Origin of the sequence: Sporosarcina sp. ZBG7A (assembly GCF_000813425.1) — a bacterium.
In the GTDB taxonomy this organism is placed as follows: domain Bacteria; phylum Bacillota; class Bacilli; order Bacillales_A; family Planococcaceae; genus Sporosarcina.
Genome location: NZ_JWIB01000013.1, coordinates 173,015 through 215,196, shown reverse-complemented (window position 1 = coordinate 215,196; position 42,182 = coordinate 173,015). Strand labels below are relative to the sequence as shown.

The 42,182-nt window shown below is 40.5% G+C and carries 25 protein-coding genes and 2 pseudogenes (1 of these 27 cut by a window edge); 21 read left to right on the top strand and 6 right to left on the bottom strand.

The features are described from left to right. The first annotated feature begins 9 nt into the window (after positions 1-9). The 3 genes and pseudogenes from RL70_RS06020 to RL70_RS18380 all read left to right on the top strand — a co-directional run. The gene (locus RL70_RS06020; protein ID WP_039042507.1) at positions 10-3,744 is read left to right on the top strand and encodes an RHS repeat-associated core domain-containing protein; all 3,735 of its coding nucleotides are present in this window, start codon (positions 10-12) and stop codon (positions 3,742-3,744) included. Positions 3,745-3,756: 12 nt separating this feature from the next. Beyond that, positions 3,757-4,230 carry a hypothetical protein gene (locus RL70_RS17235; protein WP_052245809.1) on the top strand — a complete coding sequence of 158 codons (474 nt, stop codon included), beginning with the start codon at positions 3,757-3,759 and terminating at the stop codon, positions 4,228-4,230. Between the two features lie 33 nt (positions 4,231-4,263). Next, a pseudogene (locus RL70_RS18380) lies at positions 4,264-4,354 on the top strand (IS6 family transposase); the annotation flags it as partial. 522 nt (positions 4,355-4,876) lie between these two features. Here the strand turns inward: RL70_RS18380 and RL70_RS18375 are convergent. After that, complete coding sequence (locus RL70_RS18375) at positions 4,877-5,098, bottom strand: AbrB family transcriptional regulator (RefSeq protein WP_369795197.1); 222 nt, start codon at positions 5,096-5,098, stop codon at positions 4,877-4,879. A gap of 397 nt (positions 5,099-5,495) precedes the next feature. Here RL70_RS18375 and RL70_RS06010 point away from each other — a divergent pair, with 397 nt between their 5' ends. The 6 genes and pseudogenes from RL70_RS06010 (at position 5,496) to RL70_RS05995 (ending at position 16,622) form a co-directional block, all read left to right on the top strand. Further along, on the top strand, positions 5,496-7,604 hold the full coding sequence (locus RL70_RS06010) for a hypothetical protein (RefSeq protein WP_156137922.1): 2,109 nt from the start codon (positions 5,496-5,498) through the stop codon (positions 7,602-7,604). Between the two features lie 968 nt (positions 7,605-8,572). Continuing rightward, positions 8,573-9,121 carry a hypothetical protein gene (locus tag RL70_RS06005; protein WP_156137921.1) on the top strand — a complete coding sequence of 183 codons (549 nt, stop codon included), beginning with the start codon at positions 8,573-8,575 and terminating at the stop codon, positions 9,119-9,121. A gap of 453 nt (positions 9,122-9,574) precedes the next feature. Next, positions 9,575-9,697, top strand: coding sequence for a hypothetical protein (locus RL70_RS18370; RefSeq protein ID WP_369795201.1), 123 nt, complete (start codon positions 9,575-9,577; stop codon positions 9,695-9,697). 701 nt (positions 9,698-10,398) lie between these two features. Next, the gene (locus RL70_RS06000; RefSeq protein WP_052245808.1) at positions 10,399-14,934 is read left to right on the top strand and encodes an endonuclease; all 4,536 of its coding nucleotides are present in this window, start codon (positions 10,399-10,401) and stop codon (positions 14,932-14,934) included. A 359-nt stretch (positions 14,935-15,293) separates the two neighbouring features. Continuing rightward, a pseudogene (locus tag RL70_RS18365) lies at positions 15,294-15,602 on the top strand (pectate lyase-like adhesive domain-containing protein); the annotation flags it as partial. Between the two features lie 117 nt (positions 15,603-15,719). Further along, positions 15,720-16,622, top strand: coding sequence for a hypothetical protein (locus RL70_RS05995; RefSeq protein ID WP_039042504.1), 903 nt, complete (start codon positions 15,720-15,722; stop codon positions 16,620-16,622). Between the two features lie 855 nt (positions 16,623-17,477). On the opposite strand, the gene RL70_RS05990 is transcribed toward RL70_RS05995, so the two are convergent. Continuing rightward, positions 17,478-17,969, bottom strand: coding sequence for a sigma-70 family RNA polymerase sigma factor (locus RL70_RS05990; RefSeq protein WP_039042503.1), 492 nt, complete (start codon positions 17,967-17,969; stop codon positions 17,478-17,480). A 770-nt stretch (positions 17,970-18,739) separates the two neighbouring features. On the opposite strand from RL70_RS05990, the gene RL70_RS05985 reads away from it, so the two are divergent. After that, positions 18,740-19,288: a competence protein ComK gene (locus RL70_RS05985; protein ID WP_197054081.1), complete on the top strand. Its 549-nt coding sequence runs from the start codon at positions 18,740-18,742 to the stop codon at positions 19,286-19,288. Between the two features lie 432 nt (positions 19,289-19,720). Continuing rightward, the gene (locus RL70_RS05980) at positions 19,721-21,070 is read left to right on the top strand and encodes a hypothetical protein (RefSeq protein ID WP_039042501.1); all 1,350 of its coding nucleotides are present in this window, start codon (positions 19,721-19,723) and stop codon (positions 21,068-21,070) included. Positions 21,071-21,140: 70 nt separating this feature from the next. On the opposite strand, the gene RL70_RS05975 is transcribed toward RL70_RS05980, so the two are convergent. Then, entirely contained in the window at positions 21,141-22,406 is a 1,266-nt protein-coding gene (locus RL70_RS05975; protein WP_052245807.1) for a helix-turn-helix transcriptional regulator, read from the bottom strand. A 530-nt stretch (positions 22,407-22,936) separates the two neighbouring features. Here RL70_RS05975 and RL70_RS18285 point away from each other — a divergent pair. From RL70_RS18285 to RL70_RS05960, 3 genes are all read left to right on the top strand, one after another. Next, positions 22,937-27,124 (top strand): S8 family serine peptidase, encoded by a 4,188-nt coding sequence (locus RL70_RS18285; RefSeq protein ID WP_039042500.1) that lies wholly within the window; start codon positions 22,937-22,939, stop codon positions 27,122-27,124. A 284-nt stretch (positions 27,125-27,408) separates the two neighbouring features. Then, positions 27,409-28,176 carry a hypothetical protein gene (locus RL70_RS05965; protein ID WP_039042499.1) on the top strand — a complete coding sequence of 256 codons (768 nt, stop codon included), beginning with the start codon at positions 27,409-27,411 and terminating at the stop codon, positions 28,174-28,176. Positions 28,177-28,215: 39 nt separating this feature from the next. After that, positions 28,216-28,764, top strand: a complete 549-nt coding sequence (locus tag RL70_RS05960) for a signal peptidase I (protein WP_052245806.1) — start codon at positions 28,216-28,218, stop codon at positions 28,762-28,764. Positions 28,765-28,908: 144 nt separating this feature from the next. On the opposite strand, the gene RL70_RS17230 is transcribed toward RL70_RS05960, so the two are convergent. From RL70_RS17230 to RL70_RS05945, 3 genes are all read right to left on the bottom strand, one after another. Continuing rightward, positions 28,909-30,321: a VWA domain-containing protein gene (locus RL70_RS17230; protein ID WP_052245805.1), complete on the bottom strand. Its 1,413-nt coding sequence runs from the start codon at positions 30,319-30,321 to the stop codon at positions 28,909-28,911. Positions 30,322-30,503: 182 nt separating this feature from the next. Beyond that, positions 30,504-32,258 carry a sulfatase-like hydrolase/transferase gene (locus RL70_RS05950; RefSeq protein WP_052245804.1) on the bottom strand — a complete coding sequence of 585 codons (1,755 nt, stop codon included), beginning with the start codon at positions 32,256-32,258 and terminating at the stop codon, positions 30,504-30,506. A 105-nt stretch (positions 32,259-32,363) separates the two neighbouring features. Further along, entirely contained in the window at positions 32,364-33,116 is a 753-nt protein-coding gene (locus tag RL70_RS05945) for a hypothetical protein (RefSeq protein ID WP_156137918.1), read from the bottom strand. Positions 33,117-34,282: 1,166 nt separating this feature from the next. On the opposite strand from RL70_RS05945, the gene RL70_RS05935 reads away from it, so the two are divergent. The 7 genes from RL70_RS05935 to RL70_RS05905 form a co-directional block, all read left to right on the top strand. Then, complete coding sequence (locus RL70_RS05935) at positions 34,283-34,828, top strand: helix-turn-helix domain-containing protein (RefSeq protein WP_039042496.1); 546 nt, start codon at positions 34,283-34,285, stop codon at positions 34,826-34,828. Positions 34,829-34,843: 15 nt separating this feature from the next. Then, positions 34,844-36,886: a hydantoinase/oxoprolinase family protein gene (locus RL70_RS05930; protein WP_039042495.1), complete on the top strand. Its 2,043-nt coding sequence runs from the start codon at positions 34,844-34,846 to the stop codon at positions 36,884-36,886. A 1-nt stretch (position 36,887) separates the two neighbouring features. Next, positions 36,888-38,624: a hydantoinase B/oxoprolinase family protein gene (locus tag RL70_RS05925; RefSeq protein ID WP_039042494.1), complete on the top strand. Its 1,737-nt coding sequence runs from the start codon at positions 36,888-36,890 to the stop codon at positions 38,622-38,624. 15 nt (positions 38,625-38,639) lie between these two features. Beyond that, positions 38,640-38,954 carry a cupin domain-containing protein gene (locus RL70_RS05920; RefSeq protein ID WP_039042493.1) on the top strand — a complete coding sequence of 105 codons (315 nt, stop codon included), beginning with the start codon at positions 38,640-38,642 and terminating at the stop codon, positions 38,952-38,954. 54 nt (positions 38,955-39,008) lie between these two features. Beyond that, positions 39,009-40,325, top strand: coding sequence for a cytosine permease (locus RL70_RS05915; protein ID WP_052245803.1), 1,317 nt, complete (start codon positions 39,009-39,011; stop codon positions 40,323-40,325). Between the two features lie 450 nt (positions 40,326-40,775). Next, positions 40,776-42,011, top strand: a complete 1,236-nt coding sequence (locus RL70_RS05910; RefSeq protein ID WP_039042492.1) for a threonine synthase — start codon at positions 40,776-40,778, stop codon at positions 42,009-42,011. 107 nt (positions 42,012-42,118) lie between these two features. Then, positions 42,119-42,182, top strand: the 5' portion of a protein-coding gene (locus tag RL70_RS05905) for a dicarboxylate/amino acid:cation symporter (RefSeq protein ID WP_156137926.1). 1,163 nt of this gene lie beyond the right edge of the window; 64 of the gene's 1,227 nt are visible here — the first part of the coding sequence; it begins with the start codon at positions 42,119-42,121; the stop codon falls past the right edge of the window.

The following is a 42,182-nucleotide window of genomic DNA, read 5'->3' as shown; positions in this document are numbered from 1 at the left end:
GATGTTGGCATGTACAAAGTTAAAAAAGAATGGGCTGAAGATGAAGCATCATGGACGTATGCAAAACGTATTCCTTCTACACCTTGGGCTTCTAGTGGAGGTGACTATGTTACAAGTAATAAATTATCTACTGTAACAGGGATTGGTGCTCCTAATACAATCGATAGTGATATGAAAAAGTGGGATATTCCAATTCATGTTGTGCAAGAATGGTTAACGTATCCTTCGCTTAATTATGGTGTACTTTTAAAAAGCGAGAATGAAACATTGGGGTATTATAAAAAGTTTGCAAGTAGTGAGCAAGTAATCGCCGCTAAATATAAACCAATGCTGACTGTAACATATAAAACGAATGCTAGATTAGGATTAGAGGATTATTGGGCCTATGATTCTCACCCATTAGTTGGCGGTACTAGTTATACAAATTTAACGACGAGTAATAACGTTATTCAATATGATGATTTTACTGTTCTAGGTCGAGCAGATTCTGGCTTAACTTTTAGAAGAACATATAATAGTAAAAGCTTGGAAAAATCAGCTTTAGGATATGGGTGGAGTTTTACTGGAAATGAAAAAATTTATTTAAACATCAAAAATACGGCTAACATTTTAAATTACCAAGATGAAGACGGTACAAATCACGAGTTTTCTTATAATGGATCTACAGCTACTTATTACGCACCAGCAGGCAGGTATGAGACAATAAAAAAATCTGGTTCTGATATTTATACAATGTATGATACTAGTGGAAATCAAACCATATTTAAAGTACTTGAGACCTCTAGTGATACTGATGTAAAAGTTGCTTATATACAGACACAGATTGATAGAAATAATAATAAAGTCCATTATGAATATAATAGCAAAAATCAGTTGCGATATATTAAAACTGATTTAGGAAAAGAACTTAACAAATTTATTGAACTGAAGTACGACAGCAAAGATCTTCTATACGAAGTTAATTACGATAATGATAAAGTAATAACTTTCACTTATACGGCAAATGACTATTTAGAATATGTAGATGTATTAAAAAATAGAATTGGTGAAACTACAAGGACTACTTTTAAATACAAAGATCAATTACTTGCAACAATAATTGATCCAAACACTAGAAAAACAGATTACACATATAAAAATGGAGATCTAGTTAGAGTCCAAGAACCTCAAACGGACAACGAAATCCATTCAGCTGATCGTCCAGGAACGAGCTATACATTAAATAGAGCTGAAAAAAAAGCAACTGTAACGGATGCTGAAGAAAACACATCTACTTACTATTCAAATGATAATTATGTCATAGAGCAATCGATTGACTCTTCAGGTGAAAAAGAAGAAGTTACATTAGATTCAAATTACAATGTATTATTTAGATATACGTATGATAAGAATAACAATAAAGTCGTCAAAGAATCGAATAAATATGATTCATTGGGGAACTTACTAGAAACTGTAGATGCTGAAGGTAACAAAAATAGTTACATCTATACAACATTCAATAATATAAGTAGAGAAACAGATTCCAATGGAAAGGTTACTAATTATAAGTATGATGCAAAAGGAAATGTAATAAAGTCTGAAATTGATGACAATAATGCTGCAAATCAAAAACTAACTACCATCTATGAATATGATGCTAATGGTGATTTGTCAAAAGTTGTGAATCCGGATAATACCGCAGAAAAATTTGAAAACTATTATGCTGATGGTGTAAAAACTGAACAGTTAATTGATGCTCATAACAATATCAGCACTTCAAAAAGAGATTTCAATGGAAATCTACTTGAATTTTCAGATGGGAATAGACAAAAAACAAAATTCACCTATAATTTAAGAGATGAATTAGAGTTAGTAACGGATGCTAATGAAAATGATACAAAGTATCAATATGATAAAAATGGTAACCTACAATCTGTTAGGAATGTGAAAAATCACACTACCGAATATGGTTATAATGGAAAAAATCTCTTAGAGTTTGAAATAAATGCTATAAATCAAAGAAGAGAATATAAGTATGATGGTAATGGCAACTTGGTTAATACTTTATTGCCGAATGGTTCTAGTATTGCAAATCAATATGATGAGTCACAAAGGTTGCAGGCTCAATTAATTAATGGTCAAGTGAAATGGCGATATGATTATAAAGATAATCACACAGATATATATGAAGGAGATGCCATATTAAAATCTATCGATTATTACGATAACGGTTTGGTACAATCAGTTAGAGAAGGAATTGATTATACCAACTATAAGTATCTTGGAGAAAATTATATTTCAGAGATACAATATAATGTTTCCGGAAGATGGAATACATTAAATTACATTCCAGACGATGTATATAGAACAAAAGAAATTAAAAAAAACGGAAGACCATTTATTAATTTTGGCTATACACCTGATGGTTTTTTAGAATCCACTAATTTTAATAACGATCCAATTGACAATAGTCATAATAGCTCCATAATTAGAGAATATAATAAGACTCTTTTAGATAAAGAAATCCTCAAATCTAATTATTCAACGGTTCTTGAAAACTTCACCTATCAATATGATGCAAATAATCAAATAAAGAGAGTTGTAACTAATTCTGGTGAAATTCTTTATGATTATGATCCATTGAATCAATTAATAAGTGAACAATTAGAAGATGGAACCCTTATATCATATGAATATGATTCCGTAGGTAATCGGGTAGCGAAGAAATTTGTTTCACTAGACGTAAACGAAATGACTGAATACAAATATAATGCTGCTAATCAATTAACAAAAGTAGGAAATCAAGATTATAAGTATGATTTAAATGGGAATTTAATATCAGATGGAAAGTACACATATACATTTGATGATTTAAACCAACTTAAAGAAATTAAAGAAGGTTCAACAATCATTGCAACGTATGGCTATGATGACCAAGGAAGACGGAATTATACGAATGATCGTAATGGAAAGACACATTATTATTACGAAGGAAAAAACGTTGTTTATGAGCGAGATGCTCAATTTAATATCCTGAAAGAATATACGTATGATGATAATGATGTTCCATTAACCATGACTTATCAGGGCAAAGATTATTATTATTTGACTAACTATAAAGGAGATGTTCTGGGTTTAGTTAATGATAATGGTAATGTAGTTGCTGAGTATCGCTATGATGCTTGGGGAAATATTCTAACTCAAAGTGGAGAAATGGCAGAAATAAATCCATATCGTTATGCAGGGTACCGATATGATAAGGATACTAAGTTATATTATTTGATGGCTAGATATTATAATCCTGATAACGGCGTGTTTTTGTCGCTTGATCCTGTGAGAGGGGATTTAAGTGATCCTATTACGTTGAATGGTTATAATTATGCTAATAATAATCCGGTAATGAATGTTGACCCTAACGGTGAATATTGGAAAAACGCATGGTGGAATTCAAGGTACTTCCTTTCTAGTGCAATTAATGCCGCAATTTTTCTTGCAGCTGGAGCTATAGGGAATAGTGTAAAAGGCATTTTAAAGAAACTATCAGAGAAGCAGTTGGCAGACAGTAAACGTACTACATTCTACATTAAATTAAAGAAATCTATGAGAGCTAAAGGAATTTCAAATGCTATCGCTAGTAAAGTAATTGGATATATAACCTATGGAGTAGGAGCGCTTTCTTTTTTTCTTAATCCTGGGACTTATATATTTAATCAATTAGATAAGAGAGACAGATTTCCTAGAAATGGGTATTTCAACTGGTATTAAGGAGAGAGTTAAATGTATTTATTCTTAAAAAAAGAAAACCACGTGGTTAAAAGTTTATCGACATTAATGTATAGGGACGTCTCAACAAACCAATGGGATCAAATAAATCTTACAAAAGAAAATTTAGATTACAGTATTGAAAGCCTTTCAATCATTGATGAATACATTGAAAAGGTAAAAGGAACCGAATTGATAAAAAAAAATTTGAATACTTTTTCAATACGAATAGGCGCATATGTAGGTGAAGTAATCAGAAGAAAACTTGGAAAAGATTATAATTGGTATGATTATCAAACTATAGAACACCTAATTCCAAATGCTCAAGATTTTTATGATTACATCAAATCGCAGCAAGTTTTATATTCAAAAAAAGATAAACAATTTATCATTCCAATGTATGAGGTGTATGATTGTTTTCAAGGCAATTCCCAATATACTAATATAAATAGTTACGTAGTAGAAAAGGTTAATAATCAATCAAAGTGATCTATAATATTGGAGTGAACCATCTTTATAAATGATGCTAAGGCTGCAAAGTGCTTCTTCAAGAAAGCTTTGCGGTCTTTTCATGTTTTTAAGACGTGTCATAACAGTGGATAAAAATCCGGCTTAACCTATAGCAGTTGAAGAATTGAGGAAAGAATATACAGCACAAATGACTTAACGGATAAAGCAATTTCAATTCAATGAATTTTGCTAGATTTACCTTTATCCAACCATCAATTTGCAAACGATTGTCGTAGTTTGTGAGGACTCAGAAGCTTTCCAAATAGTTGAATTCCGTATATTTTTTTGACAATATTTTGTGTTGTTTCAACACCTATAGGATTTGCAGTCCATACACGTATACAAGAACTCTTATACAATGAAGAGAACATTGATAAAAGACTTGCCACCTTAGAGAGTATGCTAACAATAGTAAAACAACAAGGATAGCTTAAGTCATTGTCATTTCATGACAAATAACTTCAAGCCAAGCCCCTAGAATTGATGTCACTGACCATTTTAATAAATTTGAACATGGAATATACCCCATAGCACTGTCTGCCAATCCAGACAATGATATGGGGTATAGTTTTGTTTATTATGGATACCATAAATGGATAGCTTCTAGAAAGGGGATAGGAGTAAATCAATGTTTCGCTTTAATGATTTCTAGAAACTCTCTTGAACCTATTGGGCTAAGAATATTTCCCACCGAATACACTTTATTTTCATCTAACATCTCTTCTGTCAACATGCAGGCACGAACGGATGAAAATTTAAGAATGATAATACCATTATTTTCCACAACTACTTCCTTAGGAGTACCGGTATCAATATCAAATGTTCGTCTTAACTCCTTAGGGATCACAATTTAACCTAATTCATCGACGTTAAGAGACATTCCTCGATGCTTCATTTCTCCTCCCCATTTTTCGGATTCATTTGCGAAAGTAGTAGGTTTTTCAAGCTATTCACATCATTTTTCTCTTCGCGTTCTTTATCCATTTTCTTTAATACCTCTCTTTGTTCATCCTGCGAAAGGTTGGTATAGAGCACTGTGGTTTCTATCGTACTATGCCCGAGCTGATCACGAAGACCCACATTAACGTGATTTTTAAGAAATCGAAAAACGCTCCAATCCCTTGATACTTAAGGGATTGGAGCGTTTTTTGTGGTTAGCATAACGAACGGAAAAGGCGATTAACGCTAAAACACTTGAAGTGAAATTCACAAAACCTGTAGATACTGCTAAAGCAGTGTTTGAAGTGAAACGTGGAACTGTTAAACCAACAGTAAAAGCACCTGTATTCTCTGAAGATAAAATGACTGCAACAATTGAAGCTAATACAGCTTTAGCTGCTGGAGACTATACAGTAACTGTTACTGGTTTATCAGATGATGCTATTTCAGGAAAAACAACAGTAGCTGCTGAAAAACTAACTAAGATTTCCTTCTTGAGCGAAGTAGCTGTTATTAGTGGCAATGATATTATTGGTAAAGTTTCTGCTGAAAACCAGTACGGGGAAGATATCACATCTAAATTGGCAACAGCATCAAACTCTAATATTACTGTTACTTCTTCTAAGGGAACGGGTACGCATACAATTGATAAAGATGGCAACCTAAAAGTGTTCGGTGGAGCTGCTGGCGTATTTAAAGTAGATGATAAAGTTGTCGTAACAATTGTTGATTCTGCTACAGGGATAACTGCAACTCAAACATTAAAAGTAGCTCAAGCTGCCGCTGTAGAGTCAATTGTTCTAGGCGAAATTAAGACAGATGATGTAGAACTAGCTAAAAAGCCACTTAATGTTGCTAACATGAGTGCAAATGCAACGAAATATTACGTTCCTGTTACGATTAAAGATCAATATGGTAATACACTCAAAGCTTCTGAATTAGCTGGTGTAACTGTTGTATCTTCTAATGGTAGCATTGTAAAAACTAATGGTTTCGCAGATACGAAGAGCGGAACTGTAATTAAGTTGCAAGCACCTACTGCAGTAGCAACAAGCGGTACAGCTGTGCTTACAGTAATCGCTGCTGGAACTGGTAAAACTGGAAACACTTCAATCGTAGTTAAAGATAACTCTAAATTAGATACTGTAACGCTTCAATCACCTTCGACAGTTCTTAAAAATGGTGTTGCTGCTGAACTTCCTGTATCAATTACAAACACATACGGTGAAGAAGTTGCACTCAAGGATGTAACTGTGGGTGGAACAAACACAGCATTAACATTGGATACTAATACTACAATTAATGTAATTGGTGGAACTGTGAAAGTTGAACAAGATTATCTGAATAAGAAAGCAGTTCTTAAATTAACTCCTTCACAAAAAAATGTTACTGTAACTGTTGTTACTGCTACTGGTAAATCTCAAGTTTTAAATTTCACTGCTGATGAGGCTCCAGTTGTTTCAGGTATTAAAGGTGTATCAGAAGACTTTGTTTCACTATTGGCAAATGATACATCATTGAGCACTGATTTAGATAGCGCTGTTGAATTCGTTGACCAGTATGGTGAAGCAATTGCAGCTCCAGCATTCGATGATGCAGATTCCAATGCTGCTCTAGACTTTACTATTAAAGCGAAAGATTCAAATAATGATGTAACTACTTACGCTAATGGTACAATTACAGCAAGCACAATTGCTGGGACTGAAGAGTATGAAGTCATCTTGAAAGATGCTGCTGGTAAAGTACTTGATACTAAAGATGTGACAGTATCTGTAGTTGATGCAGACAAACTAACTTCATTCGGTATTGATGATTTGAATAAGTTCTATACTGGCGCGACGTCAGCTTCCCATGACCAGGATGTAACTATTCACGGATTATATAACGGTAAGAGAGTAGAAGTTAATCAAAATATGATTAAAGATGTATCTGCAACAAATGGATTGAAGATTGCAGCTGATGGTGAATATACGGCACAACAAATTGTCACTGATTCTAAAGACGTTGCATCTACATTGACTGTATTGGTTGCTAATAAAGACAATACTTACACAGTTAAGAAAGAAGTACTTTACAACGATGCTGCACCTGTTTCACAATCACTTGTTACTAAATATGATTCTGTTGAAGTTAAAGGTGGAGTAGTTCAGGTCCCTTACGCTGAGTTAAACAAATCTGTAGTTCCTGGTGTGGGTACTGCAAGTAAACTTCAGTTCGTTGCAAAGGATCAATATGGTGTACAACGCGTCGGAACTGACTATAATGTAATTGTTACAAATAAAGAAACTACTGGTACATTTGCTGCAACTGGTGTTGGATCAGGCTTCGTTGCTGGCGATTCTGGTAAATCACTACAATTAAATGTACGTATTGACGGTTTGTTGCAAACTGTTAAAGTTATCGCTGGTTCTTAATAAAAATAAACGAAACGTTGCTATATAAACTAGATTGCTAGTGAAATTAGCGGAATATCCCCATGGTGATTACTTGAAAAAGTTATGTTACGTGGGGATTTTTTCTAACTGTTACCGTCTAATTATTTGGTGTAATTCCGAATCTTGCTAAACAGTCTTTATGCAAGTGCCTAATCCTCCTGGATCCAGTGACGCGCTGATGTTTTCGCAGAAGGGATTAAGTCAGGTGAAGTCGTACTCAAACGTTTTTGAGGCGGGGCTCTTTAAAAGATAACTATGATCAGGTAGACGAATCCATGTAGGCAGGGTGAGGTAGTGAATGTCGCGACATTGCTAGGACCTCGATATTCATCCTTTCTTCTGAAATGTAGATAGGAGATCAGTGCAATTGACTGTTAAACTGTTCTTTCTCTCTCCTGGATAGTGGAGATCTAAGGTTGTCAAAACAAGGGATGGACGTAACGGAACGTTTGAAGTCTTAGTAGGATAGGTAATTCAGTACCAGCGACCCTATTAAGATGGCAGCAGGTTCATAGTAGTGTTGATTGTCAGCCGTTTGGACTTGCATGGTAACATGTGAGGAGGATAAAACTGATAGGAGCGAAGGAACCTAGTCAGTGGTATTATTCGAAGCTTTTTTCCCTAAAAAAGTTGCTTAATTTAATAGTAGGACCAATTACTATTGCGGTAATTGGTCTCTCTATTTGCTATCGATATAGTTATATTGTAACGGTTATATAGTTCTAATAAATTTCAAGGGATTTACAGTGTTTGAATAATATTGTTGATGGCACGCCGTATGCGATGAAAGTCGCTTGTCCGGTGTAGGCTCGGATCGAAAGCTACCTTAAATTGAAAAGCTAGTATAAGACGAGAATAGCACATCACAACAATTGGCAGATGCTTTTAAATCAACACATAATGCCGCTCTTACAGTAGTAAACGATGGAACTAATCGTGGGAAAAAATTGCCAATCATCAAGGCCGCATTGGCTGAGTACGATGGACTAGCTCCTGGGGTTAAAACTCTTTTAGCTAATGAGAAGTCAGTACTTGATACATTGTTAGCAACTGGACAAAGTAATATCGTGATTGATACTAATTTACAAGGTAGTGAAACGAATGTAAGTGTAAGACTTGGATACCTTGGAAATGCAGGATATGATGTACTTTCATCTATCCAAAAGGTTGAAGTTGCAAAGCATTTAATTCAAAAAGGACCTAAAGCAACTGTTCCTCAAGCACCATTTGCCAATTACGCGGCAATTGAAGCTGCTTTAACGGCTTCGGTTACAGAGTATGCGACACTAGTAAATAACCTAAATACAGCTACTGATGTAACTGCGACAGAAACGGCAATTACAGCTATTACAACTGAAATGGGTTGGGCTGCGTATACTGGCTCAACATCACCTACGTTAAATCAGGTAGCTACAGCAGTATTTAATGAAAAAAATGGTAACAACGTTAATTATTATGAAACAATTGCTGATATGGTAGCTGTGTTACAACCTTAAAAATCATTATAAAAGTGCGTGGCCTGCGCATTACTAAATTCAGATGCTAATCATACAATTTGGTAGTTGAATGAAGGAGATAGTCCTCTAATCAAGTAATCGGTTAGAGGACTTTCCTTTTTTTGCTGTCATTTTAACTCGAATTTCAAATAGATTTAATAATTCAGAATACAAGAAGCGTCCTAATCCACTCAATTGGGTTAGGGCTTTTTCTAATTTAGGAGGAGAACTCATGAAAGAATACAATCATAACAAAAACCAGCCTAATTCATCAGGAATACAAGTCGCCCAGTTAATGTCGCATCCAGCGCAGAGAGTTGACATAGTTTCCTTGCGAATATTTTGAAAGAAAATATCCTGTTATACAAGAACCGTTCTATCAAGAGTCCGGAAGATGGATTGTACTTGTTCAAATAGTTTCTAGGTGAATTCGACAGAAAATCTTTGGTCGCCATGTGTTTAGATGTGAAGAATCAACCAACAAACATCAACGTGTGTGACATCCACAGCCTGAATTTTAGCATCGTCCATTCGAAAGAAGTTGTGAAAACCACTATTGTTTCTAACGCTTGTTAGATCTTTGTTGCTCATAACCCTCCTTAAGGCAATCCTTAAAAGTGCGTATCTTTGAAATACACGATTCAGACGATTTGGTGGGCGAATGAATGAGATCACAATCTATTGTAGAGCCTTTTTCATTTTAGGAGTAGATTAGAATGATCGGTTGTCGAAAAACAGTAACTTATGTATTTAGTTGTCGGAAAATTTAACTATTATTTTCATTGCACCTACATTATTATGAGGATAGGGGAAATAAGCATTTTGAATTTGTACTGCTGATGGCACGCCGTATGCGATGAAAGTCGCTTGTACGGTGTAGGCCCGAAACGAAAGCCGCTGTTGCGGTATAAGACGGGAATAGCGTTGACATTATTGTAAATGGTCCTGCGTTTTCAGGCACAAATCAAAGTCCGAAAGTTTATGCAGGGAATGTAACTGTTTCGGTAAACAACCTTAGTAAATTGGAACATGCCGAAGTTAAGGGCAACTTGATTTTAATTGGTACACCCTCGGTTAATATCACTTTCTCTAACATTAAAGTCAAAGGGAATTTAGATGTATCGGGTTTAGTCGGATCTTCATATAATTTCACTGGTATAGACGTAGATGGAGACACAATTCTTTAAATTAACAAAATGAAGGTGAAACTAGGACTCTAAAGCGGATGGGCTTTTAAGTCCGTATTTAGAGTCCATTCCAACTAGGAGTGTGAGGCAATGCACGGTCGAACGGGCAAGAAATGGTTCAATTCACTAATGGCAGCGACACTTGTTACAGGAGTAGTGGCTCCAGCCATTCCGGTTTATGCAGTTGAGACTACTGCGGTAAAAGCTACGGATTTACTGATTTCTGAATACATCGAAGGCTCTAGCTTTAACAAGTCGATTGAGTTGTATAACGGCACAGGAGCAACGCTTGATTTAAGCGGATATTCAGTTGAAATGTATGCCAATGGAGCTACAGCTCCAACACACAAACTAGAGCTGTCAGGAACACTTGAAAATGGAAAAACATATGTTGTTGTGCATAATCAAGCTGTTGCTGAGTTGAAAGCCAAAGCGGATTTGGAAAATGGTGCTGTCACAAATTACAACGGTGACGATGCCATCGTACTTAAAAAAGGGAATGCGGCGATCGACTCCATTGGACAAGTTGGGTCTTTGGACAAATGGGGCGTCGATGTGACACTTGTTCGAAATAAAGGCATATTGAAAGGTGATTCTATCATCGATGATGCCTTTGACCGAGCGAAAGAATGGACGGCTTACCCGAAAGACACGTTTACGAATCTTGGTGCCCATGATTTAGATGGATCCGGTTCGATCGATCCTGAAGAGCCGGAAGCACCTGCAGAAGTAATTAGTATTTCAGATGCTCGGGCATTGCAAGCAGGTCAGAATGCAACAGTTAAAGGAATTGTCGCTGCGAAACTGAAGAATACAATTTCCATTCAAGACGGAACCGGAGGCATCGCTGTACGCCCACCAGGTCTAGCAGTAGAAGTCGGCGATGAAGTAACAGTAACTGGTAAGATTGCCGATTTTCGTGGATTGTTACAATTAGACGGCGCAACGCTTGTAAAAAAGGAGTCAGGTACTGAACCGAAACCTAAAACAGTGAAGGGTAAAGACATTGGTGAAACAGTGGAATCCCAGCTTGTCACAGTGAACAATGTGACGCTTACAAATAAAGAAGCGGGCACCGGGTCGGCGAATTTCATTGCTACAGACGGGTCGGAATTTACAGTTCGTGATGAAAACGACAACCTAGGATTGCAAGCGGGCATGACTTATGACTCAATCACTGGGATTGTTCAGCAGTTTGACGATGTTTACCAAGTGATTCCACGAGGACCTGCAGATGTAATCGCCGATTCAACAGTCGTTCAGCCGGTTGCAGCAAATCCAGGAAGCGGAACATTTGTTAAGAGTGTAGACGTGACGTTGACCTCTGGAACCGTGGATGCAGAAATTTTATACACATTGGATGGTACAGATCCAATCGAGAAGGGTTCAACGTATGCCACACCGCTGAAGATTACGGATACCGTTCAGTTGAAAGCAGTTGCGAAAACGGAGGATGGCCGTTTGAGTGCAGTTCAAACGTTTGACTATACGATTACCGACGCGCTGCAAATTCATGACATCCAAGGCGAAGGACATGAGTCGCCTTTTGCAGGACAAGTCGTGGATGGCGTGCAGGGAATTGTCACCTATAAATATGAACTGCTGGGGTCGACCTATTATCACATCCAAACACCTGATAGTGAGCGCGATGGTGATTTGAATACGTCAGAAGCTGTTGTGCTGTACAGTGGTCGTGATGCATGGAACTTAAAGAAAGGTGATTTGGTTTCTGTCACTGGACAAGTGAGTGAGTATGCGATTGATGGATTCTCTGACCGTCAAGAGACGGACTTGAAAACGACGCAAATCAACGTTCGTGAAGACCGTGGCGGCGTTGTGAAAATTGTGGATCGAAATGTTGAACTTCCTGAACCGTTCATTATTGATGAATCCAACCTTCCAAAAGAACAAATTCTTAGCGAAGGTCTAAAGGAATTCAATCCGGCGAAATATGCAGGCGACTTCTGGGAGAGCCGGGAAGCAATGCTCGTTGAAGTGGGTAATGTGAAAGCTGTCGCACCTCAGCAAAACGGGGATTTGGCAACTGTGTTGGAAACTCGTAAGACAGAAACGAAAAACGGCGGCATCTTGTTGAAGAAAGACGCACCAAACGCGGATCTCGTACAATTCCGTATGGAACCAAACGGTCCAGCACGCGATTTTGAAGTGGCGACAGGTGATTTCTTCAAAGGGCCGACAGTTGGAGTCGTCGGTTATTCCTACCAAAACTATAAAATTTACGTTGGACTCGATGATATGAAATCGAAGTTTGTAAAAGGGAATGCAGCTCCTGAAACGACGACAATTGTGAAGGATAAAGAAAAGCTTACACTTGCTTCGTACAACTTGGAGAATTTCTCGAACAATACAAAATCGACTTCTGCCGATAAAGCGAAGAAGCTAGCACGTGCCTTTGCGGTCGATATGCAAAGTCCTGATATTGTTGGTGTTACTGAAGTTCAAGACAATAACGGTCCTGATGCGGGTGGACCTGAAGCCTATCAAAGTTATGAACGTCTAATTCAAGCGATTGTAGACGCTGGCGGAGTGAAGTATGAGTATGTCAATATCGATCCGGTGAATAACCAAGATGGTGGACAGCCGAATGCCAATATCCGTGTTGGATTCCTGTATAATCCTGAGCGCGTTTCAATGAAAACAGGAGCACCTCATGGGGATGCAGTAACAGCGGTTGGGTATGAAAATGGTGGTTTGACGGTGAATCCAGGACGAATTGATCCCAAGAATGAAGCGTTCAATAGTAGCCGAAAGCCACTTGCAGCAGAGTTCACGTTCCAAGGTGAAGATGTTATCGTCATCGCGAACCACTGGAATTCGAAAGGTGGAGATACGCCATTATTTGGATCTGTCCAGCCACCGGTGTACAACAGCGAAATCCAGCGCAAGAAAATTGCGCATATCGTATATGACTTTATTAAAGATGTAAAAACGAAAGATCCAGATGCGAATGTTGTATCACTTGGCGATTTCAACGACTTCCAATTCACGGATGCGCTGAAGATCCACGAAGGCGAATTGATGACGAATCTTGTGAATAAAGTTGAAGAATCGGATCGATATTCTTACGTCTATCAAGGAAATTCACAAGTGCTTGACCATGTGCTCGTATCGAACAATTTAGCAGATGCTGCTGAAATCGATATGTTGCATGTGAATGCGGATTATACCGATATGGCGGGCCGTGCGAGTGACCACGATCCGGTTATGGTGCAGCTATCCCTAGTGAAAAATAGTGAAGTTAAACCGCCGATCGTAGCTGAAAAGTCGTATAGCTTTACATCTTTCAAAACAAAGAAGCTTCTAATTAGTAAACCAAGTGTGGATGTAATGATTGATGGCAATTCAATCATTATTGAAGGCGTATTATTTACAGGGGAATATGCGAAACTCCATGGAGAAGGATTTAAAACTCTTAACGTTCATCTCAAACCAGTAAAGTCAGGAGCGATTATTGACTTTGCAGGAACCACGGTGAAAAAAGTAATTGTCGATGGTACCAACATCAAGGAAATCAGAGGAGCCGAAAATGTAGAGGAACTTGAATTCATTAACGGCGCCTCTGCTTCACAAATCAAAATCACTAATTCCAAAGGGGGACCCATCGAGGTCCCTTCTTTGCCTGATGACAACGAACCGCCAAATGTAATCAAGGAAATTTCTGATTACAATGTAAGTTTAGGTAAAACTATTGAAATTCCACTAAATGAGTATTTTAAGAACCAAGTAAATAAGCCACTTCGCTTTAATGCAACGAAGGGAAGTATTACCAATAATACTCTGGTATTAAATTTAGAAGAAGGCACGCACATAGTTGGAGTAACTGCATACCAGGGGGATCTAAGTGCAACTCTAAGTTTTACAGTAACTGTTGCAAAAGATGAAGAATCGAATTTGGGATATTATAGCGATGCTATTGGTAAAGAAGGTCAGGCATTAAAGACAGCATTACATGATATTATTTCTGATCAGCGAATATTATCGTATTCGAATGTTTGGGATGCACTTAAGAAAACAGACGAGGATCCTAACAATCCAAATAACGTGATTTTACTTTATTCAGGGGCATCCATTTCAAAATCGAGAAATGGTGGTAATGTAGGGGATTGGAATCGTGAACACGTTTGGGCTAAATCCCATGGTGATTTTGGTACTTCCAATGGTCCTGGAACAGACATTCATCACTTGCGTCCAACTGATGTACAAGTAAATAGTTCAAGAGGAAGCCTCGACTTTGATAATGGAGGGACTGCCGTAAAAGGGTGTAATGGATGTTTGAAAACGACCAATTCCTGGGAGCCGCCTGATCGTGTTAAAGGCGATGTAGCACGTATGATATTTTACATGGCAACACGTTATGAAAAAGGGGATAAAGTAGATTTAGAGCTGAATGAGAAATTAAACAACGGTAAAAATCCATATCACGGTAAGCTTTCTGTTCTACTACAATGGCATGAACAAGATCCGATAGATGAATTTGAACAAAACCGTAATAATATGATCTTTGAAATCCAAGGTAATCGAAACCCATTTATCGATCATCCTGAATGGGTTGAACTAATTTGGAAATCTTCCAATGTTTCATCACAGTATCAAAAAGCTTCATAAAGAAGTGAAAACAAAAAAATATTAGGAATAGAGGGTGCCTATTTTATAATAGGTACCCTTTAAATTTGTGATTTGAAGAGGTCACGTGCTTATTTAGCAATTCCTGAAAATAAATTTCGATGGCGCTAATGTATTTGTCGAATGATAAAGGAATGTGTTGGGAAATGGTGAAGGATTTAACTATTGTAATTGTTACGAATATACTATTATTAAGGTAGGGGAAATGAGCATTTTGAATTAGTACTATTGATGGCACGCCGTATGCGATGAAAGTCGCCTGTACGGTGTAGGCCCGAAACGAAAGCTGCATAGGACATGCAGTATAAGACGGGAATAGCTCTGGACTAGCAAATGTAGGAACGAAAGCTGAATTAGAAGCAGCACTAGCAAATAATAAGGTCACTAAAGTAACTTTAACAAATGATATCGCTGCGGAGTCAATTAATGTCAGTCGTATTTTACCATTTGATTTAAACGGTCATAGTTTTACAGGGGACATTAATTTTAATACCGGCCAAGCTGGTGTAATCTCCATTAATTCATCTGTTGCAGGTGGTAAGGTTGTTGGTAATCTTTCTGTAAAAACTGGGAATGCAGATTTCCTCATTGGGGGAAATGTTGGAGTTACAGGCAAAACAACTATAGTTGATGTTAAGACTAATACGTTTACCAACAGTGGGAAGCTGAATTCGATTGTAATCAATGATTTCAATGGAACCAGTTTTGACAACAAAGGGACAGTTAATGGTGAGGTGGAAATTGCGGCCAAGGGAAATGTTACTTTAATGGGTCATATTAATTCGGTAAAAGTAACAGAGGCTGCTACTGTTATTGTTAAGGGTTCAATTGGAGAATTCATTGTTACTGCTGCGGGTGTAATTTTGGATAATGCTGATAACAGCGTAGAAATAATTAATATTAAAGAGGGTGTTACATTAAAAGACCCACAAGAAATTGATATACCTGAAACACCAAAGAACGACGTCAGGGGAAATCTAGTCGAACAAACTAAAGGACAAAAAGCAATGGAAGCTGCAAAAACAATTGTCAGCTATAAGTTTGATGAAGGATATGCTACTAAGATGAGCAATTTTGTCTTTAATATGAATGATGGTGATGGGTTTATTACTAATAATAATTATTTTGGGGCAACACAAAAAATAGTTAGTGGTGTTCCTAAACCTGCAACGGGGGATGAAGTTGCAGAAGCTATTGTCAAAGACTTTTATATTACATTAAAAGGAAGATTTACACCGCTAACATCTAAATGGGTGATTACAAATGTCGGTAGTGAAGTGATATTTACATCTAAATTGGATAAGTTTTATGATTTTCAAATTGACGTTCCTGAAAAAGAAAACAGAGCAGAGATTAAGGGCGAATTTCTTAAAAAGCAAAAAGGTAGTGAAGGTCGAGAAGGAAAAAGAGAAGTAAATACTCTTACAATTGATGGGATAGTAGCTAGAACTGGGAAAATAGTAGTGACATTTGAAGATGGTACAGTTACTAGTGAAAAAACGATTGAAATCTCTAAAGGCGATACGCCTGTATCCATTGCTGGAAAAACAGCATCAGCGTTTAGTGATTTAGTTGACTGGGATGTTACAAATGTTGAAGGATCAAAAGATGTTGTTTTTACTGCTGAAAAAGCTTCAGAGGATAAAGAAGTTAAGGTTTCTATCAAGTAATTAAGTGTCGTAGAAAGCTATACAACGGAGAATCGGATCCCAGAAAAACATGTACCTGTGCACCGTGAAATTCATACGCTAATCAGATGATTTGATGAGTGCATGAATGAATAAGTCCTCTAATCGAGCAATCGGTTAGAGGGCTTTTTTTACTTTCACAACCGTATTGATGGGAATTTCAAGTAGATAACATAATCATGACTACACGAAGCATCCTCATCCATTCAACACGCATCAGAAACATCACTCACACAATCTACACAATCCGAGTCACATTCATCCAAGCGAGTCGACATTGTATCCTTGCAAATGGTGAAGGAAACAAGCTGTACAACGTACACTTAAGACACTATTCTGACAATTTGGTAGATGTGTGAAAGAGAAAGTCCTCAAGGTCGAACGATCGATTGGAGGGCTATTTCTGTGTGTCTTTTATGAGTTTCGGTAAGAGGTCATTGTCACGACCAATCTTATTTTTGAAAGTGCGCGCATTACAAAATTCAGAACCCCTCGCCGCCGAAAGCTGAAAAGTGTCCTAATGAAATTATTTGCTACTATGAATATTTTTAAAGGTGCGTGTCACGCAGGTGTTATCCATGACTTCAAACGTCAGATGTTTCAAAGGATGTCGATACATTGAGCTGAGGAAGTGTGCATTTCTTCATAAGTGCTGAAACTTGTGTAGCGAGATAGTAAGTGTAGCCCTTTATAAAGAGTTAGGAGAAGCGGTTCGAATCTTTGTGCTTGCTGGGATGCAGATCAGTTGAAGTAGCGAGGTTTCATTGTCTATTCTGTATATGTAAAACAGCGGTCTCTACTTGTATAAGAGACCGCTGTTTGTTTTCTATTCTAGTTTTAAAACGTATTCCTGTCAGTTAGTCTGTGTCTCAATTTCAACAGAAGTCGTTCTTTCCGTTTTTTCACACCTGGCACGGATATCCCGAAATGAGTGGCGCATGCTGCTTGCGAAAAACGATCCACGAATAATAGGACGATCAGTTCACGTTCTTGAAAGGTGAGTTCAGATAGAAGATCCTCCAATCCCCAAAAATCCCTCTCAATTCGCGGATCAGTTCCTACATATTCCAAGAGATCATCTTCTGCTGGCATATGCATGTCACTGAAACGTGTTTCGCGCTTGAGCTCATCGAGCATAGCCCCGTAAATGGAGCGGTAGGCATATGGCGCAAAGTCTCCTTTCGTTTCATCAAACCGTTGCCACGCATGCCATAGGGCAACTCGACCAGCTTGGCGGAAGTGTTCAAAATCTCGGTAGATGTGCAATTTTCGAATAACTGCAGATAACATAGGTGTGTATTGTTCGAGTACTTCTTCAAATGTGATCAATTCAATCAGCCTTTATGGCCGTGCACGACGCGTTTTATTCCCTGGGTGACTTCATCATAGAGGGGACGGAAGAAGAAAACGAATCATGGTTTTTAAAGTTTTGACTAGGTAAATCTAGAAGAAGTGTACGGGGGACTTCGAGTTTCGCCTAGGAGTCTTTGAAGAAAAGTAGTTTTGATATAGAGAATAAATGAATCCATGGAATCCTTGGATTTTTGTAGTACCTTTCCTGCGTAATACAATTATTTTAATGAGGAAACAACGATTTGTGTACAGATTAGGTACTCTTTAGGTTTCGTTCGACCAGAATAGACAATAATACTACAAATACTCCTATATATTGCAAATTATCTATTGCTATTTACTCAATTTATAATATAATAAAATTAATTAAGTAAATTCTGTTAATTATCATTAGAATGTATCGATTATTTGCTGTGGGAGACCTAAATAGACTACGAGTTTGGACAGTCAACACGCTGAGTGTAGCTTATATAGAAAAGTATGGGGCAACACCAACAGCTAGTATTTTTTAAAAAACCGGGATACTCTTAATCATATGTCCGAAGCATATGAGAAGTGGTATCGAAGAGGTGCTCATTTAAGGAGGTGAGGAGCAGGTGGGAATGGAGCACAAAAAAGCCTTAAGTGATAATAGTCCGGCTAGACCCAATCACTTAAGGCAGTGCAGCTGGGTGTACCAGCTTATATGCTAGTATACCCTTTTTTAACGAAAAATAAAGTAAAATCCAAAAAAAGGGGATAGGATGTTGAAAACTAAACACAAGTACATCATTACAACTGAAACATGCTTAATTTTTCCGTACTTTAATGAGTATGGTCGCTTGCTCTCGATGATTTTGGAAGGCGATCAGATTTTGATTGTCAATGAAACGCCTACGGAGATCGTCGATTTTAATTTGCGTCGTGCGGGTTCCAGCTTGAAAGGAGCAATAGAAGGTGCGAATGAAATTTTGGGCAGCCGCACCTACTCTCCGGTTGCTATTAGCAAGAAACATGGTATCTACATGACACCTACTTGTTCTCCAAAAGACCCGGAGTGTACTTGGGTAGCGATTGAACATGTAAAAGAATATGTGGAAAATGATGACGGCCAAGTATCAGTTACCTTGAATAACGGCAGTCGAGTGGATTTGCCCATCAGTTATAATATATTTGAGAATCGATATTTACGTACATGCAAGTTGCAATATCGAATTGAAATGAATACAGAACAGGCCATGAAGGTACGCGAGAAGTACACGCATTCCTATGTTATTAAGAAAAATGGAAGAGGATTAAACTATTCAGAGGAGTAAGCTGGGAGAAAGTTGTGTAAAGATGTCATGAAAAGTGTAAGCGCGTGCCACTCGAATTCTTGAGTGTCACGCGCTTTGATATTACTTAAAATTACATGCTGTATTCATTGGCGTACATCCAAGGTTAAGACATTAAAGTATTTAGATAAACGGAAGCTTAAATATGAACCTGAAATGTGTAGACGCGTACATCAGTCTGAACCTCGCCCAATTTGCTGAGTAGGATGTTGATGCCGTTCAGCAACTGGAAGATTGCGAATTTGTTTTCCTCTCGCACGTCTCTGAATGGTTTCCTCTTTTGTTAGCCATATAACCTAGAAACTAAAAGTTATGAGCAAAATGCAATATGCCATTTGTTATTCAAAATGGTAGACTTAAGAGAAATAGGGAATTTATAAGAATGAGATGGCTGGCATGGAGGTCAGAAAACGTATGAATAATAGGAAAGAACTTGAAGAGATGTTGATAGGCCGTCAGCGGGCTAGGATGAAGAAATGTTCAATGGTCATGATAGGAGCGTTCGTCGCAATTCTTGGATTAAGTGGATGTGTAGCTCAAGAGAAATCATCCGAAGAGGGACAGGCTGAAGAGATTGGATCTGTGGATGGAGAGCAGGACAATACTAGTTCACATGAAATGACGAACACTTACGTGATGGCCACAAACAAAGCATTGTCCGTAGATGATTTGAAAAAGCAAGCTTTATATATGACTACACTTACTTCAGAGGGCGAGCAGGTGAAGCTGTTTGTATTGCCTACGGATAGTGGTGAAATGACAGTGATATCAAAAGACGATGCAAATTTTGCGGGTCAGGAAGGAGAAGAACTGTACAAAGGAAAGGTGGCATTTTACTTAGCGGAATCGGATGGGGAAGAAGGATTTTTGCAAGATGTCGCGTCGCAGGATGTTATGTTGAATGTAAGCCAGAAGCCTATTGTCGCACGTGAATGGGACGATTTAGCAATAGTTCAGCTGTCGGAGTCTGTCACTTCTACTTCCAAGGAGTTATCTCTTTGGACAGTACAATCAGGTGAACTTGTTCCGATATCTGTGGAGGGACAAGTGGCTATTTCAACGTCAACAAGTGACTTGAAGATTGTCGATGATCGTTATATCCAGACTTATGATTATTTCACTACAGATCCAAATGGCTGGGCTTTTCGAACGTATGAATGGGATCCTAAGAAAGTGAAATTGACACTCTTCGATGAAACGAAGTTATTGGTAGAAGGACCGTTCCACTATGACACGATGGAAGCGGATATTCGGGAGTACTATCAACATATCATTGATAATTGGAATCGGATTGAGGAATACACGTATCCATTCCCTCATCTAACCTATCCTGATGATTTACCAAGTCGATTGGAAAAAGGATATATTTTAAATGAACAAGGGACGGTAGGTTCTTCCCTTAAAAAGTATTTAGAACAAAACCCAAATCACCTAGGTGAGTATGACACAGAAGGTGGCTGGTATTATGCCTATCCTGACGGTCAATCGTTCTATTTCGATCGCGAAGATGATAACATTCAAGCGGTTGAATTGTCTGGTGGGAATTATAAAGAAACAATTTCTGAGTTGAAAGAGATGTTAGGAGAACCACTTCATGACTCTAAAAATGATCCAGTATCTGAAGAAGATGAATGGTTAGTAGGCACAAATTATGATATTGGCAATGTTCTCACTTATGAATTTGGTGACTATCAGGTTCGAGTGATGTATCGAGATGAGAATGTAGGGTCGATTTTATTGAGAAAGAAGGTAGAGCAATCTTGATAACTATAAAAACGAGGTCAGTAATTCACAAAGCTGCCCTCGTTTTTTGTATAACATTTTAAAATCTCTATCACTTCACCAACTCAACACCCTCATCCTGCTTCACATAATCCTCATTAATAAACCGCTCCGCCACTTCCAACGCCTTATCGGGATTTCCTTTATCCGTATAATAGTTGAACAAATCTCGATCATAAGTTTGCGCTGTTAATGTATATCCGTGTGATTTCAAATAAGGAAGTACACTGTCGAATAAATACGTATGGTACTCATCCTTCTGTTGAAAAGCCGAATACTTATGAAGGGTAAAGATGAGGCGATACAAGGTTTCATTGCACAAATCTGCAATGCTCAAACCTTCTTCAATCAGTCCGATAAGTTCTTCTTGAGATAAGAATTTTCCTATAAGTGCGCTACGCGTATAACCTTCCAAGGATAATAAGTAGAGCGGAGAATCAATGTCTTTCAAAGCCATGGAATCTTTATAGAGCTGTCCAGCAGTCTCGTAATTCTGTCTTCTAAAATGTTCGTAGGCAAAGTTATGTAGTACCTTTGCTTTTTTCTCTAAGGAATTACAAAGGTCACATAGTTTTATCAAGTTTTCATATTGTTCAATCGTATCGTTGAAATTCCGATACTGATCGGACTCGACTTGTATGAGCATCAAGTTTTCTGTGTCAATGATACGGAGGAATTGGTTGGTCTTTTTAAAGTGGTTTAAAGCTTTTTCTGCATAGTGATACGCTAGGACTGGCGAATGCACATTTTGATAAGCCACTGCCAAATCGTAGTAGATAGAAGGATTGGAATAAAATTTGAAATCTACTGTATTGAAAATATCAATGGATTTTGTATATTCATCTACCGAAATATAGTACAGAGCGAGTACGTGTTTGAATAAGTTCGCCTCGTAAACAGACAACTCTTCTACAGTTCGTTGAATCTCATCAATCCGCTTTTTTGCTTTTTTCGTACAGCCTTGAGTGAGATAGTAATTTGCAACAAGTAGCTTGTAATAGGTCGCGTGTTCTGAGAGTTCAAGAAGTTTGTATTCTTTCATCTCATTGTGAAGAAGCGTGGCGGCTTGTCGGTTTTGAGAAATCATGAACTCATGCCAAATATCGAGTTTGCTTTTCAAGTTCTCCAAGCTAGTTAGCTCTTGTTTCATATCAATTTTGAGTCGTTGTGACAAGAGCATTGTTATTTCGGGAGAGTATTCCGTTAAACCACGTTCAATTTTACTAATATGCGTAACTGAACAAATTCCCCTACCTAACTCTTCTTGAGTGATCTTCGCTTTCTGACGGTAAAATTTAATGATTTTGCCTTCATACATCACTAATCCCTCCATTCGCAACATTTTATTTGCTTAAATTGAATATAAACCAAAAGACTTGTTTTTCTGAAAATAAACACAGTTCATAGATATACATGAGTCTCTCTCCGAATAATTGGGGGAATTCGAAGTTATGGACGTTAATAAGTTTAGTCGGGGTCGATTTTCTCTTCATCTAATGGGGGGAATGCAAATTCACAATAAGCTGTTTCATATGTTGGACTATTCGGAGTTGAATGTAATTATACACAATATTTTAAGAGATGTAATTACCTTTAGCTATTAAACTATAACAAATGAAACCTTATTCCTTGCTATTTTCCTTAGGCAAGGACCTTTTGTAATGCTTTCATATAAAAAAGGTAGTTCAATATACATTTTAAAATAATCTGAATACTGAAATTACCCCAATACTAGTTTGTTTAAAAGTAATGTAGCGTTAACGTTACGGATGCGAGATGGGGGGACAATCGCCTAGTCTGCATCGAGAATTCGAAGGTGAAACTACTAAAATTACGGGGGTGTACGTAATGGGAAAACGTAAAAAGGGGAACCAAGTCCAGTCGAAAGTGGCAAAAGTGATGCTGGCTGCCATGCTATTACCGGCAGCAGCATTCCAACCGACACAAACAGTAGGTGCTGCGACAAACGTCAATGATGTTAAAGAAATGCTAAGCAAACTGACCGATGAGCAACGACGATCGCTCAATGAAATCCGAACGGAGACGGGCTTTACAATTCAACCGGGCATTAATACTACGAGTGAGCAACCAGTGAATGTGATTGTAGAATTCAAGCAAGAACCAGCTAAAGTGCAGCAAGCTAATAATCCAAATCAGCTTACACTGTACGAAGCTGAAGATAAGGTCGAAGCGTCCCATAGGAAATTTAAAGAAGCCATTCAAGGGAAATCCAAGCAGAAGCTATCGGTTGATGTGGAAATCACTCATGAATACCGCGATGCATTTAATGGAGTGTCCATAACGTTACCTGGAAATCAAGTGGAAGACTTAGCGCGTATCGGGGAAGTAAAACGTGTTTGGAAAGATGATGTCGTACAACTGGATTTACCAGATCCGAAAGAATATCCAATGGAACCTAAAATGATAGACAGTGTTCCCCAAATCGGTGTTGACAAGCTACACGATGAAAAAATTGTGGGACAAGGTATCAAAGTAGGCGTCCTTGACACAGGGATTGACTACAATCACCCGGACTTGCAGGGAGCATATAAAGGATATACAGCGAAAGACGGTGTAGATCCGAGTTCGGTAAATCCGGACACTGTAAAAGGATGGGATTTCATAGACAATGATGCGGATCCTATGGAAGAAACGTATGAAACTTGGAAGAAGTCGGGCAAACCCGAGAGAGATAATTATGGAAATGTCTATTACACGTCCCATGGAACTCACGTTTCGGGAACAGTCGCAGGTAAACAAGAAAATGACGTAGATAGTGCTGTCAAAGGCGTCGCTCCTGAAGTTGACTTGTATAACTATCGCGTGCTTGGACCGTACGGGAGTGGGTCAACTAGTGGGATTCTTGCAGGTGTGGACAAGTCAGTAAAAGATGAGATGGATGTCATTAACCTATCTCTTGGTGCGAACGTTAATAGTGCACTTTCACCACTATCCATTGCGGTGAACAATGCGATGTTATCAGGGGTAGTCGCGACAGTAGCTGCAGGAAATGCTGGAGATGGTGCGATGACCATTGGTTCGCCGGGAACGAGTGCGCTCGCAATTACAGTAGGTGCAAGTGACGTGTCGCAAACCATTCCAACTTATACAGCGGGTGCGAATGACGATGCATTTACGGATGTTCAACTACTTGCTAAAAACTTCTCAGACAAAATTGAGGAGCTACAGAATCAGGAATTTCCTGTCGTGTTTGCAGGGCTCGGAAACGCTACTGATTTTGAGGGCAAGGAACTAGCTGGAAAGATTGCATTGATCGAACGCGGAGTCATTGCGTTTGATGATAAAATCAAAAACGCTAAAAAAGCGGGAGCGGCGGCTGTCATTGTTTATAACAATGAAGAGGGGCAAATTCCTCATTACGTCGGTGAAAGTACAGGCTATATTCCATCCTTCCGTTTATCAAAAAAGGATGGGGAACAACTGAAGGCGATGGCTGAAGCAAGCGAAGCGACATTCAAGTTCGGGGAACTTCGAAATACGAAATCTGAAGGTGACCACTTAGCCGATTTCAGTTCGCGGGGACCAGTTGCGCAATCGTACGACATTAAACCAGATGTTGTTGCACCGGGCGTTGCCATCTATTCAACGTATCCATCGTACATGAACGATCCGGAAGGCAATAGTTACGATTCAGCGTATGCCAGAATCCAAGGGACATCGATGGCGGCACCACATGTTGCAGGGGCTGCAGCACTTATTTTGCAGGAAAATCCTGACTACACACCATTTGACGTGAAAGCAGCATTGATGAATACATCTGTAGACTTAAAAGAAGAGTACTCCGTGTATGAAATGGGTGCTGGGCGCATTAATGCATATGGCGCAGTTCACGCAGATACTTCAGTAAAAGTCCTAGATCAAACGGAATCGGTTGAGGATGGTGAAGTGGTAACGGTTGATAATGAAACCGCATCGTTGTCCTTCCGCTCTCATTATCTATCAGAAGATAGCAAAGCAATCGAAGTGTCACGACCTGTTGTCATTAAAAACAGCAGCAAAGAAAGCAAGAAGTTTGCAGTGGACGTTGAATTCTTGGGTGCAAAAGACGGTAGACAAGATGCTGAGAAAAACGGTGTGACTTTCGCAGTGGACCAGACGGTTGCAGTTGCAGCAAACGGTGAAAAGACAGTAAACCCAGTACTTCAAGTACCTAAAACGGCTGCGGAAGGAACTTATGAAGGGTACGTTCGCTTTGTGAATGAAGATAACCTGAGTGAAAGTTACCAAGTACCGTTTGCGATTCGAGTGACTAGCAAAGGGATTGACTTCGTAGAACTGGAAAGACCTGTCATTACGAATACATGGGAAGAATTCCATACGTTCTTGATTCCGTTTACGCCAGTTACATTTAGCTTCAAGAGTCCTATGGAAACTGTCGACATTGTCATTGCAGATGGCGAATCCGGCGAGCCGATTGGGTATGTAGGATCGCTTTACGGAGCTTCGGATATCTTGCCAGGTAGTGAACTCTACATCACACAAGGGTTCACAGGTGTTGTCAATGAATTTACTGGAAATCCAAAGTACCCAATCTCAGAAGAGAATACCTATTTACCAGAAGGCGATTATAAGTTCTTGATGATCGCAAAAGACAAAGAAGGCAAAACGTATGTAGACGAAAGCGTTGCGGTTGTTGATAATACAGCACCTGAAATGAAGTTTAACGATTTAAAGCCAGGAATTATCGAAGTGGACGACTCTATGTATACAGATGAAGATGGTCACCACGCAGTATGGGTCCATACGAATGTGTATGATGCGTCGATTGACTACCTACAGTCAAAAGGCTTGAACTACGATCAGTCCGCTAATATGAGCGTCTACTATGAGAATTCAGCGTTCCCAAGTGGATTGTTTCCAATCGAAGGAAATGGGGACATGAAATTCGGAATACTCCCTGAGGACATTGCTACAAAGGCATTGAAGCTTAGATTGCAGACAGTTGAAATGGGAACTACTGCGAGATACGACGACTATGTATTTGTGAAAAAAGGGACAGAGTACGCAACGCATTCTTATGACAAATCCAAAGTGAAAAAAGGCGATGAAATTACAGCAACATTGACATTAAAAAATGTGAAAGATATGCAAAGCGGCAAATTCGATATTTCATTCATGAACGGGTTTTTCAAGTTGAAAGATGTCGAGCCAAACGAAGCATTTGAAGAGTATGCAGATGAAAATGATCTAGATATCGAAATCTCTAAACCAATATTCAAGGAAGAGTTCAGAGACACAACAGCTACAATTAGTGCTTCTCTAGAAGGGGAGAATGTGAAAGGTTTAAGCGGTAATCAGCCGTTCATAGATGTCACATTTGAAGTCATTAGCGATGATTACTACGGAGGTAAATCTGCATTTGGCTTTATGAATACTTCGTACACAGCTGTAGGAAGTAATACGCCAACTAAAATCGAAGCCTTGCGACATGACCTGTTTGACATTGTCCCTTCTACTTCTAAATTAGAAGGCTATATTTCACCAGAAGGTTTATTGGAAGAAACAGGTGAAATTTTCTATGACGTCGATTTAAGTAAAATCGGTGCGGAAATTTACGTCAAAGCCCCAGATGGTGAAAAGTATAAAGGAGCAATTGAGTCTTCAGGCGCATTCTTCATCGAAGACATCCCAGCACTAAAAGGAGATTACAAAGTCGTAGTAGAAGTTCCAGGTCATTTGAATTCAGTAAGCACAGTAGATCTCTCGAAAAACGTCGATGGCGATTGGAGAGGCATGTGGTCCCGTTCGTATCCACCATCCAATTACGCTGGAGATGTTAATAACGACGGCGTCATTGACATCATGGACGTCATGCGAATTGTCGGTCTATACGGAAAGAAAGACAAAGCAGCGGACATCAACATCGATGGCATAGTAGACGAACTTGACATCCGCCTAGTCGAGAAGAACTTCTTAAGAGTTGCAAAAGATTCCAAGAAAAAGCCAGTGGAGAAGTTAGGCAACAAAGGCATCAATGACCTTTTGAAGTCGATTGGACTGGAGCCTGCTGAGTGATTATAAAGTTTGTTTTAGTGCAATGTCCACACAATCTATTAGAATATCCGTTAATTGAAGCGGAAGGTAGCGACTTCGGTGGGGTCAGCGAAGGTTGCAGACCCCGCGGGAAGCGTTAGCGACCGAGGCAATCTAAGGTGGCGATGTCCTGTCGCAACGGTTGCATGACCAACGTCCTGTGAAATCGAGCCCCTCGGAACGCGTCCACCTGAAGCGTAAATCAACGCCGTCCAATCGGAATTTATTCGAACAAAACTAACTATAAGAATATGGGGGAATACGAAATGGTTAAAACTCAAGGGATGAAGAAGTCCAAGAACGTCTTACTAGGAACGGCACTTGCGGGAGCTTTGATTGTATCCACTGGATTTGGAACGTATTCTTGGTTCACTTCAGAGTCAAATGCTCAAGCGGAAATGAAAAACGGAATTCTGCAGATCAACGGTGGCGGTAATATTGATACACCAATCTTCAAAGCCGAGCAATTTGCACCTTCTCAACTCCATTATGGGGAGTGGCTTTCAATTTCAAACACGGGCGATATGGATGCGCATATTAAAGCGACGTATACACACTCTGTTGATAAAGCATCTCTAGAAGGATATGAAGTAGGATTCATTGCGATGAAATATACTGTTAAACCAGGCCAAGACGCATACGAAGATTCGAAAATTAAACTAGACAACCTATTTAACGGTACGACAAATGAAGTTTTGTCTTCTGAAAATGATGGCAAAAATCGCATTGAAATGATGGGGACTCTTTTATCTGCAAAGCAGATCGAATCTGGTGAAATCTTAGTAGGTGACGGGGAGAACGAACAGTTCTGGGAGTTGGATGAAGGCCAGTATATCGACATCATGATGGGCATTAAGCTTGATGAAAGTGCGGGGAACGAATACCAAGGAGCCGCTTACAAAGCAGGCTTGAATGTAATCGCGAAGCAAACGGATACTGGTTCAACATATGAAAACGAAGCTAAGAAAGAAAAAGAAAATGAAGTTGAAAAAGAAGAGGTAAATAAGGAAGAGAACAAAGAAGAAAGCAAATAATAACTTGTCCTCAATAAAATAGGGAGATGGGGTGAGTCTTTGAAGAATGGCATTAAGAAAATCAGTACGCTAGTGTTTCGTCTATTTGTCATTGCCGTAATTGGTCTGGTTTTGATGACTGCATACCAAAAGTTCAACAACAAAGGAGAGCCCACTTCCTTTTTCGGCTATCAACCGTTAACCGTACTATCCAATAGTATGAATCCCATCTTCGAGACGGGGGATATGCTATTCGTCAAAAAAGTGGATGCGTCGAATGTTAAAGTAGATGACATTATTACTTTCAAAGAAAGTGGAGGCAATTTAATTACCCACAGAGTCGTTGAAGTCATCAACAATTCCGGTGAAATCAGTTTTGCGACCAAAGGTGATAATAACAATATGATGGACGAAGAATTGGTCCAAGCAGGAAATCTGCTCGGAATACAGTCATTCTTTATCCCGAATGCTGGGTATCTTGTGAAGTCGATTCAAAGTCCATTGGGAATGCTGTTGGTTGTGATCCTTCCGACATTAGGCTATTTCGCGATAGGGATTTTTAGTCGTAAACGAGACGATGTGGATGGAGTTCCTATGGAAGGGAACTGAATTTGCTCAGTTAATTAATTAGTAAATGAGAAATCCCTCATACCCGTGAAATCGGGGATGAGGGATTTTTAAATTTGAAGTTAGAGTGGATGGATTGCTTGATTATGGGATCACATTTACAACCTAGCAGCTTGATACAGTTCCTCATTTCCCCTGCTCGTTCTTCAAGTTTTCCATTCGTTCTTTATAATCATCCACCAACTTAGTGATACGATCCACTTCGTTCTGGATCAACGTACGTTTTTCCTCTTCCTTTATATCCATCATGTCACGGTATTTTGTTCGAGTGTTTTCAATTATATCAAGCAATTCCTGAGCGGTTTGTTCGTCAATCAACTCTTCCTCTTCAAGAAGGCTGGTGGCTCCAGCGAAGCGATCACTTTCCGTGTTGATGGCGAATGTGATTTTGTCGCTTGAGCGTCGTACCGTTTCGTAAGCCATGGCTTCTGGCCATCCGACCGGTTTTTGATAGACGAGCGTAGCGAGGTCTAGGTCGGAAGGGAGCCAGACTTTTGCGATGTTGGAAGTCATTTCTTCCAATGAATTTGCGGCCATATACGTCCCGTTTCCTGCTTCAGCTACCTTTTTCAATTGGTTTTCTGCAGTTTGATCCACTTGGAATCCAATGACATTGACATGACGGTCATTTGCGAGTTCAGCGAAGCTTTTGGCTTCTGCAATTGGATCCCCATCACACGTTTCGGCTCCGTCACTGACGATATATAGAGTGATGTCGGAATCCTCCCCTTCATGATCAAGCCGAGCTTGTTTAATGGCTCTAGCTAGTGGCGTCCAACCGCTCGCTTTAACTTGATCGACCGCTTCGTCGAATTTTTTCTCGTCATAGCTTGCTAGCGGGTAGATTTCGTCAATTGTGCCACACGATAGCGCCTTGTCTGATTTGTTTTGAGTTCCTGTGTGTCCATATACATAAAGGGATAGGTCGCTTTCCTTTCCCATCATGGAGGCGAATCCTTTCACTGCGCTTTTTGCGGTATCCATTTTCAGTTTCCCGTCGGCTTGGAGAAGCATGCTAGAGCTTGCGTCCAATAGGATGATGCCATTAGTAGGAACAGATTTTTGTTCCTCATCTCCTTGAATTTCTCGAGGTTCCGGTAAAATCGGTTCTTTGAACGAAGGCGAAAAGTCGATGAGTGGTTGAACAAGTTCTCCGTACTGTGCACCACCGAGTAAGTGGATGAGTGCACCATGCAATTCTTCAGGATCTTTAGTGGATTCCGTTATGGATTTCATCTCTGATAAAAAGTTTTCCTTGATTTCGGAAGGGACCTCCCGTTTGCTCCACATGGAGGTTTCCTGTTCAATCGTAAAATCCTTTGTTAACGTTCCGGGTGAGAGCTGAGCGAGTTCTTCGGGGGTAGTTGCCTGCGCCCCTTTGGTGAAAGGTTTTTTATCTTCAACTTCTTTTTTTGTGCTATTCTTGTCGTCTTCATGTACGACAGCCGTCACTTTTTCATCATCAGGTTCCGCATCTTTTGAACATCCTGCCAACACGATGCATGCAGAGAGTATGATCATAGCGAACTTCGTCTTCATACATAAACAGCCCCCTTGTGAAAGGTTTACTATGTATACGGAAATTCTCAATAATAGTTTCATCATAGTGAATTAGGCGTGTCGTCTTGACTGCTCAAGAAGAAAATCCTCGCCCTTTATAATTCGGGAAGAGGATTTTTCAGTAGATAGACATATTTTTATTCTGAATCTCCATAGCCATCTCAACCCTTTTTCGGTTTCAAGCGCTTCTGATAGCGCTGACCTTCGAGCATATTCAGAAGCGTACGTTGAATCGCTTCGGTTTCAGGGGAACAGCAACCTGGATCCGCCAAGTTTTTCGTTTCAAGCGGGTCATGTGCTAGATTGTACATTTCAAATTGGTCAGGAACTGGTTCGGTTTTGACGACTTCGACGATACACCCGTCTTCATCCACAAACGACGTATCACTGACGCCGGGATCTGTCCAAAACTGGGGATTGTCGAAGTAGCGGGCGAACTTCCAGATTTCTGATTTGCCGGCAGGACCAGTTTTAAGAGAGACAATTATGGCTTCGATTGAACTTGGTTGGATGACGGATTCATAAGGTTTTCCTGTAATGAGGTTCGTTTGATGAAGTCCTTTGAATACGTTGTCGTCCGTCATGAAATACAGCGGTTCATCCACACGGAAGAAGGTTTGACGTCCTTCTATGAGTGGTGTTAAATCCCTTCCGACAAGAGGTCGAGCTTCCGTATGATCGATAGCTAATTTGTGCTGAACCTCAGCTGCGTCAATTCCTGCCAAACCAAGCAGTGTCGGTAAAATATCGACGTGACTTGTCAGGGGAGTTGTCTGTTTTGCTTGAGGGAATAACTGAGGACTGTGGATGACGAAGGGGACATGGATGGATTCTTCGTACATCGAATACCATTTTTGATAAAGTCCGCCTTGCGCGCCGAGTTGTTCGCCGTGGTCGGATGTGAAGACGATGATTGTGTTCTCTGAAAAGCTGGATTGTTGAAGCGCAGTGAGTACTTTCATCATTTCGTCGTCCACTTTTTTCTGCAAGCTGTAATACAGTTGACGATAGAAATTGGTGTTAATGATTGGCTGCAATCCTTTTGGATAGGTGAGGCGATAGCTGTCTTGCACAGATGGCTTAGTTGCTAGTGACTCGTGAGTAGTCGGAGCGGGTGGGATGTGCGGAAGTGTCGGATCTACTTCGAAATTATATGAGGGCAGGAGAGCTGAAAATATCCCGAACAGCGCAATGTCATGTGGGTTCACGAACGAGCATTGGATGAACCATGGCGTTGCTTCTTCCTCGCATTTCGAAGTTCGTTCCAATGCTTCTATCAATTCTACCGTTTCCGCTGCATACACTTCGTCCCGTCCACTCGTTCCAAAACCTGCAGATGACCCAGAATTTCGAGGGTCTGTTCCATGGGGATCCGGTCCAATCCAATCTGAAAAACCGAACGTGTCAAGACGATCTCCTTGGCGATAAATCCTCTCGTTTTTCTTATCAGGTGCCCCTGTAATTGTGTTGTAACTTGGTAATGCGTTTTTCGTACCGGGAATCACGATGTCTTCCTCGGAAGCGTGCCACTTTCCTTTCCAAAATGTGTCATATCCGGCAGCGCGGAAGTAGTTGCCTACTGTAGGAACCGTGTTCGGATCCAACCAAAACTGGTCTGCGTCATAGGATCCTTTTGCAGCGCCAGGTGTTTGTGTGACTCCATGCAAGGAAGGATAGTGCCCGGTATATAATGTCGTCCGACTCGGTGCACAAGCTGTGCTGCCGGCATAATGGTTAAGAAATGTCATTCCGTTTTTCATCAACAGCTGCTGCGCTATTAAGTTTTCACGGGTCCACTTTTTCAGTTCTTCTGTCTCGTATACTGGGGGAAATCGATCTTGGTCGACCATTAGGAAAAGAATATTCGGCTGTTTGTTCCCCGAACCACTATTGGGATTTGTATGATGTTCTTTCATAAGTTTCACCTTCCTAATTTGTAAGTACCCTCTAGTGTATGACGGACGAGTTCGAACGAGCGTGTAATTCGTTTAGGGAGGAAGGTGAAAGGAGGTTGATTGGCATTAGAATTTCAGGAATCTAAGGATTTCTCCAATAGCCGTATCCGCAATGAATGTTGCGAGAAGAATGGACGCGACTGTTGTGACGGCGATATAAAAGAGGATACCGTAAAAGCTATCGATGGATGTGGGTTCCTTGAATAAGAGTTTTGTGATAGAGAATAAAGGAATGAGGATGAATGCGATGAAGATCGCGATAGCTAGAAGAATGGTGGATAGAGTGAAGGAATGAACGAGTGTGAGCAGTAGGCTTATTGTGGAAAGTGCGATGGGAATGGCATAGAATCCACCTATTTTCCGGGTGAGTTCTGAGACGGATTCAGAGATTGAAAACAGTTTGACGGTGCTCGTGATTGCGATGAGATTTACGACGACGACTAGGAAAAAGAAGATACTCAAGTAGAGAACGACTTGGAAAAAGGATGGGCTGAGAGTGTTTAGGCTTGTCGGGAATGCTGCGTAGAAGGTAGCGGACGTGAGAAGGATGAATAAGATGATACTGAGTATGCTGTTTTGTACTGAGACGTTTTTAGTGTGAAAGTGGGCAGATGGTGTTTTGAGTTGTTGAAATAGGAATTGCATGAAATTCTTTGCATCTGTTTTTAACTTTTCAAGAGGCTCGTTTGTGGACGAGGTCGATACTTCTACGGCTGTCGTTCGCTTGCGTATGGCGGAAAACGAGTTCCCACATTCCCCGCAAAAATTTCCGTCAAGTTGCGTGTGGTTGCAAACTGGACAAGTTTTAATGGGTGTCACTCCTTTTTTTGTGTTGGATAGTGCTTGTTGCGCGGCGTCGGGCAGTAAAGCTCGCTCTTATAAATGGTATGTGTGAGGGCTGGAGAATAGAAAGGAATTGTATAGATGAGATAGGCGGGGGCTTAGTTGGAGGTGGATCGAGGGTTTTTGTGTTGTCGATCACTTGGATCGGGTTGACCGACACTGCGAGTAGTTTCTGTGACACTTGGTGGGGATTCTCAATCACATCTGTCAATTTCTCCATCACATAGTGGAATTTCTCGATAACGGACACAATTCAAGTGCTTAAAGGGATTAATTGGGTGCGCTTCGCTTGTTTGGGGAGGGGCTAGGGGCGCTGACTATGGAAATCGGATAGATGATGCTGGTTATCGGCACTTTGGTGATGGAAATCGGAAAGATTCGCGCGTGAATCGGCACTTTTGAGCGAGGAATCGGCAATATGGGTGAATTAATCGGAATCGAGACACAATTCAAGTGCGTAAAGAGATTAATTGGGTGCGCTTCGCTTGTTTGGGGATGGGCTAGGGGCGATGGCGATAGAAATCGGAAAGATCCGCGCGTGAATCGGAACTATCGAGTGAAGAATCGGCAATAAGGGTGAATTAATCGGAATCGAGACACAATTAAAGTGCTTTTAAGGGATTAATTGGGTGCGCTTCGCTTGTTTAGGGAGGGGCTAGGTGCACTTTCAAAAGATATCGAAAGGTTCTTTCCCTTGCGTTATGTCAGTGAAATGCCTTTCCGTAATTAACGATATAAATAGCATGGTAATGAATGAAATGGTTTCTAAACAATATCTTGAAATAATTATGAAATTGAAAATGGAAGTTCTTTAGCCGAGTGTTTTGGTACAAAAACATTCTTGTGTGAATGAATAGTCTTAGGGAGAAAATATAAACAAACTTCTTATAAAGATAGTGTAATAAAGTGATGCTACTAATATTTGAATTTCTTTGAGACTAGTAGTGTTTGCTAATTAATATTATCTATCAATAACTTGTTGCGGTTTTATCGACCGGGTTGGTAGTTAATTCACTTGATGAACTAAAATTTCTAAGTAGTACGATTAAAAACAGATAATTAAAAATTCCCATTGCATTCAGTTTACTAATTATGCTATAGTCATAAAAATTACACTCACACAGTAATTGGAGGTCTGGATTGTGGAAGAGATTCATAATCGAATTAAGAGCTTGCGGGTTGAGAGGAACTTAACCTTGAAAGAAATGAGTGATCAGACGGGATTATCGCTCAGCTTTTTATCACAAATCGAAAGAGGAACTTCTTCTCTGTCCATTAGTTCACTGAAGAAGATTTCGGACGCACTTGACATTCATATCAACTACTTTTTTGAAGAAGAACAAGAAGTACAAACCTTTGTGGTTCGGGGGAATGACCACCATTCGTTTTCGACAACGAAGGGGAGTCAGATCTATTCACGACTGACTGGAAAATTCAACAATCGGCGACTGGAGCCACTGAAGGTGACATTGCCACCTCGAATGCATGAAGAACATTCACACAGCCATAGTGGAGAAGAGTTTTATTATGTGTTAGATGGTGAAGTTATTTTCTATTTAAACAGTGAAAAACATCATTTGTACAAAGGGGATACGATTCATTTTCCTTCGAGTCTGATTCACCAGTGGGAAAACCCTTTAGAGACTGAAAGTATTGTGTTAAGTATTGTGACGCCTATTATATTTTGATGAGGAGTGAGTCGAATGAGAGTAGCAACAGATATCGGTGGTACGTTTACAGACTTAGTGTATGTGGACAAAAATGGGGGAATTGGCGTAGCGAAGAGTAGTACGACACCACCCAACTTTGAAAAAGGAGTCCTTGATGTGATTCATAAGAGCGGAATTGATCAGTCGCAATTGTCGATGTTCATTCATGGAACGACTGTGATTATCAATGCGCTCACTGAACGAAAGGGTGCCAAGACCGCTCTTATTACAACGAAAGGATTTCGTGATGTACTGGAAATCGCACGTGGAAACCGCCCGGATTTGTTCAATGTGAACTACAAGAAACCGGAACCGTTTGTAGAGCGCTATTTGCGTAAAGAAGTGAATGAGCGTCTGAGTTATAAAGGTGAGGTATTGACTCCTCTTGAGATTGAAGATGTGAAAGAGTGTGTTGAGTTCTTTAAAAAGGAACAGGTGGAAGCGATTGCGGTTTCTTATTTGCATGCGTATGCAAACCCTGCTCATGAGCAGCAAACTGCAGAATTGATAAAACAACTTTGGCCAGAAGTGAAAGTAACGATTTCTAGTGACATCGTTCAAGAATGGCGTGAGTATGAGCGTACGAATACTACTGTGTTAAATGCATACGTTCAGCCAGTCGCGACCTCTTACATCAATCGCTTAGAGAACGAATTGAAGGCACAAAGCAATGTGGAGCAACGCTATATTATGCAATCGAATGGTGGGACAACGACGTTTGACAGTGCGAAAGAAACGCCAATTAGCATGGTTGAATCGGGTCCAGTTGCCGGGATCTTTGGTGCTGCAGTGCTTGGTGAAATGATTGGGGAGAAGAATATTATTGCGTTTGATATCGGTGGGACAACTGCAAAGTGTTCATTGATTGAAAATGGTGAAGTGAAAGTGTCGACGGATTATTATATAGAACGGGATAGTCGTCATGCAGGATATCCGATTAAGACGCCAGTTGTCGATATCGTTGAGATTGGAAACGGTGGAGGTTCAATTGCATGGATTGATCCCGCGGGCTCATTAAAAGTGGGACCACAATCTGCGGGGGCATTCCCTGGACCGATTGCTTACGGCCAAGGTGGGAAGGAACCGACAACGACAGATGCAAATTTGTTAACAGGTCGTCTGTCATCGAAAAACTTTGATTATGAAGTGGACATGGAAGCTGTGAAATCAGGAATTCAGTCAAAAATTGGATCACGTTTTGAGATGTCTGCTGAAGAGGCTGCACTCGGGATTATCAGGATTGCGAACTCGAATATGTTGAATGCATTGAAGCTCATTTCGATTCGGAAAGGTCACAACCCTAAAGATTTCACGTTGCTTGCTTTTGGTGGCGGGGGTTCGATGCACGCACCGGCACTCGCACTGGAGCTAGGTGTGAAAAAAGTTGTTGTCCCAATTGCATCACCTGTGTTTTCCGCCTGGGGCATGTTGTTGACGGATCTGCGACACGATTACATCAAAACATATATTAAGCGGATGAATGAATTGACGTTGGAGGAAATCAACGATGCATGGATAGCAATTGAAACACAAGCTTTGCATCATTTTGAAGACGAAGGAATGACCGCTGAACAAGTGGAGTACCATCGTTTTGCGGACATGCGTTATCTCGGTCAAGAACACACGGTGAAAGTTCCTGTGGATAATGATATGTGGACGGATGCGAGTAAGCAAAAGGCAATTGAAGACTTCCATAAGCTCCATGAAAAGAACTACACGTTTAAGCTGGAAGAAGCGCAAACGGAAATTGTTAATTTGCATTTAACGGCATTCGGAAAAGTTGAAAAGCCTGAAATTAAGAAGCAAATCAAAGCGGGAACACCGCAATCCGCTTATAAAGAAAAGAGAGAAGTCTACTTTGAAAATGAAGGATGGCTTACAACAAACGTTTACGATCGAGAGAAACTACCGACGAACGAAGTCTTGAGAGGACCGGCCATAATTGAAGAAAAAGCGGCGGTTACTGTGATTTATAAGCAACAACAGCTCCACGCAGACGAGTATGGCAACCTCATCATTGTAAAGGAGGAGAACTGATATGACGCACACGACAACAATTGATCCGTTTACGCTGGAAATCGTTAAAGACTCATTACTCGCTACAGGGGATGAAATGTTTGCAGCCCTTGCAAGAACATCGATGAGTCCAATCATTTATGAAGTATTGGACTATGCGAGTGGACTTACCGATGCGAAAGGGAATCTCCTCACTCAAGGAAATGGTGTGACGGGCTTCATCGGAATGCTGACATTCATGGTTAAGGAGACGTTAGCAAAATATCCAGGAGATAAGTTGAAGGAAGGCGACATCATTATTATTAACGATCCTTATCAAGGTGGAGGTTCTCACCTTTCTGATGTTGGATTAGTCATGCCGATCTTTGTGGATGGTGAGCTGATTGCGTTCTCTGCAAATAAGGCACATTGGACTGAAGTGGGAGGAAAAGATCCAGGTTCCTTTACGAATGACTCTGTCGATATCTTCCAAGAAGGACTCCAATTCTCTTGTCTGAAGCTCTATGATGAAGGAAAAGTGAGTGATGTCCTCGTTGAAATGATCCGCTCGAATGTTAGATTCCCAGAGTTGTCTCTTGGAGATATGTGGGCACAAGTCGCAGCGTTGAAAACAGGCAATCGCAGGTTGAACGAGCTTTGTAACAAGCATACAACGGAAACGATTCTTGCCGCGATTGAGCATTTGCTGGACCATGGGGAAGTGTTGGCGCGTGAAGAGCTAAAAAAGCTACCTAAAGGTGTTTTTTACGCAGAAGATTTTATTGACACAGATGGGATTGGAAATGGACCGTTCCCAATTAAGGTGAAAGTGACAATTACGGATGATGAATTCATTTGTGACTTTAGAGGAAGCTCACCACAAGTTCCTGGACCAATGAATTGCTCGAAGACGGGACTAACTTCTGCAGTTCGCGCGATTTTCTTAGCAATTACAAATCCTGAACAAGACGTAAACGATGGAGTATTCCGTCCTTTGAGGATTTTAACGGATCCGAAATCTATCATGTCAGCAGAGCGCCCAGTTCCGGTCTCGAACTACTTTGAAACGCTATTAGGCAGTTTAGACTTGGTGTGGAAAGCGATGGCACCTCACCTACCAGAGCGTCTGAATGCTGGACACTTTTTGTCGGTATGTGCAGTGACTTTATCCGGGACGCATCATGATACTGACGAATCGTTCTTGATCGTAGAGCCATCCGTTGGAGGATGGGGTGCATCGAACAGAAACGATGGTGCATCTGGACAGTTCTGTATGGGTGATGGGGAAACATACAACGTTCCGGTTGAAGTCGCTGAAACTCGATACGGCGTTATGTTGGATGAATATAGCTTGCGTCAAGATGGAAATGGATCAGGAGCAGGAGAGTTTGTTGGTGGAAAAGGTGTTACTCGTTCCTATCGTGCAATGACGGACGGACAAGCTGTCACTGTCACGTATGGTCGCAACAAGTTCATGCCATGGGGAATTAGTGGAGGTCATGATGGATCGTCGAACGAATTCTTTGTGGATAAAGCAGATGGCACAATAGACGGCCCATTCGGTGTGTATCCTAGATATCCGTTGAATAAAGGTGATGTAGTGAGACTCGTTACGGGTACGGGTGGAGGTTATGGTAATCCGTTAGAACGTGACGCAGCACAAGTTGCTAGAGATGTGAAGAATGACTATTTCACAGTGGAAGAAGCAGGTGCGATCTTCGGTGTTGAAGTTGATTCGGACACGTTTGGATATAGAGAGCTTAAAACGAGAAAACACTAAAGGGAGATGGATTGGATGCAAAAACAAGCAGCGCAAGACACACAGGAGATTGTACAAAATCTGTTTCACGATCAATTCACGAATGCAGAAGTGAAATTCGGGTACGTGTCGATTCCAACCGGTGAACGGTTGCCGAACGAAGGAACGACCTTCCATGAGGAACAAGAGTATTCGTTCATCACGAAAGGCTCTCTTATTGGGGAGTCTGGTGGTGTACCGTTTGAAATTTCCGCAGGCGAGGCTTCTTTCATTCCTGCGGGGGAACTACATTGGTGTATGAATAAAGGTGACGAGCCTGTGGAATTAGTGTTTGCGTTAGTGAAAGCGTAAGTTACCTGTTAGCAATAGAATTTGGGGGTTTATACATTCATGAGGGGTGAGCCGATGGACGGTCAAAAAGAAAATATGAAAGCGCATAACGATATACTTGGCCAAGATAACGCATTGGCTCCTGTCCCTGAAAATCAGCGTCAGCATTGGCTAACGCCTGCAGTCATATTTGGAGGACTGGAATTTACGATCCCAGTTCTCATGGTAGGTGCGTCATTAACCGCAAGTTTCGGTATGACTAAAATTCTTCTCATTCTTATCATCGCTTTATTCGGTTTCCAGTGGGCGGGGAACGCGCTACAAGGATATATCGGCGCGAAAACAGGACGCTCTTCATCTGTAATTGCCAAGTCCAGTTTTGGAACTGTCCAAGCTCGCTTTATTGTCGGATTCACGATTTTCATCGTGTCACTCGGTTGGTGGGCATTGCAAACTGCTGTCGCAGGGAATGCGATGTCAGCGATGTTTGGCATTGATTATCAAACGAATTGGATTGGCTGGGCACTCGTTACGACGGTAGCAGGTCTGTTGTTCGCACTTCCTTCTATCATAGGGTATAACTCCATGAAGTGGACGGATTACTTAGCGGTTCCTTCAGGATTGCTTCTAATTGTTGGCGGAATATATTTGACGCTCAAAAACACTGGGTTGCATAAAATCATGGAGTGGAATCCGGAACCAAGCATGACAATTCTTGCGGGAATCAGTTTAGTCATTGGCGTAAACGTATCTCAGTGGGTAATCGCATCCGATTATACGCGGTATGCGAAACCGGTTTGGAGAGACAACTGGATCATTCCGAGCGGGATTGCGGTTATTGGATTCCCTTTGTTCATCGTAGGGGCAATTATGTCCGTTGGTGTTGGGGACGCAGACATCGTTAATGTCATGATGAATTTAGGATTTCCATTTTGGGGCTTCTTAATTTTGTGGCTTGCAACTTGGACGTCGCAGCTAGTAAATAACTACAGTATGGGATTAGCGCTTGCGAATCTATTGAACGTGAATTCCGGGAGAGGGCGCGCATTATTAACGTTGGTAGGAACGATTTTAGCTATCATTGTCGCGCTAGCGGGAATCCTTCAATACTTCGAAGACTTTTTGTACCTAACCGCTCTCTTGTATCCAGCGATTGCGGGCGTTATGATGGGTGACTTCTTCGTGATCCGTAAGCAAAAGTGGATCGAGGTGCCAGGTTGGAACTGGATGGCAACGATTGCTGTTGCAGCGGGTGTTGTGATTGGCTACTTAACACAATACGTGTATCCGATGGGGCTTCCAGCGGTTCAATCGCTTTTAGTTTCGATTCTTACGTATGTCATTGCGATGAAATTGAAGAAGGAATACGCGCCAGATCAGTTTACGGAGTAATCGGAAAAATCTAGGTGAGTTTCCGACGCCGGTGGTGGTTTCTCCGACAGTCGAACTAGTTTCTCCATCAAAGCGAGGAATAACTTCGGCATTTAGTGAGATTTTCCATAAAGGAGCCCAATTCATCTGCATCAAGGGGTTAATTGGATGTGCTCCGCATGTTTAGAGAGTGTAGGTTGCACAAACTAGAGAATGAAAAATGTGTGGAATAGGTTATTGCGAAGGCCCTCTAATGGAGACAATTAGAGGGTGTTTTTGCGTTTTATAAAGACCACACCACCATTGTGTACTAAATAGATACAAATGATTCTTCCCGCTGATACTGGTATGTGATATATCAGAATCACCTTACATATAGTATTGAACAGTTAATGATTGCAACCTATGAGGAATCATTGCAGCTAGAGAGTTTGACTGAAAATAGGCTGTTTGGAGAAGGAGTGGAGTCGGTTGAAATTCAGTTATGTCTCACATCTACAATGTCCTAAGTGTGATAAGGAGTACAGTGCAGGAGTAGAACATCAACTATGTTCGTGTGGTTCCCCTTTGCTCGTTAATTACGATTTGGAGGATTTACGCAACGTATTAAAACCTGACGATCTTATAAAAAGAAAACCAGACTTGTGGCGCTATAGGGAATTGCTTCCTGTACAACGTGAAGAAAATATCGTCACTCTAGGAGAGGGGATGACCCCGTTAATTTCAATGGAACGGTTGGGGGAAGACGTGGGGATATCGAATTTGCATATGAAAGATGAAGGGATTATTCCTACAGGGACATTTAAAGCAAGAGGCGCTGCAGTGGGCGTGTCAATGGCTAAAGAATTGAATATCCAGGAGCTTGCCATGCCGACCAATGGAAATGCTGGAGCTTCTTGGGCTCTCTATGCTGCACGTGGCGGGATTAAATCAACGATTGTCATGCCGGTGGATGCCCCGAAGATTACGAGAAATGAATGTGCGATTGCAGGCGCGAATCTCTACCTAGTAGATGGGTTAATCAGTGATGCGGGGAAAATTGTGGCGCAAACTGTACGCGACCAGGGATTGTTTGATGCTTCCACCCTGAAAGAACCTTATCGGATTGAAGGAAAGAAAACGATGGGGTATGAGATTGCGGAGCAGATGGGCTGGAAAGTACCTGATGTGATTTTATATCCGACGGGTGGCGGTGTCGGACTCATCGGAATCTATAAAGCATTAAAGGAACTGCAAACTCTTGAATGGATACCACAAGGTAAACTTCCTAGATTGGTCGCAGTTCAATCCGATGGATGTGCGCCAATCGTCAAGGCATGGAAAGAGGGTAAAAAAGAATCGGAGTTCTGGGAAGGCTCTGAAACAATAGCTTTTGGCATTAATGTACCGAAAGCGTTAGGAGACTTTTTAGTGCTGGAATCGCTATATGAAACAAATGGATGTGCTATCGCAATAGATGATGAAGCGATTTTGGAAGAACAAAAAAAGATTGCGGAATTGGAGGGTGCTTTTGTTTGTCCGGAAGGTGCTTCAGCATTCGTAGCAGCACGCCGTTTACGCGAGGAGAATTGGATTAAAGAGGACGACGTGGTTGTCGTGCTAAACACAGGTGCGGGAATAAAATATCCGGATACTGTCGATTTCGAGCTTCCTACTTTACAGCCGGGGGAGTTAATAAATAAAGAGGAATTTTTCATTGAAGAGTAGGGATTATGAAGATTACTAGTTCAGCCTATTAGGAGCGATCATGATTTTCATGATCAGCTAATCACAATTTGTAAACGCTTACAATAATATGCGGAAGGAGAGAAATGATGAGAATTAAAGGGAACTTATTAATGCAAATATTTATTGCTTTTGTAATTGCCATACTTCTAG

Bases quoted from the DNA above. Each gene is read 5' to 3' on its own strand.
- RL70_RS05925 (WP_039042494.1), top strand. From the start codon at position 36,888: ATGACGCACACGACAACAATTGATCCGTTTACGCTGGAAATCGTTAAA.
- RL70_RS05975 (WP_052245807.1), bottom strand. From the start codon at position 22,406: ATGTATGAAGGCAAAATCATTAAATTTTACCGTCAGAAAGCGAAGATC.
- RL70_RS17235 (WP_052245809.1), top strand. From the start codon at position 3,757: ATGTATTTATTCTTAAAAAAAGAAAACCACGTGGTTAAAAGTTTATCG.
- RL70_RS05980 (WP_039042501.1), top strand. From the start codon at position 19,721: ATGAATAATAGGAAAGAACTTGAAGAGATGTTGATAGGCCGTCAGCGG.
- RL70_RS06000 (WP_052245808.1), top strand. From the start codon at position 10,399: ATGCACGGTCGAACGGGCAAGAAATGGTTCAATTCACTAATGGCAGCG.
- RL70_RS05965 (WP_039042499.1), top strand. From the start codon at position 27,409: ATGGTTAAAACTCAAGGGATGAAGAAGTCCAAGAACGTCTTACTAGGA.
- RL70_RS05915 (WP_052245803.1), top strand. From the start codon at position 39,009: ATGGACGGTCAAAAAGAAAATATGAAAGCGCATAACGATATACTTGGC.
- RL70_RS05950 (WP_052245804.1), bottom strand. From the start codon at position 32,258: ATGAAAGAACATCATACAAATCCCAATAGTGGTTCGGGGAACAAACAG.
- RL70_RS18370 (WP_369795201.1), top strand. From the start codon at position 9,575: ATGTGTTTAGATGTGAAGAATCAACCAACAAACATCAACGTGTGTGAC.
- RL70_RS06020 (WP_039042507.1), top strand. From the start codon at position 10: ATGTACAAAGTTAAAAAAGAATGGGCTGAAGATGAAGCATCATGGACG.
- RL70_RS17230 (WP_052245805.1), bottom strand. From the start codon at position 30,321: ATGAAGACGAAGTTCGCTATGATCATACTCTCTGCATGCATCGTGTTG.
- RL70_RS18285 (WP_039042500.1), top strand. From the start codon at position 22,937: ATGGGAAAACGTAAAAAGGGGAACCAAGTCCAGTCGAAAGTGGCAAAA.
- RL70_RS05920 (WP_039042493.1), top strand. From the start codon at position 38,640: ATGCAAAAACAAGCAGCGCAAGACACACAGGAGATTGTACAAAATCTG.
- RL70_RS05930 (WP_039042495.1), top strand. From the start codon at position 34,844: ATGAGAGTAGCAACAGATATCGGTGGTACGTTTACAGACTTAGTGTAT.
- RL70_RS05995 (WP_039042504.1), top strand. From the start codon at position 15,720: ATGGGTCATATTAATTCGGTAAAAGTAACAGAGGCTGCTACTGTTATT.